This window comes from Rhodococcus sp. IEGM 1341 (assembly GCF_030056895.1).
Classification (GTDB): domain Bacteria; phylum Actinomycetota; class Actinomycetes; order Mycobacteriales; family Mycobacteriaceae; genus Rhodococcoides.
In genome coordinates this window covers 229,867-271,455 of record NZ_JASHKV010000006.1, presented here as the reverse complement: position 1 = coordinate 271,455, position 41,589 = coordinate 229,867, and the positions used below count along the sequence as shown (strand labels likewise).

At 64.2% G+C, this 41,589-nt stretch carries 32 protein-coding genes and 1 pseudogene (1 of these 33 only partly in view); 20 read left to right on the top strand and 13 right to left on the bottom strand.

Translation table 11 applies throughout. From position 1 onward, the window contains the following. Window positions 1–298: 298 nt before the first annotated feature. Genes QM615_RS15930 through QM615_RS15920 form a run of 3 tightly spaced genes read right to left on the bottom strand, consistent with a single transcriptional unit; the run spans window position 299 to window position 2,513 of the window. Complete coding sequence (locus QM615_RS15930) at window positions 299–700, bottom strand: RidA family protein (protein ID WP_068050854.1); 402 nt, start codon at window positions 698–700, stop codon at window positions 299–301. Beyond that, the gene (locus QM615_RS15925) at window positions 697–1,494 is read right to left on the bottom strand and encodes an IclR family transcriptional regulator (protein ID WP_149407760.1); all 798 of its coding nucleotides are present in this window, start codon (window positions 1,492–1,494) and stop codon (window positions 697–699) included. The genes QM615_RS15930 and QM615_RS15925 overlap by 4 nt, the downstream gene beginning before the upstream one ends. Continuing rightward, window positions 1,491–2,513, bottom strand: coding sequence for a sugar kinase (locus QM615_RS15920; RefSeq protein ID WP_262498591.1), 1,023 nt, complete (start codon window positions 2,511–2,513; stop codon window positions 1,491–1,493). The genes QM615_RS15925 and QM615_RS15920 overlap by 4 nt, the downstream gene beginning before the upstream one ends. Window positions 2,514–2,641: 128 nt before the next feature. Between QM615_RS15920 and QM615_RS15915 the strand changes: the two genes are divergently transcribed. From QM615_RS15915 to QM615_RS15900, 4 genes are read left to right on the top strand one after another with little or no spacing between them, the layout of a single operon-like run. Further along, the gene (locus tag QM615_RS15915) at window positions 2,642–3,925 is read left to right on the top strand and encodes a type III PLP-dependent enzyme domain-containing protein (protein WP_149407762.1); all 1,284 of its coding nucleotides are present in this window, start codon (window positions 2,642–2,644) and stop codon (window positions 3,923–3,925) included. Window positions 3,926–3,939: 14 nt separating this feature from the next. After that, window positions 3,940–5,553 (top strand): N-acyl-D-amino-acid deacylase family protein, encoded by a 1,614-nt coding sequence (locus tag QM615_RS15910; RefSeq protein ID WP_149407763.1) that lies wholly within the window; start codon window positions 3,940–3,942, stop codon window positions 5,551–5,553. After that, complete coding sequence (locus QM615_RS15905; protein WP_149407764.1) at window positions 5,550–6,188, top strand: bifunctional 4-hydroxy-2-oxoglutarate aldolase/2-dehydro-3-deoxy-phosphogluconate aldolase; 639 nt, start codon at window positions 5,550–5,552, stop codon at window positions 6,186–6,188. Before QM615_RS15910 ends, QM615_RS15905 begins: the two co-directional genes overlap by 4 nt. Next, complete coding sequence (locus tag QM615_RS15900) at window positions 6,185–7,627, top strand: GntP family permease (RefSeq protein WP_149407765.1); 1,443 nt, start codon at window positions 6,185–6,187, stop codon at window positions 7,625–7,627. The genes QM615_RS15905 and QM615_RS15900 overlap by 4 nt, the downstream gene beginning before the upstream one ends. Before the next feature lie 34 nt (window positions 7,628–7,661). On the opposite strand, the gene QM615_RS15895 is transcribed toward QM615_RS15900, so the two are convergent. Together QM615_RS15895 and QM615_RS15890 are read right to left on the bottom strand one after the other, a co-directional pair. Continuing rightward, window positions 7,662–8,771: a hypothetical protein gene (locus tag QM615_RS15895; RefSeq protein WP_149407766.1), complete on the bottom strand. Its 1,110-nt coding sequence runs from the start codon at window positions 8,769–8,771 to the stop codon at window positions 7,662–7,664. Window positions 8,772–8,832: 61 nt separating this feature from the next. Next, window positions 8,833–10,014: an NAD(P)/FAD-dependent oxidoreductase gene (locus QM615_RS15890; RefSeq protein ID WP_149407767.1), complete on the bottom strand. Its 1,182-nt coding sequence runs from the start codon at window positions 10,012–10,014 to the stop codon at window positions 8,833–8,835. 268 nt (window positions 10,015–10,282) lie between these two features. On the opposite strand from QM615_RS15890, the gene QM615_RS15885 reads away from it, so the two are divergent. Both QM615_RS15885 and QM615_RS15880 read left to right on the top strand, forming a co-directional pair. Next, on the top strand, window positions 10,283–10,552 hold the full coding sequence (locus QM615_RS15885) for a hypothetical protein (protein WP_094640019.1): 270 nt from the start codon (window positions 10,283–10,285) through the stop codon (window positions 10,550–10,552). 177 nt (window positions 10,553–10,729) lie between these two features. Beyond that, window positions 10,730–11,137, top strand: a complete 408-nt coding sequence (locus QM615_RS15880) for a VOC family protein (protein ID WP_068050865.1) — start codon at window positions 10,730–10,732, stop codon at window positions 11,135–11,137. A 14-nt stretch (window positions 11,138–11,151) separates the two neighbouring features. On the opposite strand, the gene QM615_RS15875 is transcribed toward QM615_RS15880, so the two are convergent. Further along, on the bottom strand, window positions 11,152–12,126 hold the full coding sequence (locus QM615_RS15875; protein WP_149407768.1) for a sigma-70 family RNA polymerase sigma factor: 975 nt from the start codon (window positions 12,124–12,126) through the stop codon (window positions 11,152–11,154). A gap of 91 nt (window positions 12,127–12,217) precedes the next feature. Here QM615_RS15875 and QM615_RS15870 point away from each other — a divergent pair, with 91 nt between their 5' ends. The 4 genes and pseudogenes from QM615_RS15870 to QM615_RS15855 all read left to right on the top strand — a co-directional run bounded on the left by QM615_RS15870 (window position 12,218) and on the right by QM615_RS15855 (window position 16,876). Next, window positions 12,218–13,198: a GTP pyrophosphokinase gene (locus QM615_RS15870; RefSeq protein ID WP_149407769.1), complete on the top strand. Its 981-nt coding sequence runs from the start codon at window positions 12,218–12,220 to the stop codon at window positions 13,196–13,198. Between the two features lie 50 nt (window positions 13,199–13,248). Then, on the top strand, window positions 13,249–14,733 hold the full coding sequence (locus QM615_RS15865) for a DUF2079 domain-containing protein (RefSeq protein ID WP_149407770.1): 1,485 nt from the start codon (window positions 13,249–13,251) through the stop codon (window positions 14,731–14,733). A 107-nt stretch (window positions 14,734–14,840) separates the two neighbouring features. Next, a pseudogene (locus tag QM615_RS15860) lies at window positions 14,841–15,983 on the top strand (sulfite reductase subunit alpha); the annotation flags it as partial. Between the two features lie 77 nt (window positions 15,984–16,060). Continuing rightward, window positions 16,061–16,876 (top strand): TY-Chap domain-containing protein, encoded by an 816-nt coding sequence (locus tag QM615_RS15855; RefSeq protein WP_149407772.1) that lies wholly within the window; start codon window positions 16,061–16,063, stop codon window positions 16,874–16,876. A 7-nt stretch (window positions 16,877–16,883) separates the two neighbouring features. Here the strand turns inward: QM615_RS15855 and recD are convergent, their stop codons facing one another. Genes recD through recC form a run of 3 tightly spaced genes read right to left on the bottom strand, consistent with a single transcriptional unit; the run spans window position 16,884 to window position 25,356 of the window. After that, complete coding sequence (gene recD, locus QM615_RS15850; RefSeq protein ID WP_149407773.1) at window positions 16,884–18,746, bottom strand: exodeoxyribonuclease V subunit alpha; 1,863 nt, start codon at window positions 18,744–18,746, stop codon at window positions 16,884–16,886. Further along, the gene (locus tag QM615_RS15845; protein ID WP_149407774.1) at window positions 18,743–22,084 is read right to left on the bottom strand and encodes a UvrD-helicase domain-containing protein; all 3,342 of its coding nucleotides are present in this window, start codon (window positions 22,082–22,084) and stop codon (window positions 18,743–18,745) included. The genes recD and QM615_RS15845 overlap by 4 nt, the downstream gene beginning before the upstream one ends. Beyond that, window positions 22,081–25,356 (bottom strand): exodeoxyribonuclease V subunit gamma, encoded by a 3,276-nt coding sequence (gene recC / locus QM615_RS15840; RefSeq protein ID WP_149407775.1) that lies wholly within the window; start codon window positions 25,354–25,356, stop codon window positions 22,081–22,083. The genes QM615_RS15845 and recC overlap by 4 nt, the downstream gene beginning before the upstream one ends. Window positions 25,357–25,820: 464 nt before the next feature. Here recC and QM615_RS15835 point away from each other — a divergent pair, with 464 nt between their 5' ends. Beyond that, complete coding sequence (locus QM615_RS15835; RefSeq protein WP_262498592.1) at window positions 25,821–26,402, top strand: excalibur calcium-binding domain-containing protein; 582 nt, start codon at window positions 25,821–25,823, stop codon at window positions 26,400–26,402. Here the strand turns inward: QM615_RS15835 and QM615_RS15830 are convergent. Next, window positions 26,399–26,908, bottom strand: a complete 510-nt coding sequence (locus QM615_RS15830; protein ID WP_149407776.1) for an O-acetyl-ADP-ribose deacetylase — start codon at window positions 26,906–26,908, stop codon at window positions 26,399–26,401. The two genes, QM615_RS15835 and QM615_RS15830, sit on opposite strands and share 4 nt — an antisense overlap. Then, window positions 26,905–27,831: an ADP-ribosylglycohydrolase family protein gene (locus QM615_RS15825; RefSeq protein WP_149407777.1), complete on the bottom strand. Its 927-nt coding sequence runs from the start codon at window positions 27,829–27,831 to the stop codon at window positions 26,905–26,907. Before QM615_RS15825 ends, QM615_RS15830 begins: the two co-directional genes overlap by 4 nt. Window positions 27,832–27,892: 61 nt before the next feature. Here QM615_RS15825 and QM615_RS15820 point away from each other — a divergent pair, with 61 nt between their 5' ends. The 8 genes from QM615_RS15820 (at window position 27,893) to QM615_RS15785 (ending at window position 37,910) form a co-directional block, all read left to right on the top strand. Then, window positions 27,893–28,567, top strand: a complete 675-nt coding sequence (locus QM615_RS15820; RefSeq protein ID WP_149407778.1) for an NrtR DNA-binding winged helix domain-containing protein — start codon at window positions 27,893–27,895, stop codon at window positions 28,565–28,567. A 48-nt stretch (window positions 28,568–28,615) separates the two neighbouring features. Continuing rightward, entirely contained in the window at window positions 28,616–29,782 is a 1,167-nt protein-coding gene (locus tag QM615_RS15815; protein ID WP_149407779.1) for a hypothetical protein, read from the top strand. A 91-nt stretch (window positions 29,783–29,873) separates the two neighbouring features. After that, window positions 29,874–31,175, top strand: coding sequence for a T3SS (YopN, CesT) and YbjN peptide-binding chaperone 1 (locus QM615_RS15810; protein WP_149407780.1), 1,302 nt, complete (start codon window positions 29,874–29,876; stop codon window positions 31,173–31,175). Window positions 31,176–31,266: 91 nt separating this feature from the next. Then, entirely contained in the window at window positions 31,267–32,286 is a 1,020-nt protein-coding gene (locus QM615_RS15805; RefSeq protein ID WP_149407781.1) for an AurF N-oxygenase family protein, read from the top strand. Between the two features lie 27 nt (window positions 32,287–32,313). Further along, entirely contained in the window at window positions 32,314–33,912 is a 1,599-nt protein-coding gene (locus QM615_RS15800) for an FAD-dependent oxidoreductase (RefSeq protein ID WP_149407782.1), read from the top strand. A 162-nt stretch (window positions 33,913–34,074) separates the two neighbouring features. After that, a complete protein-coding gene (locus QM615_RS15795; protein WP_149407783.1) occupies window positions 34,075–34,884 on the top strand; it encodes a hypothetical protein in 810 nt (269 codons plus the stop codon). A 90-nt stretch (window positions 34,885–34,974) separates the two neighbouring features. Further along, the gene (locus tag QM615_RS15790; protein ID WP_149407784.1) at window positions 34,975–36,273 is read left to right on the top strand and encodes a DUF2786 domain-containing protein; all 1,299 of its coding nucleotides are present in this window, start codon (window positions 34,975–34,977) and stop codon (window positions 36,271–36,273) included. 20 nt (window positions 36,274–36,293) lie between these two features. Then, the gene (locus QM615_RS15785; RefSeq protein WP_149407785.1) at window positions 36,294–37,910 is read left to right on the top strand and encodes an AMP-binding protein; all 1,617 of its coding nucleotides are present in this window, start codon (window positions 36,294–36,296) and stop codon (window positions 37,908–37,910) included. A 9-nt stretch (window positions 37,911–37,919) separates the two neighbouring features. Here QM615_RS15785 and QM615_RS15780 read toward each other — a convergent pair whose 3' ends face one another. Beyond that, window positions 37,920–39,515, bottom strand: a complete 1,596-nt coding sequence (locus tag QM615_RS15780; RefSeq protein ID WP_188078833.1) for an ABC-F family ATP-binding cassette domain-containing protein — start codon at window positions 39,513–39,515, stop codon at window positions 37,920–37,922. Window positions 39,516–39,703: 188 nt separating this feature from the next. Continuing rightward, window positions 39,704–40,381 carry a SanA/YdcF family protein gene (locus tag QM615_RS15775; protein WP_149407786.1) on the bottom strand — a complete coding sequence of 226 codons (678 nt, stop codon included), beginning with the start codon at window positions 40,379–40,381 and terminating at the stop codon, window positions 39,704–39,706. Window positions 40,382–40,699: 318 nt separating this feature from the next. Here QM615_RS15775 and QM615_RS15770 point away from each other — a divergent pair, with 318 nt between their 5' ends. Beyond that, window positions 40,700–41,589: the 5' portion of a dicarboxylate/amino acid:cation symporter gene (locus QM615_RS15770; protein ID WP_149407787.1), read on the top strand. Its footprint extends 484 nt past the window's final position; 890 of the gene's 1,374 nt are visible here — the first part of the coding sequence; the start codon lies at window positions 40,700–40,702; the stop codon falls past the right edge of the window.

Below are 41,589 nucleotides of genomic sequence, written 5' to 3'. Positions count from 1 at the left end.
TCGGCACTGACATTCATCGACACACTGTTGAGTTCTCAAAGAACACGCACACACCGTCACTACCGTTTGCACGGTAACTTCGGGGCTTACACGCTCGAACCCCAGACATGACTCATTACTTTCGAGCCTTGCCTGGGTTGTTCAGTGCACACTCCGTACAACCTCGTTGCCCCAGTCCGTGAAGACCGGGTCGGTGTCCGTGTCGCTCTGACTCGACAAAAGTTACGCGAAGACCAACGCTTACGCAAATCGCCTGGTCAGATGTAATTTTCGTGTGAACATCTGCCGCATGCCTTGATCAGACGATCGCTACGGCATCGATTTCGACCAACATCTCTTCCCTGGGCAGTCCTGTGAACACTGTGGTGCGACTCGGTAGAACGTCCCCCGACGTATGTGCCGACACGAACTGGCCGTAAGCGTCGTTCATGGTCGAGAAGTCCTCACGCTTGGTCAGATACACCCTCAGCATGACGACGTCGTCGAATGTCGCACCGCTGGCCTCGACGATCGCTTTGACGTTCTCGAGTGTGCGGGTCGTCTGCGCGGCTACATCGCCTGGATACAGGTATTCACTGGTGGCCGGGTCGACCGGCCCCTGCCCCGAGACCTGAACGAACGGCCCCTTCCGGACTCCCTGGGAAAATGTGTGGGCAGGTGCGGGCGCACCTGTGGTGCGGATTTCGATCTTCTCACTCATTGTGTTCCTTCCTTCGAGCTCTGGTTCTGTGTTCTGTGGTCCTGGGCTTCTTGCGGGTGCCATCCCAATCCTGCGGAGATCGCCGCCGCGGCGTGCTGCACTTCGGGGAGCGTGGCAAGCACTTGCTGATGATCGAGCACCATGTCGGGCACGGACATCGACACCGCTGCCACCACATCACCGGTTCCGTTGCGTACTGCGCATCCGATGCAGTTGACGAAGGACTCGTGCTCCTCGCGGTCTTCGGCGAACCCCTGCTCGCGCACGAGGTCGAGCTCGCGAAGGTAACGCTCGGCCGTCGTGATGGTTCTTTCGGTGAACGGCGTGTAGGTGATGTTGCGTGCAATCTGCACACGCTCCGCCTCCGGCCGCGCCGAGATGAGGACCTTCCCCACAGCTGTGCAGTGGAGTGGCGCAGGCTTTCCGATTCGCGAATACATCCGCACGCTCTGCTGGGCGTCGAACTTGTCGATGTAGATGACGACGCCGGCCTCGTAGGTGGCGAGGTGGACGGTTTGGCCGGTGATCGCGTTCAGTTCGGACAAGTGCGGCCGGGCGATGCTCCGAACATCCCGCTGTTCGAGCGCATGGGTGGCGAGCTCGAACAGCCTGGATCCGAGCTGATATCGGTGATCCGCGTCGTGCTGGACGAATCTGTCGGCTTCCATCGTGCGAAGCAGCCGCAGCACGGTCGTCTTGTGGACCTCGAGGACCGACGCCAGCTCGTCGAGCGACTGAGGTCCGTCGCCGAGCAAGCCGAGAAGTGTCATTGCCCGCGCCAGACTCTGACTCATTTCGACACCTCCGAGTGACGCGCGGCTGTGGCCGCGTAGTCCAGCCTTGCCCAATCGGCATCGGCCAGTTCGGCCAGTTTCGACAGCACCGCCAGGGGAAGCACCGAGGCGATGTCGTCGTGCCCGGTCAAGGCACCCGCCGCGCACAGGTGACCGAACCGAACGCGCTCGACGGAACTCCTACCCAACAGCAATCCGGTCAGATATCCGCCCGCGAACGCGTCTCCGGCACCGATCTTCTCGACTACGTCGAGCTTCAGCGCCGGTACGTCGACCCGAGAGGTTCCCTCGAATGCCGTCACGGTGTGCGCGTCGTTCTTGATCACCAGGTGGTGTGGTTGCGGAAACATCTCGCGCAGCTCGGCGGGATCGGATGTGCCGAACACCAGCGCAGCTTCGTCGGCACCCATGGACACCACATCGCTTCCTCGAACATGTTCACCGAGGACATCTGTGGCTGCGTCCGGCCGAGATTTCCACAGCGCCGGCCGATAGTTCAGATCGAAGCTGCGGATGGTGGGCAGATCCATCAAGTATCTCGTCAGGTCGGCGGCGGTATCGGAGATGGCCACGGTGATTCCGGTGAAGTGGATCAGGTCGGCACGCGCGACAAGGTCCGCTGCATTCCCGTCGATGTCTTTGGGGGACAGAGCACTCGCAGCCGAGCCGGCACGGAAGTATGTCATCGCACTGTCTCGGCATGCGAGGTCGTGCCGGTCGCCGGAACCGGATCCGCGTTGCTTCACGTACATGCCAGTGGGTCGCTCGTGGTCGAGCGTCACACCGGAGGTGTCGACACCTGCCGCGATCAATTGACCGACCAGATACCGGCCGAATCCGTCATCTCCCACTCGAGAGATCCACGACGCATCGACGCCCAATTGACCGAACACCCTGGCCACGTTGGCTTCTGCGCCCCCGGCTGTGCGGTGGAACGTGTTCGAGTTCTCCAATGGGCCCGGCTCGGCAACCAGAACGACGAGGCCTTCGCCCACACACACCGCTCGTGGTGCTTTCACGTCGATCTCCTCGAACTCTTGCGGGAACGCTGACTTTCGTTGCAGACTACAAAGCATAAACACATTGCGCAACCAGCGTTGCAAAATGCGCAACGCCTTGCGGGTTTTCCGAGACCGAGGAGACGATCGTGATCGACACCGATGCCGTCGAGGCACTCAGCCGACGAGTGCTCGGACCCGAGTACAAGGCATTGCCACCCAGGTCATGGGGGCACACCATCGAGAGCTTTCTCGCCACGTCGCCGCTGCTCTCCGAGTTCACGACGCCCGTCCTCACTCTCGACCGGGCACGCATCGCGTCGAACATCTCGGTCATGGCCGAGTGGACTGCGCGCGCGGGAGTGCTGCTCGCACCCCACGGGAAGACGTCGATGGCCCCGCAACTGTGGAAGCAGCAGCTCGACGCAGGAAGCTGGGCCATCACCCTCGCAACCGGATGGCAAGTTCAGGCAGCACGCGCATTCGGGGTCGAACGCATCGTTCTTGCCAATGCCGAGATCGACCCTGTTGCGTTGACGTGGATTGCGGCCGAGCTGGATTCGCACCCGACATTCGAGTTCTACTGCTGGGCCGACAGCGTCGCAACGGTGCACGAGATGGACCGCATCCTCTCGACGCAAGGAGAACGGCCGGTCGCGGTCGTCGTCGAACTCGGTGGCCCGCACGGCCGAACCGGCGCGCGGACCACAGAAGAAGCGATCTCGGTGGCACGTGCGATCGCGTCGTCGCCGCGGCTGACACTGGCCGGGGTCGGCGGCTACGAGGGCGCACTGAGCCACGACCGGACCGACAGCGGCCTCGCGGCGGTTCGGTCCTATCTCGACAACGTGGCCGCCCTCCATCGCACGATCGATGCCGAGGGGTTGTACGGCGGGCACGCGATCGTGACCGCCGGCGGCAGCGCCTACCAGGACCTCGTGGTCGAGCGGTTGCACTCCCTCACCAACGAGGAGGGAGTACCTACCGACGTAGTGCTGCGCTCGGGCGCCTATGTGGTGCACGACGACGGCTTCTACTCGCAGATCTCACCACTCACTCCCGCCCGCACCGACGCGCCGCTGATGTCGGCGATGCACGGATGGGCTCGGACGGTTTCCAGGCCGGAGCCCGGTCTCGCACTGCTCGATGCAGGAAAGCGGGACTTCCCGTTCGACGAAGGACTGCCTGTCCCCCAATCGGTTCGGGGAACCGAGACTCTCGACTCCGGTGCCGACATCACAGCGCTGAACGATCAGCATGCGTTCCTTCGCCTACCGGCCGAGGACAGCGGGGCACTGCCGGTGGGATCGGTGGTGCGCTTGGGCCTGTCTCACCCGTGCACCGCTTTCGACAAGTGGCGTCTCATTCCCGTCGTCGACGATGCCGACAGCGACGATCCTCGCGTCGTCGATCTCGTGCACACATTCTTCTAGAGAGTCGAAACTTCATGTCCGATATCCTCTTTCGAGGTGCCGACGTCATCGACGGCACCGGGTCTCCGCGACTGCGCCGTGACGTTCTCGTACGCGACGGAATCATCGCCTCGATCGCCGAACCCGGCACCGTTCTCGGTGCCGACAGAATCGTCGATGCGACACCTGGGCAGGTCCTGTCCCCCGGGTTCATCGACATGCACGCCCATTCCGATCTGCGTCTACTGACCGATCCCGACCACTTCCCGAAGATCAGTCAGGGCGTCACCACCGAGGTCATCGGCCAGGACGGCATCGCCTACGCTCCGATCGACGACGCGACGCTCGATGTGGTGCGGCGTCAGATCGCAGGATGGAACGGCAATCCCGTCGACCTCGACTTCTCGTGGCGCTCGGTTTCCGAGTACCTCGCTCGCCTCGACGACGGGATCACCCCGAACGCTGCCTATCTCGTTCCCCAGGGAACACTGCGGTACCTCGCGGTGGGCCCTGATCAGCGACCGGCGACGCCGTCCGAGATCGCCCACATGCAGGAGTTGTTGGCGCAGGGCTTGCACGAGGGTGCCGTCGGAATGTCGAGCGGTTTGACGTACACGCCCGGAATGTACGCGGACACAAGCGAATTACGCGCGCTGTGCGAGGTCGTCGCCGACTTCGGTGGGTTCTACGCGCCGCACACTCGGTCGTACGGCGCGGGCGCACTCGACGCGTACCAGGAGATGCTCGATCTCTCCAGGAAGACGGGATGTGCGCTGCATCTGACTCACGCGACGATGAACTTCGGCGTCAATCGGGGCCGGGCACGAGAGTTCTTGGACCGCGTCGATTCTGCGATCGCGGACGGATGCGACGTCACCCTCGACACGTATCCGTATCTGCCCGGAGCCACCACTTTGTCTGCGCTGCTACCGAGTTGGGCGATGTCGGGTGGCCCGGATCGCGCGCTCGAACGCCTCGACGATCCGGACATGCGTCGACGCATCGCACAGGATGTCGACGTCGACGGGTCCGACGGCTGCCATGGCGTGACCGTCGAGTGGGAGACCATCCAGCTCAGCGGTGTGGCGAATCCGGAGCTCGATCGCTATGTCGGTCGCACGATGTCCGAGATCGCGGCCGAGGCGGGTCGGTCACCGGTGGACGTGTTCTTCGACTTCCTTCGCCGAGACGCGCTGGCCACCACCATCCTCCAGCATGTCGGACACGAGGAGAACGTGCGCGAGATCATGGCGCATCCACGTCATGTGGGCGGCAGCGACGCGATCCTTGTCGGCGAGAAGCCCCACCCACGCGCCTGGGGAACGTTCCCCCGCTACCTGGGTCACTACGTTCGGGACGAGCAGTTGCTCTCGCTCGAGGACTGCATCAATCACCTGACCGGTCGTCCGGCTGCGCGTCTCCGCCTGCGCGCCCGCGGCACGATCGCCGAAGGACACGCAGCCGATCTCGTCCTGTTCGACCCGGCAACCGTGCGCGATACCGCCACGTTCGAGAATCCGAAGCAACAGGCCGACGGCATCAGCCACGTGATGGTCAACGGTGCCTTCGCTATCGACGATCGCCGTCCCACGCACTCTCTGGCAGGCCGTGCCCTGCGGATGAATCCCACCGGAAAGCAGACATCGTGAATGCACTGACCACCATTCTGGAGGACCGCGCACTGTCGGTGGTCCGTGCGCCGCACATCTCCGATCCTGCTGCGTTGGCGAATGCGCTCTCGCGCGGCGGGATTCGGGCCCTCGAATTGACCTTCACCACGCCCGGCGTGCTGGCACTGCTCCGCGCGGCATCGAACGCGGGTGCGGTCGTCGGTGCCGGCACTGTCCTGACCGCCGATCAGGCACGGTCGGCGATCGACGCGGGAGCATGCTTCGTGGTGACCCCCGGGCTGCGGCCCGACGTTGCCGCGATCGTGACCGATGCCGGGATCCCGCTGATGATGGGCGCGCTAAGCCCGTCGGAGGTGATGACTGCCCTCGATCTCGGAGCGGATGCCGTGAAGATATTTCCGGCTCGCACCGTCGGGCCCGCGTATTTCAAGGATCTGCTCGGCCCCTTCCCCGACGCGAAACTCGTTCCGTCCGGCGGGGTCAACGCAGGAAACGCCGCTCAGTTCCTGACATCCGGTGCCGTCGCAGTGACCGCAGGCACCGATGTGGTGCCACCGGCGTCGGTTGCGGCCGGCCAGTGGGACGACATCACCGTGCGAGCGCAGGCGTTCGTGGCGGCTACTAAAACAGACATCAAGGAAGGCTCGTCATGAATTCTGTCGTCGACTGGCTGCGAACCTCAACGCCAGGCCTACTCGTATTGTGCGGCATCGCAATTGCGGTACTGCTCATCGTCATCATCAAGGTCAAGCTCGAACCGTTCATCGCACTTCTCATCGTCGGCCTCGGCTTGGCTCTGGCTGCCGGCTTGCCCGTCAACGAGATAGTCGGCACCGCCATCAAGAGCAACGAGTCGCTTCTCGAAACCGGGTTCGGGGGCATCCTCGGGCACATCGCAGTGATCATCGGACTGGGCACGGTCCTCGGCGCGATTCTCGAAAAGTCCGGTGGCGCGCAGGCACTGACCGCCAAGCTACTGGGCGTCTTCGGGGAACGCGGAGCACCCATCGCAATGGGACTGCTGGGCTTGATCTTCGGCATTCCGGTGTTCTTCGACATCGGCATCTTCGTATTGGCACCGCTGGTGTACGTGGCGGCGCGCCAAGGCGGAAAGTCGTTGGTGCTCTATGCGCTGCCGATGCTGGCAGGGTTGTCCATGACGCACGCCTTCTTGCCACCGCACCCGGGACCGGTCGCCCTCGGTGGTCTGCTCGAGGTGAACCTGGGGTGGCTCATCCTGTTCGGATTCATCTGCGGAATACCAGGATTCATCGCCGCCGGCCTGGTGTGGGGCAACTGGATCGGCAAACGCATCATCGTGGACGTCCCCGAGGACTTCATCAACGACGGAAACGATGCGAGCACCACCGAGGGTGGAGGAGCAGGCACGGTCGCGACCAAGCGCCCGGTCGTCACGACGCCGCCGTCGGTGGGCACCATCGGACCGATCATCGCCGTTCCACTGGTTCTGATCCTCGGTGCCACGTTCGGCAGCATTCTGCTCGATCCCGGCAACCTACTCGAAGTGCTGACCTTCTTCGGCACCCCGGCCGTCGCGCTGCTCATCGCAGTACTGATCGCGTTCTACGTTCTGGGCATTCGACGCGGATCCACGGTCCAGGAACTCAGCAAGCTGACCGGAGAGTCGCTTCGTCCGGTGGGCATGCTGTTGCTGGTGGTCGGCGCAGGCGCGTTCTTCGGAAAGGTCATCTCCGCCACGGGAATCGGCACAGCCCTGGCCGACACCATGGCGGCCGCAGGTCTTCCCATCATCGTGTTGGCATACATCATCAGCTGTGCGCTCAGGGTCGCCCAGGGCTCGGCAACCGTGGCCATCGTGACGACTGGCGGCATAGTCGGGCCCCTGGTGGCAGCCCAGGACTACTCGGCTCCGGCCGTCGCGCTGATCGCCATGTCCATCGCGGCGGGCTCGATCATCGCCAGCCACGTCAACGACGGCGGCTTCTGGATCATCGCGAAATTCTTCAACCTGACCGTCAAGCAGACGCTGCAAACGTGGACGGTCCTCGAGACGATTCTGTCCGTGGTCAGCTTCGCCGTCGCGGGGATCCTGTTCGCAATCATCGCCTAGAGCCAGTGGCGCGGCTGTGTGCCCTCGGCGGCACTCAGTCGCGCCACTGCGTCCGCACTTGATCACCGACGAAATGTGTGTTCTCGGCGGACATTTCCCGGCTCCCCGACCGCCCGACGAGGTCATCGATCCGATCGTCCAAGCTGTGCGCTCGGGCCATCGCGTCGGACGTGCGCGCCTCGGTCTCCGAGGACTCGACCACATTCGCGAGTCGAACCAGCGCGGCCACCCGTCCGGTCAGCTGTTTCCACACCACTTCCAGTGCGCCACGGCGGGATTCGACCTGCGCTGCGGTCTCCTCGTCGACCATAGTCTCACCGATCCGATTCAGCTCGGTCGCTACCGTGCGCAGCGACGCGGCATCGACCGCGATTTCGGTGAGTTCGACGAACAGGTCCAACTGGTTGCGTTGGATCTCGAAATACGTCGACTGCCATGCCGGCGACCGACGCACCCGATCGAACGAAGTGCCGGCGAGGAACAACAGAGTGTCGTAGCGATCGACGAAGCGGTCGTCTTTTCGATCGACGAACTGATCCACCAGTCCTGTTGCCCACTCGACCCTGTCGGCCACCGGGGTTTTGCGCGCCAGCGTGCTGACCCGATCCGTGGCCGCGTCCACCAGAGACAGGCCTCGCTCGGCGATGGGGCCGAACTTCTCCGGCGCAGGCGTCCTCGTCAACGCATCGAAGATCGCATCCCGTTGGTCCAGATCGAGGTGCACACCTTCTCGGCGCTCTTTTCGCGCCGCGCGTACTCCGGTGGCGTAGTGCCGATTGGACATCACCACGGTGGTGCGGTGGTGATTGACGCGTTTGCTCAACTCGGCAGCTCGAAGTTTGTACACCAGAGCCGATCCGGGCTTGCTCGTCGTGTCTTTGGCGAGCCACCGATCGCGTTCGTCCACCAAATTACGGAGCGCGCCGAATCCCCCGATCGACGGCAGCGAGCGTCCGGCATGCCATCGATGGATGAGCACAGCTCGGATGGCCTCGTCCACGCGCCCGGCCGCGATGGCGACCGCCGCCGCGTCGGACAGCGGTTCGGAATGTCCGGGCAACCGGCAGCGGGCGCAGCGGCTGTGAACCTCGTCGTCGAATCGGGCACGCTGCTCGGCCGACCCACTGCCATCGAACTCGGACATCATCTCTCCTAGGTCACGTCCAACCGACGCTGGTCCGCTCGCCATCGAGTGTTCCAGAAGTTCAGATCAGTCCGCTCAACGATTGCTCGGTCTGCGGCTTCTTCTCGGCCAGCAACGTGCGCGCCACGTCGAGCCCCTCCCAGACGTTCCACATCAGGACGCCCTGGACGACGGCATCGTCGTCGAGGTAGTAGACGACGCCTTCCTTGCCGACCGTCTTCCAGTCCTCGACGACATTCAGCGTCGTGGACATCGTGCCGATCGCCTGATATCCGTCGTCGTACACGTCGGAGTAGAAGTACGGGGTGTACGTGTAGGGATCTGCGGCACCGGCCATATTGCGTCCTGCGGCCTTGCCCATTTCGGTCGCGTTGTCGACATGCTCGATGCGTCGGCGACCGAGAACGGCGTCGGGGTAGTTCGCCACATCACCTGCGGCGTAGACGTGTTCGTCCTCGGTCCGGAGGAACTCGTCGACGATCACTCCGTCGTCGACTGCCAGCCCCGCAGATTCGGCCAGCTCTGTTTCGGGTCGCACACCGAGTCCGAACACGACTCCGTCCGCCTCCACGGTCGAACCGTCGTCGAGTTGAAGTTGCACGCGCGCCGACGCCTCGGCCCCTGACACGACCTTCGTTCCCCGGCGCACAGTGACGCCGTGGCCGGAGAAACCCTTGTCGAAGCCGGCAGCCAGGGTCGGCGGAAACATGTGTCCTCCGAGTACGGCATCCGAGGTGACCAGTGTGACCTTCACATCCTGAAGGGACAACGCAGCTGCAATTTCGGTGCCGATGTATCCGCCCCCGACCACAGCGATGTGATCGGCGGTCTTCGTGAGCTCGCGCAGCGCTCGGTAGTCGGCGAAAGTGCGGAAGTACACCACGCGGGGGCTGGGAGACAGTTCGATCCGGGTCGGCGTTGCACCCGTTGCCAGGAGGAGTTTGCCGTACTCGTGGCGTTCTCCGGATTCGGTGGTGACCGACGAGTTCGAGCGGTCCACCGAGGCGACTCGAGTTCCGGTGTGCACCTCCGCACCGGTGTCGGAGGCCGTGTCCAGCGAGACCTGATCGCGGCCGAAATCCGGATCGGTCCACAGCTTCTTCGACAGCGCCGGGCGGGTGTACGGCGCGTCGGGGTCTGCGCCGAGTATGCCGATGGAGCCTGACGCGTCCTGCTCGCGGATCCCGCGAGCGGCGCTGTCCGCAACCATTCCCCCGCCGATGATCAGGTAGTCGTAACGCATCGTTCACTCCTCGAAAGTTGCCGTCGTTCGCTTCCGTAGGTACCCGAACAACGCGAGAAGAATCCTTCGAGCCTTTCCCCCGAGAACCCGCAGGTGGGGGGAACCGACCGGACTGTATGCAGCATCACACCCCGAAGAGGTTGGCCCAGGCCCGTCCAGTGGGCATCTTGGTCTGGGCGACGAAACATCGTTTTTACACGGGTCGAGCTGTAACGGTTCCGGCCGACCGAACGACTCACACCTCAGGACGCGAACAAAAGGAGACGATGTGACTGTTCAGATCGATTCGCTCGCAATTGGCACCGACAGTGCCGACATCGCGACAGCTGACGTCGACCAGCTCTTCGACGAAGTTTCAATGCTCGACGGCACCATCCTCGACGCCATCGAGCGTCGTACCCGCCTGGCGCGCACGCTTGCTGCGGCAACGTCCGGCGCCACCGAGTCGGACCAGGCAGCCGACCCCTACGCAGACCTCGGCAACGACGGCCACGTCTTCACGCGCATGCTGTCACGCCTCGCGCAGATCACGCGATAACTACACGCCCCCTTCAGCTTCGCAGTCCGCGACCCCGTCGAGCACCCGCTCGGCGGGGTCGCGTCGTGTCGGCACATCCACAACCCGATGACTTTTCGGATCGATCGCTGTCAGTACGAGCAAGACCGTTGTTCGACGGTCCGAAGCAGCAAGTTCTTCCGGAAAAGGTGTGTATCCATGTCCCGTTTGTTGTTCGCCAACATGCCCGTCCGCGACGTCGTCGCCACCCGCGCATTCTTCGAGGGTCTCGGATTCGAGTTCAACGATGTGTTCAGCGACGAGAACTGTGCCTCGATGGTCGTCAGCGATCAGGCAACCGTGATGTTCCTGTCCACCTCTCGATTCGAGGACTTCATCTCGGACTCGATCTGCGACACGGGCTCGGCCCGGGAGGTGCTGATGTGCGTCTCTGCCGACAGTCGCGAGGAGGTCGATTCGCTCACCGACGCGGCGATCGCCGCGGGTGGATCGAAGTGGATGGAACCCCAGGATCACGGGTTCATGTACGGCCGGGCGTTCCGAGATCTCGACAATCACGTGTGGGAAGTGATGTGGATGGATCCGTCGGCCGTGCCGCAGGGCTGACCTACCTTGACGCCCTAGAGGCGGTCGGGCAAGCCGAATCGATCGAACAGAGTCAGATCGAAGAAGCAGGCCACGTGCCCGACCCCTCTGGCATCGACATCGAGAACATGCAGCTGGAAGGCCCGGTGCACACCGTCCTCTGCCAGCATGTACAGCCCGTACGCAGGTTGACCGTTGGCCGAGGTGGCCACCATCCGCATGTCGCCTGCTCCGTTTGCGGGGCAGTTGTTCCGGATGAGAGATCCGATCGTCTCGCCACCCTGGTACCACCCGACGAACGGCGGCATTTCCCATACTGCGTCCGAGGTGAACAGCGTGACCAGTCGATCGATGTCGTAGCTCTCGAAACACTCCACGTACTGGGTGAGAAGTTTCTGTAGTTCCGCGGATTCGATGGGCTCGACGTTGTCGAGCTCGGGCGCGATCTCGTCGAGACGCTCCCGTGCTCGCTGCAGGAGGCTGTTGACTGCGGTCGTCGTCGTGGCGAGAGCTTCGGCAACCTCCGACGCTTTCCACTGCAACACTTCGCGCATCAGCAGCACCGCGCGTTGCCGAGACGACAGATGTTGCAGCGAGGCGACGAAGGCGAGCCGTACGGATTCTTTCGCCACCACGATCGAGGCGGGATCGCTCGCATCCGCCAGTTCGCAATCGGCGATCGGCTCGAGCCACGGAATCTCGTTGTTCTGCACCAGCTCGTCGGTGGGACCTGAACTCGGTGCGCCCAAACCCGTCGGCAAAGGACGCTTCGCCCGGCCGTCCAGAGCGGTGAGGCAGGTATTGGTTGCGATTCGGTACAGCCATGTGCGCAGGGACGATCGGCCCTCGTACTTGGCGTACCCCCGCCACGCGCGAATGTACGTCTCCTGCAACAGGTCCTCGGCATCGTGGATCGACCCGGTCATGCGATAGCAGTGTGCGAGCAACTCACGGCGAAAGGGATCGAACTGCTCGACGAAGTCGTCCTTCTGTTCCGAGGCCACGGTCATGCGGTAGAGCGTAAACCGGACACCATCGCACCACAGCTCGAATGCGCGCCGCCGAAAGGATCGGCGACACTTCTGCGTTAACCTCGGCATCGTGACATCGGCAACGAATATCGACGATTTGGTCGAAGAGCTGTACCTGCAGCGTCGTCGAGCGTGGGAAGCCGCTCTCGTCACCGCGCAGAATTTCCTCGAGACCATCGCCGACGAGATTCTCGAGGACGTCGATCGCGACCGATTGAACGCGCAGATGGCACGCATCAAGGACCCGGGCAGATCGGCCGACAAATTGCGCCGCTACCTCTCCGAGGGCCGCATCACCGAACCGACCGACGCCGATGCCGTCGCCGAGGCGTTGCCCGATCTAGTCGGCGTCAAGGTGCTGTGCAAGACCCCGCGCGATCAGCTGACGTTCGTTGCCGCGCTCGAGCGTGCGTGCAACGACCCGGAATGCTCCGTACGGTTCGCGCAACCACCCACCGACTACGTCGCCTTTCCCAAGCCGAGCGGCTACCGCGCGTATCACGCCGTGCTGGTCGTTCGAGTTGCCACTCACCAGGGCGATCTCGACGTGAAGGTGGAAGTCCAGGTCAAGACGCGCCTGCAGGACGCCTGGGGCGAGCTGACTCACGAGGACATGTACAAGCCCGGTGAGGCACTGAAGCCGACCAAGAAGCACACCGACTACGCCGCGCACATGGCCCACCTGCTCGATCAGGTGGATGCGATGGCCGACGATCTGGCCGCGCAGCTCGATTCGTTGACGGCCGCGTCCAAGGACGGCGGCGTGCTCGCGGCCGACCCGATTCCGAAAGATCCGGACTTCATCAGCGCCAGGGTCACCCGCACCGGCCCACGCTATGCACTTGCCGTCGGACCGGACGGCCGCAGAGGCCTGGTTCCCGCTCGATCGGTGAAGGCAGTCATCGGCTCGACCGACCGGATTGCCGTCAACGACTACCTCGAGGTCGGCGACTTCATCGACGTGGTGGTGGAGGACTCCGAGGATGCGCTCTACTATCACCTCACCTCGCAGCCGCCCCGACGCAAGCCTGCGAAGAAACGCAAGCGCTGACCGGCGGTTCTCAGGAACATCTCACGTCGGTCCGGTAGACATGCCTTCTCGTGACCACTACCGAGAAATCCACGGTCGTCACCGATGCCGACAGAGTCGACACAGCGACCGACAGAACAGCCACCGACAGAACCGCGACCACGGACCGGCGCGCACGACTCCGCTCCGCCGAGACACTGGTGCCGGCCGTCTCGTTCGCCGTGCTGGCGACCCTGTACGCGGTGATGTCCGTCCTCGGCCATCGCCAGCTTCGCACCTCCGGATTCGACCTCGGCATATTCGTGCAGCAGATCGCGTCGTACTCGCAGTTTCGCGCGCCGACGTCCGATCTGCTCGGCACCGGCTACAACACGCTCGGCGATCACTTCTCGCCCATCACCGCATTGTTAGGGCCTGTCTATCGGGTGTTCCCGCACGCGGAGACGTTGCTGATCGCGCAAGCGGTCTTGTTCGCACTCGCCGTGATTCCGATCAGCCGACTGGCGGTACAGAAGTTCGGCACGATCGTCGGCATCGTGATCGCCGCGGCGTTCGGACTGTCCTGGGGAGTCCAGGCTGCGCTGAACTTCGATTTTCACGAGGTGGCCTTCGCAATGCCGCTGCTGGCCATGTCGATGGTCGCGCTGGTTCGGCAGCGCTGGCTGCCGGCCTTGGCCTGGGCACTGCCGCTGGTCTTCGTGAAAGAGGACATGGGTCTGACAGTGATCGTCATCGGGGCTTTGGTGGCGCTGTGGACGACCGGACGAACCCGCATCCTCGGTGCGCTGACGGCTGTCTGGGGACTGACCTGGATGGTGCTCGCGGTCAAGGTGATCGTCCCGGCCCTGAGCTCCGACAACTCGTACGACCAGGGCTCGAAACTGCCTCCTCTGGGCGAAGGCATCGCCGATACAGCGCACGGACTGGTTGCCGGCGATTCGCGGGCGGCCACGGCGTTTCTGCTGCTCGCGGTCACCGGCTTCTTCGCTCTGCGCTCTCCGCTACTGCTGATCGCGGTCCCGACGGTGGCATGGCGTTTTCTCAGTGACAACACGAACTTCTGGAAGCCGATCTATCACTACAACGCGATCCTCATGGTCATCGTGTTCGTCGCCCTGCTCGACGCGTTCGCGCGCAGCCACCGGCATGGTCAGCTCAGCGAACGCGGCCGGCACTACATCGTCGCGTTCGTAGCCGCGTTCGCGGTCGTCGCATTGCCGTTCCTACCCATGTCACGCGTGGTGCATGCCCAGGAATGGACGATCGATCCGCAAGCCGAGACCGTCCGAGAAATCTCCGAGTGGATTCCTGCCGATGATCGAGTTGCGGCGTCGAACAATCTGGTGGCCCAACTCGTCGCCGACCACGACGTGTCGGTCTTTCCGCAGCGCACGACCGATTCGACCGTCCCGGATTGGATCGTCGTGAACCGCGAACGGCCGCCGGGTTGGCCGACGGACGAGACCGGTGATAGTCAGGCGATCAGCCGGGCGCTGGCGAGCGGATACGACGTCGTCTTCTCCGTCGACGGAATAGAGGTCCTGCACCGCGAGTGACTGCGCACGATTAGTCTTCCAACAGTCGACCTTTCGCTCGACGCATCGTGACGACGAATACAAGGCAGGTACAGGACATCGACGCTCGAATAGGCGATCTCGGCGCCACCAAGACCGCATCGAAGCGCTCACCGTGGAATCGGAAGAATCCCTACCGCGCGCAGGTTCTGAGCAACAATCGCCTGTCCGGTCCGACATCCGCAAAAGAAGTTCGACACTTCGAGATAGCGCTGGGCGAGAGCGGCATCGCCTACGAGGCCGGCGACGGTTTCGGCGTCAAACCCGTCAACGACGCAGCACTGGTCTCTGCCGTCGTCGACCGCCTCGGAGTGCCGGCCGACACGGCCGTCCACACGAAATCCGGCGAGATCACCCTCGCACAGGCGCTGACGACGGAGTACGAAATCGGCATCCCGTCCATGGATCTGATCGAGGCCGTCGCCGAACGGGCCGGTGACGCCGAGCTCGATCACGTTCTGCAGAACGGTGACCGCGCATCGTTCGACGCCTGGACCTGGGGTCGCGATGTCGTGGACGTTCTCGATCTCGATCGGTCGGGGACGTTCGATCCGGCCGAATTTCTCGGTTTGCTGCGTCCTCTGCAACACCGGGTCTACTCGATTTCCTCGTCGCCGATCGCGCACGAGGGCACCGTTCATCTGACCGTCTCCACGGTTCGATACCGGTCGGCCGAGCGTGATCGAGGCGGCGTCTGCTCGACGTATCTGGCCGATCGGATCGGGGACGGACATCAGGCGGGAGTGTTCCTGTCCGCCAACAAGTCGTTCCGCCTCCCGTCCGACGACACTCCGATCATCATGATCGGGCCGGGAACCGGAGTGGCCCCGTTCCGCGCGTTCCTGCACGAACGTCGCGCCCGCGGCGCTGCAGGCGAGAACTGGCTGTTCTTCGGCGATCAGCATCGAGCGAGCGACTTCCTCTACGAGGAAGAACTCACCGATTTCGAGCGCAGCGGTCTGCTGACGCGACTCGATCTGGCCTTCTCTCGCGACCAGCACGAGAAGATCTACGTACAGCACCGCATGTGTGAGGCGGGAAAGCAGCTGTACGGGTGGCTCGAAGCCGGCGCGCACCTCTATGTGTGCGGCGATGCGACGCGCATGGCCAAGGGCGTCGACGAGGCATTGCACGAGATCGTCGCCGAACACGGTGGCCGCTCCCCCGACGCCGCCGAGGACTATGTCAACGAGCTCAAGCAATCGAAGCGCTACCTGCGCGACGTGTACTGACGCGGTTTCTTGTCGGACCCCCTCGCTACGGTCTCGGGTACAGGCATCAGTTCTCGTCCGAGAAGAGGGTTCGCACCGTGACCGCACTGCAGAACGGCCATTTCGACTCCACCACCGCGCTCGCGTGGGCCACGTTCACCGAAAACCTGCATGCGCGTCTTCGGACCTTGCCGCGGCGCGACTACATCACGGTGTCCGCCGCTCAGGCGAGCCCCGGCGAGCGTGGGTTGCGCCCGTACATCGACGTGGCGGCGACGGACAGCGGCGTGCTGGTGTCGGTGGCAGCGCTGCCGTCACTGCTGTACCCGGATGCCCCGGACGCAACGGCAATGGATGTGCAGCTCCTCGATTGCGGTTGGCTGGATCGAGGCAAGCCGGTCGCAGACGGGACGATCATCGATCTCACGCGAACCGACACACGAGCCGATGCGGCGCTCGTCGCGGAGATGATCACGCGCGCGTTCCGCGAGATCTGGAACGTCCCACATCCGTCGTTCCTGAGCGTATGGAGCGTGGCGGCCGACGGAGCATCGTCGGGGCCGGTCGACCTGCAACGCGGGTCCGTCGGTCGCACGACCGGCGCAGCGACCGAAAGGCTCTCGGAGACATCCGACGACGTTCCTGCCGAGCTGAGGTCACTTCAGACGCTGTGCCAGTTGATCGGTCGGCGCGTCGACGCGCACACCGTTCGATCGGTGTGCGCGAACGGCGATATCGACGCGTTGAAAGCGCGGGCACTGTCGCTGCATCGATCGGCCGCTGTTCGCGCTCGCCCCGACGACGCGAGTGGGACGAACTCGGTCGCGGTCTGGAAAAACCTCGCCCGCACCTGGCTCCTGGTCGCACACAGCATGGACGCGGTGACGAGGGCAGACCGACACGCGTGCCGGTGACGACGAACTACAGGATGTTTCGGCGCAGGCCGCTCGCTCGTAGCACCTGACGTTCGACGCCCGCTCGGATGGCCTCTTCGGTACCGATCACCCGTACGTGCGATCGAGCGCGGGTGATGGCGGTGTACAACAGCTCTCGGGTCAACAGTGTCGACGCCTCGGCGGGCAACAGAACCGAGACCGTGTCGTACTGACTGCCTTGGCTGCGGTGGATCGTCATTGCGTACACGGTGTGTACCGAGGAGAGCACATTCGGGTGGATCAACACGTGACCACGACCTCGGGCGAACGCTGCCATCGGAGTTCCGTTGTCTCCCAACACCACAACGCCGGTGTCCCCGTTGTAGATCCTTGCCTCGTGGTCGTTGGCCGTCACCAACAAGGGCTGACCGGGATACCAAAGCGAAGGATCGAGAAACGTACCGCTTCCTTCTCCTACCCACTCCATCGCCTGCCGGTCCCACCGCGAGACCCCCCATCGACCCTCGCGGTGCGCGCAAAGTAGGCGATGTTTCTCGAGCCCGAGCAGTGCTGCGGTGGCATCTCCGCGTACTGCAGCGGCGGTGACCTCGGCTGCGGTGTCGATCACGTCGGAGCGCAGCGCGTCGACGTCGTCGGGGCCATGAAACGAGATCTCCTCCGCGCCGGATTCGAGCAACGCCATGACATCGTCGCCCCGGCCGTCTCGCACGGCCACGGCCAAGCGAGCGATGGCTCCGCCGAACCGTCGGCCGCGACTGAGCCGAACGACGCCGCCGCGCAGTCGGTCTCGCTCGAACGGGCTCAGAGCGGCTTCCGCGGGGTCCTCGGCGGCGGCGAAGTCCGCGTCGACGAGCTGCGCCAGAACCGGGTTCTCGATTCCGGTCACCGGCCTGGCCACCAGATCTGCAAGCACCGCGCCCGCGTCGACCGACGTCAGCTGATCCGGGTCGCCGACGAGAATCAACCGGGACTCCGGACGCACGGCTTCGAGCAGCCGACACATCATCGTCAGCGACACCATCGAGGTTTCGTCGACGACGATGACGTCGTACGGCAGCCGGTTCTCGGCGTCGTGCCGAAACCTCGTCTTGCTGCCAGGCTTCCATCCCAGAAGTCGGTGCAGCGTCATTGCTTTGAGGTCTGCCGGAAGCCCGAGGAGACCGGCTTGTTCGGACACGGACTCCTGCAACCGGGCTGCGGCCTTGCCGGTGGGTGCGGCGAGCCCGATGCGCAGATCGCTTCCGTGTTCGCGGACGAGGAGCGCCAGAATTCTCGCTACGGTGTGGGTCTTTCCGGTTCCAGGTCCGCCGGCGATGACCGTCGTCCATTGGGTCGCCGCCAGAGCTGCCGCTATTCGCTGTCGATCGGGAGCGGCCGTCGGTGCGCCCGATTCGTCCACGAACAGCGTGGCGAGCGCGTCGCCGATCTCGACGGCATCGGCGGCAGGATGAGATTGTGAACGCACGTCGAGCAGATCTCGAACGGTGCTCTCCTGCAAATGGTATCGGTCCAAGTACAGCAGCTCACCCTGATCGGTGTCGACCAGTTTCAGCGGCCGCAACGGTCCATTCGGGCTGCCGACCACCAGTGGGCTCACCCTCAGTGCTCGGAGCACGTCGACGAGCTCCGCCCACGGAAGTGCGCTCGGATCGACGTCCGAATCCTCGTCGACGGTGACGTCCCGCAGTCGTCGCAGATCCAGGCACACCGAGCCCGATCGCACCGAACGCACGGTCAGAGCAGTGGCGAGCAGTACGTTCTCCGACGACTCACCGGCCAGGGCACCGAGGCGCAGCGCCACGTGCACATCGGATGCCGACAGCACACCCACCTCGTTGAAGGTGCGCAGGATTCCACTACCGCGCAGCGCAATCGAGACGCCGGTCATCGAGTCACCTTCCCAGCGAGCAGGTCCGACAGCTCGATCACCAGTGCGGCCGGCGGATCCCAGTCGAACACCCCACACCCGGCGGGGGTCTGCGGTCCGACCATGCCCCGCACGAACAGGTATCGGATTCCGCCGAGGTGCAGTTGCGGGTCGTAATTCGATTGACGCCAGCGCAGATATCGATGCAGCGCAACGGCATACAGAATTGCCTGCAGCGGATAGTGCGAGCGGATCATTTCCTCGGCCATCTTCTCGCGCGTGAAATTGCCGGTGGTCAGATCGCCTCTGGCGATTCGATTCGTCTTGTAGTCCACCACGACGTACCGCGGTCCTGCCACGCGCAGAACCGAGTCGATACTTCCGGTGAGAAAGCCGCGAAGTGGTGTCGACTCGAGACCGTCGAGCAGATCCGCGTAGGACGCGAGCACGTCCGCCGGATCGAGGTGATGACGCAACAGGCGCGCGACGGACTTCAACGTGACCGTGTTCGCCACCGGATCGTCTCCGCCGGCCAAGGGCAGCTCGAAGTCGAGTTCGGCCAGATGGTCGGACGGCGCTACGTCGGCCAGCGTCCCGAATCCCAACGGTGTCTGCATCACCGGTAGAAGGGCTTGGGCCAACGCCGCCGGATCGACCTCCGCCATTCGCGACGCCACCGCCGCAGCGCAGCGACGTTCGAGTTCCGCAAGCAGATCGGGTGCGGACGTGTCGACGTGTTCGAGTGCCTCGTGGACGAGCGTTCCGAACGCCGCGCCGGCAGGCATGCCGTTCATCGGTGACGCGATTCCGTCCAGCTGTTCGTCGAGATGCTCACTTACCGGGTATTCGCTGCCCACGGCCGTGTCGGCGGGCTCGTCCGTCTTCTCGGGATGCTCGGTCTCGCTGGTCACTCCCACCTCGGGCTGGGCGGGCGCAGCGTCGTGAGCGTGAGCTGTCAACGCGGAGTACGACGTTCGACGCCACAGCAGGTCGAGGGTTCGATCGAATCGTGCGGCAGCGACGTCGAGTTGCGGTTGCTCGGGACGAATCCAGTGTGCGGTGGACGGCTCGCCGGGCCCCACCGGTTCGACCGAGATGAGGTCGGCTGCCGACCCGACCCAGGATTGAAGCCGGTTCGCCGTCGTCGCGTCGTCGAGAACCTTGTACGACGGCTCCGGCAGAGCAATTCCGGGGATGCGTCCGAACAGCATGCGGTGCAGCGAGGACGTCGCGGTGTTTCGGCCCGGGGCCCACCACAGCACGATCCGACTCTCGGCGCGGGTGAGACCGACGTAGAGCAGTCGCAGTTCCTCGCCTGCTTCCTCCTGGTCGTTGAGGATCTTCCTGGCCGCGTAGCCCGTTCCGGACGGTCCGCCGACGTCTCGGATTCGCGTGCCGTTCTCGTGCAGCAACAGCGTCGACGGCTTGCTGAAGTACAACGTGTCCCACGCGTAGGGCAGGTAGACGACCGGAAATTCGAGCCCTTTGCTGCCGTGTGTCGTCATGATCTGCACTGCGGCGGAATCACTGTCGAGTCGACGACTGCGGTCGGTCGACCCGCCCGCTGCCGGTTCCTTGATGCGGTCGGTCAGCCAGCGAGTGAGGGCAGTGATTCCGTAGGACTCGGATACCGCGGCGCGATTGAGCAATTGGGCGATGTGCCGCAGGTCGGTCATCGTGCGTTCACCGGCTTCGACCGCGAGCAACCGGGCATCGAGTCCGGACTGGGCCGACACCCGCTCGAAGACTGCCGCGAACCCTGCCTCGTCGAATAGCACCGAATACTCACGCAGCCGGCTGCTGACCTGAGACAGCGCATCCTCGGCCCCGGAGTCGAGCTGCGCAGCGGTCCACCCGAGCAGAGGAGTCAGGGCGGCCAGACGTACGCGATCGGTGCGATGGGGTTGCTCGATCGCCTGCAGCAACCACAGCCAGTGTCGGGCACTCTCGGTACCGAACACACTGGTGCTGCTCGACACGACGGACGGCACCCCGACCGCGTCGAGTGCGTCCCGAATCAACGCCACCTGCTTGGTCGTTCGGGTCAACACCGCAATGTCACGCGGTTCGATCACCCGGCGGCCGTCGGATCGCTCGAGCTCGGCGTGTCCGGACAACAGCTCGACGATGTCCGCCGCAACGTCTGCCGCAACCCTGGATCGGAGCCGGTCGACTGCCGGAAAGCCTTGCCGCAGAGGACCAGCGCCGGTTCGCGGCAGGTAACGCAGCCGCAGGGGAGGATGTCCGACCATGCGCGAGAGAGGGTTTCGCGCTTCGACTGGGTGCACCACGATGTCGTCGTGGCCGAGGGCTGCGCCGCCGTACAGATGGTGCAGGGCGTCGAGCAGCCCCGAATCACTACGCCAGTTGGCGGTGAGCTCGTAGAGGTGGTCCGCGGTCTGCACGGCGTCGAGGTAACTCAGAACCTCGGCTCCGCGAAACGCGTAGATGGCCTGCTTCGGATCGCCGACGAGGATGAGCGTCGTGGAGCCGTGAAACGCCCGCCGCAGAATGTCCCACTGCATGGGGTCGGTGTCCTGGAACTCGTCGATCAACACGACGCGGAATCGATCTCGCACTCGCGCACAGGCAGCCTCACCGTGGACGGGGTCCGACAACACCGAATGCAGAAGTCCCAGAAGATCGTTGTAGTCGCGCACACCGAGCAGGCGTTTGCGACGTTCGATCTCCCGGCGCGCTTCCCGGGCGAACCGCACACGCAGTGCCGGCTCGCGATTGTCGTCGTCCGAGTCCTCGGTGTCGGGATACAGAATCGACTGCTGGTCACCCACGGCCGACAACGCCAACTGCTGGGCATCCCGCCTGCTGAATGCCGGCGCCTCGTCGTCACCGCTGAACATCTGCAGATACAGATCGTCCACGACCTGTTCGAGTAGGTCCGAGACGGATTCGACGAACGTCGATTCCGGTTCGCGCTCGCCTGCGATGCCGAGTCCGTCGAGCATGCGCTGACAGAAACTGTGAGTGGTGACGATGGTTCCGGCGTCGAAGTCCGACAAGGCCCTACGCAACCGTCGACGCCGCCGGTCGACTTCTGCGTCGTCGACTGCGGCCAGAAATGCCACGAGTGGATCCCGAGATGCGCGAGCGGTGTCCGGGTCGGCCAGGTCCCGGGCGATCGACGCAAACCTGCTTCGGGTGCGATCACGGAGTTCCTGGGTCGCGGCTCGACTGAACGTCACCAGAAGCAGGTCCGAGATCTCGGCTATCCCTTCGGCGATGTAGCGCGCGGCCAACCCCACGATCGCGTACGTCTTGCCGGTCCCGGCGCTGGCTTCGAGGACGGTCGTTCCGGTCGGCATCGGACCGAGCAGGTCGAATCCGCGGGCGGCGGTCATGCGTTCCCCATGTTCTCGGCGATCAGCAACGGATCCCACAGCTTTCGAGCGAGAATCCCGAAGCGGCTCTTCTCGTTCGAGGGCTCGGTCTCGTCGGCGAGCGGGGCCGCGGCGAGCAATGCCTGGAACGACAGGGCCGAACCATGGACGTACCGCAACGATCGATCGGTGCCGTCGCCGAAGTCACCCCGCCAAGCCCACGTGGCCGAGTCGTAGCCGTCCTCGATGGACCCGCCACCGAACCGCTTCTCTGCATATGCCGATGCGGTACCGGTCGATATCGGCAGCGGCGACGTCATTCCACGATCACGCAAGTCCACCAGATCTTTCAGTACGGCAACGGGATCCGGCGGGGCGCTCAGCCGAGAGCGACGAGGCGGGCGCATCCCGCTCGCGCGCCCGATGGTGACGGCGCTCCAGTCCCCTGCCTCCGATGCCGCTACCGCAAGCAACCGCACCCACGCGGCCAGCCGGTGCTTGGCGGCCAGTCGCGAGTACGACGAACGTGCCAGCGTGCGGCCGTGGATTCCAGTGACGGTGCCGGTCAGGCGGCGGCCGTCGCCGAGATCGACCGCGACGTCGATCGTCTCGGCCGGACCCTCGTGGAAGGGAGCGGCCGCGTCAGCGATGATTCCGACGATCTGCCGGATGTCGGACATCTCGCGGCGACCCTGATGAAACGGCGGGAGGGTGCCGCGCCGCCACTCGGCGTCGGCGAATTCTCCGATGTCCCCACCTGCGAGCACTGCAGCGAGCATCCGATCACCGATATTCCACCGGGACAACGGATCCAGCTCGATGTCCAGGCTGTCCGCCAGGTCGTCCTCTAGCTCGGGAACGCGGAAGCCGAGTCGTTGCCGCAGGAAGGCCTGCACCGGGTTCTCGACGAAGGCGATGAGTTCGGCGAGTTCGACGTCCCCGCGATCGGCCGCAGGGAGCGCATCGGGCAGAAACGGTGCCACTGGATCGGGCGTCCGCTGCTGGGAGAAGGCTCCGGCCAGGGCCACCGTGTCGAAGCTGAACGGGTGTTCGGCTTCGAAATTGTGTGGGTCGAAGGGCTGCAGCGGATGCCGATGTTCGACGCTTCCGCCCGCGGTCACCTCGAGCACGTCCATCAACTCGCGCAGCGGGATCGCGGGCGGCTTGGCCGACCCGTCGACGGGGTCTGCTCCGGTGTAGAACAACAGCAGTTTCTCCTCGGCCGACATCACCGCGTCGAGGAGCAGTTGCCGATCCTCGCTGCGAGTGTCTCGTTCGCCGACGGCCGGATCGCGGGCGAGGATGTCGTCTCCGTCGATACTGCCCACTCGGGGGAACACCTCGTCGTCGAGCCCGAGCAGCACCACCACTCGGTGCGGCACCGAGCGCATCGGCACCATGGTGCACACGGTCAGCTCGCCGGTTCGAAAGTTCGCTCGGGTGGGTCGGCCGGCCAGTCTTCCGGCCAGCATGGCACGCACGTCCGCGAGCCGTAGCTCGGCGGTGCCGCCGTGTTCGGTCGCGTCGGAGATCTCGCGATGTGCTTGTGCCAGTTGCCATTCGTCGGCTGTGGGCACGTCGGCGAGGAGATCGAGGGCGCGCCCCAGCTGCCGCGTCCACTCGGTCACCGATGCCGGACCGGCAAGTGCTCGGAGCACCGAGGCGAGCCGGTCCACCAGCTCGGCGAAGCGGCCGGCGAGGGTGATGTCGTTGCTGTCGACATCGTCGAGAGGCAGCGCCAGGTCGAGGTACTCGTTCCGAGTCTCGTCCGCGGCCACTCCCAGCAAGATGCGGTCGAGCGCCGACTTGAAGGTGTTCTGCCGAAAACCGTTCAGGCCGTACGCTTCTCGTTGTCGAACTGTCAATCCCCAGCGGGCACCGGAGCTCGTCACCCACTCGCGCAGTCGCTCGAGATCGTCGTCGGTGAACGAGAACTTCTCACGCACCGGACCACTGGCGGCGAAGTCCAACAGCTCGCTCGCCGTCACCCGGCCCTCCGAGAAATCCAGCACCGTGGCGATGACGTCGAGGACGGGGTTGGTACGACGCAGGCCCCGATCGGCCAGCCGCACCCGTAGCCGGTGCCCCGGATGCACCAGTGCCGTCTGCCCGAAGTTCGCGCGGATCAGCGGCGCGTAGGTCTCGACATCCGGGCACATCACCAGCACGTCCCGTGGTTCGAGCGTCGGGTCGGAAGTGAACAGATGCAGCAACGATTCGCGCAGAACTTCCACCTGACGAGCGGGTCCATGACACGCGTGAATCTGCACCGATCCGTCGGCGAACGTCGTTCCGTCCTCGAATTCGGGAGTAGGAGACGAATCCGCGGTGATGTCCGACTGAATTCGGCCGAGGAGAGTGTTCGCTGCTTCCGGACCCTCGTGATGCACGGTGTGCGTCGCCACCGACGCGATGGTGGCCTGGAGTTCTCGCACGTCTCGCGACAGGCCGGCCAGCAGCGGGTGCTCGACGGCCAGAGCTGTCGTGTCGTCTCGTCGGCGCGTCACCGCCGGGATCTCGGCGAGGGTGTGCCACATCGACGGGCTCGGATGCGGAACCCAGATGTGTATGTCGCGAGCCTGCGACAGCGCACTCAATATCTCGAGCTGATCGGTTGTCAGCCGGGTCGGACCGAACACCGACAACCTGCTCGGTAGGTCCACCGACTCCGGTGCATCCCGGAGTCGTGCGCAGGTCTGCGGCAGGCGTTCGGCTGGGCTCGGGCTGCCGATTCGCTCGCGCAGCGCGGCCCACACCCGCGGTTGCCACAGCAGGTCCTCGTCGAGATCGCCACCGTGGCCGTCGGTGAAGCGCCCGTCGAACCAGTCGCGCAGCATCTGGGGACGTTGAGATCCGTAGGTGCGGAACAGTTCTGCCACATGCGATGCCGTCGACCAGCGGCGTCCCACCCGGTGATCCTCGGAACCTGCACCGAGGTGCTTGAACAGCACCGACGCCCAGGATTCGGTGCGACACTCGTCGATCACCTCCAGCGCGGTCCAGAGAACCCGGCCCGGAGCCCAGGGATCGTCGTCGGGGTCGATGTCGTCGACCGCAGCAATGGCGCGCGTGACCAACCGCGTCGGGCTCGGGAAGTCGATGTTGGCTGCGATGCCGTCGCCATCCGAACCGCCCAGTGTGCTCGACAGTCGCTGTGTGAGCCACCGCTCGACGCCCTTCGCCGGGACCGACACGATCTCGGGCACGAACGGATCGTCCAACGGCACGGACAAGATGTCGGCCAGTGCAGCCGCGAGCGTTCCAGCGCGTTCGGCGCGATGAAGCGTCAACACCGTCGCTGTCCCCTGCCTGCTCGTATCGGTACCCGATTTCGGGCACGTGACGACCCTACTCGAGCCACCGACAGATTCTGTGCGACGAGTCGAGCCGTCGATGCCGCTCGTATCGGTCTCCGATCCCGACGGCAATTCCATCACTGCGATCGGCGGTTTTCGTGAGCACTACCGATCGAGCGGTTGCCGTTCTCGCACGGGATGTAACGAGGTACCCCGTCGGTACGACATGGTGAACGGAAATGCGACCGACCGGTTCGAAAAGAACGAGACGGTTGCTTCCGGTCTCGCGGGTGACATCTCGGCCGCGACATCGACACCTCTCGCGATCCGAACGGACCCTCGACATGACCAGCGCCTACCCGCCGCCCTTTCAGCGACCGACACCCGAGGCTCGAGCGCCTCGCCGCCCCCTGTTCGGGAAGGTATTCGCTTGGGCCGCGATTGTTTTCGGTGCTTTCTTCTTGATCGGGGCAGTGGTCTCGTTCGAGTTCGGCGCGCTGCTCGTCGGCGCGTTGCTGGTCGGCAGCGGAGTCGTGTACCTGCGCTCGTCACCCGCGCGGGGCCGCAAGGTCTGGGCGGTACCTGCCATCGCCGTCCTCCCCGCCCTGTTCGTGATGGGGCTGACCACCACGACCGAACCCGAGACCACGACCGCCATCGCACCGGTCGCGGCCGTGCCCGCGTTGCCGACGGTCACGAAGACCACCGCGCCGCCGTCGACAACCACACCGGCCCCGACCACGCCCACCGCAGCCCCGACGACCGAAGCGGTCGCCGCCGTCGTCGAGATACCGACGACAACGGAATACACCCCGGTACCCGAGACCGCGTACATTCCGGAGCCCGTCTACACGCCGGAGCCGGTGTACACACCCGAGCCCGTCTACACCGCTCCCGCGCCGTTCGTCGACGCACCCGAGAGCGTGTACTACGAAAACTGCACGGCTGCCAGGAAAGCGGGAGCCACCGATATCCGCGTCGGTGAGCCCGGCTACCGACCGAAGCTCGACGGCAACAGCGACGGGGTAGCCTGCGAAAGCTAGCCCACCAGCCGCCGCGTCAGGTTGGCGGCTTCGCGGGAGTGGGCGATCAGCATGACGAGGTCGACCGACGGCCGGGCAGCTTTCACTGCCACGACCTGTTGGGTGACTGCGTCGTGCATCGGCCATCCGTAGGACCCGCCGGAGATCAGGGGAAAAGCGATGGACTTCAGGTTCATCGACGCTGCCAGAGCAAGACTTCGGGCATAGCAGAGTCGCAGCAGCTCAGATCTGTCCTCGTGTGGGGAGAAGCGCGGGCCGACGGTGTGAATGACGCAGCCGGCGCGAAGTCTGCCCGCGGTGGTGGCGACGGCTGCGCCGACGTCGAGGCCGTGCGGCAGGGTGGTGGCCCGCAGCGCCTTGCACTCCGCGAGGATCGTCGGCCCACCGGCTCGATGGATGGCACCGTCCACTCCCCCGCCGCCGAGCAATCGTGCATTGGCGGCATTGACGATCGCATCGGCGGCAACGTCGGTGATGTCGCCCTGGACCACGTCGATGATTGTCATGAAACCTCCCTCGCTGCAATGATGTTCGTGGTGATTCGATCGAGATCGTCGGCGCGCAACCCTGGGTATCCGTGGACGATGTCGCGCCATTCGCGCGGCACCGCCGATGCGCCCCAACGCGCTCCGAGGAGTCCTCCCGCGATGGCTGCCGTGGTGTCGGTGTCGCCGCCGGCGCGGACGCACAGTTCGAGAGCGGCAGGCAGGGGCCGCTCCGCGTCGGCGGACCGATGGATCGCCCACCACGCCGTCTGCAGAGCGTGGACCACCCAGCCGTTGTTCGGGAAATCGGACGGCTGCCCCTCCTGCGCCTGATCGAGCAGGGGCTGCCAGAACTCGCGGACGTCGGTGTCGACCTCGGCCAGAAATTCACGCACCCCACCGTATGTACCGCGAAGAACCGCGTATCGAATTGCGTGAGTCCACAATTGGCATGCCTCACCGGCATGCGGGTCGGAATGGGTGAGGGCACTGATCCGTGCAGCAGCAGCTCGACATCCGGCCGCATCGTCGAGGTAGGCCAAGGCGACGGGTGCGGTACGCATGAGCGATCCGTTGCCGCCGGTTCTACCCGACAGTGACGCTGCCGCCGCGGTCATCTCGGCACCGCTGAGTGTGGTCTGCGCGAGCACGGAGCGCGTTTGATTTCCTACATCCGGAGGGTTCTGGGCAAACCACGCGCGAAAATTCTCGGCGATGTCGTCGATGTCTCCACCCTGCTCGAGGGCACGCGCGATGCAGAGCGCCATCGAGGTGTCGTCGGTCCATTCCCCCGGGGCCCAATCGAATGCGCCGCCGCCGACCATGGCGATCGTCGTCTCGGGTGAGGGGTATCCGAACTCGTAGCCCGCGCCCAAGGCGTCACCCACTGCCGTTCCGAGCAGAACGCCCCGCGCTCGGTCGTGCTGAATGTTCGTCAACTGCATACCTACCCCTTAGATCGATGTTGCGCTAACTATAGATCATTACTGCGCTAAGCTGCAACGCATGACCTGGCGAGACCGAGACGGCAACGCGCTGACCGACTACCCGCGCCCCTCAGTGGCAGTCGATGTGGCGGTACTGACCGTCCGCGAACGGCAATTGCACGTCGTCGTGGTGCCGTCGGAGCGCGGTCCCGCCCTACCGGGCACCTTTCTGCGACCGTCGGAGACTCTCGCCGACGCGGCAGACCGCGCGTTGAGGACGAAGGCAGAGTTGATCGATCTCACTTTTCACCAGCTGAGGATGTTCGACGATCCCGACCGCGACGACCGCGGCTGGGTCCTGTCGATGGCGCACGGCGCAGCAATCTCGGCTCGATCATTTTCTCCCACAACCGAATCGATGCCGATAGACGACTCCGCACCGGTGTCGACACTGGCCTTCGACCACGGCACCATGGTGACCGAGGCAGTTCTCGACCTCCGTGATCGCTACGCGCGTGAGGTCGATCCCGCACTGCTGACGGACGCGGAATTCACCCTTCTCGAACTTCGCGAGCTGTACGAGATCGTGTTCGATCGCGCTCTGCCGAAAGACACGTTCCGACGTCACGTCATCGGGTCATTGGAAGGGACAGGCACAACCTCGACCGCGGGCGGCGGGCGCCCCGCAGAGCTGTATCGTCGCGCTTCGAATCCAGCTCTTCCTGCATCTGCGGGCTCGTTCCTACTTCGCTGAGGGCACGGATCGACGAAACCGGACATGCCTACCGATAAGCTGGCAGTCATGGGATCGAAGCGGCCTGCCAACCGCGGACAGAAACGTGCAGAAAAGACCAAGGCCCGGCAACGGCGTCACCAGCAATCCCGACCTGCCCCCACCGGTGCCGTCACCGAACGCACCGCCGATCTGATCGACGGTTTCGTCGAATGGCTCGACGAGAGCGAGATGTCGGAACAATCGGAGGCGATCTCTCGACTCGTGTCGTCGACACTGACCCAACTGGCCGGAGCCCGTAACGGCTTCTCTCCCAGCGCCTGGCTGCCCGCCGATGCACACCTGCTGGTGGACGCCGCGGAACGCATCCTGCAGGACGAGTCCGACACGGCCGAGGACACCGCGGTCAATCTGGTACTCACGTCACTGCAGTACCTGACCTTCCTCGACGAGACCGATCTCTGGGACGGCACTCCCGAGGACTACTCGCACTGCATGGAAGATCTCTCGGACTTCCTCCAAGGCGACGAGCCCGACATGCTCGACGCCGACGACATCGATCTGCCCGACGTCTCGCTGGCCCAGGAACTCGCCGCGATCTCCGCGTTGCCGCTGCTACCCGCCCTCGACGACATCGTCGCGCGCGTGGCCGACGGGTTGGCGGTGGGTGAGGACGCCGACCTGCAGCGCGCAGTCGGCTCCACCCCGCTCGATCCCGCCCGGCTCGAGGTGGGTGCCGCGGTCGACTACTGGTCGACGGCCATCGCGACCGAATTGATTCGCATCGACGGTGACACCGCCAGGCCGGGCGACAATGCGCATTCGCTGGCAGGCCGAGGCGCGGAGACGGTGCACGAGCTGGTCGCCGAACACGTTCGCGTCCAGCTGTCGGGAGATGCCGACGACCCCGATGTGTCACGTTCGCTGGCGAACACGTTCGCGGTACAGACGCTGCTCGCCGCCATGACGGACGAGCTCCCCATCAACAACGAGGGCGAGGACTACGCCGAACTCGAAGGTGAGGATCTGCGTACGGCGCAGTTGATCGACCACCGCGTCCGATCTCTCATCGAGCAGGGCATCCTTGTCAAGATCGAAGAAGTACTCGCCGTTCCGCACGCGTTGCGTCCGGCAGTGCTCGACGGTGTCGCCGAGGCCCTGCCGTTCGGTGTGATCGACGAGGAGTCTCAGCACGACCCGCTCCACAGCTCGGTCGAGGATTCAGCGTCGTCGTGACGGCCCCCGCGAACACCGAGACCGTGTCGGTGGTCGCCGCTAGCGTCACCGACTGTGCGTTACGCCAACGCGATCTGGGTAAGGAGCCGACATGAGCGATTCACTCGAGTTCGACTTCGACGTCGACGCTGCCTGGATGCAGTTCCAGCGTAGACTCGGCGACTACGTCAGCGCGATGCGCGACGGCGATGCGCTGGTGATCGAGTCGCGATACGACAGCACCGACGGCGTGCCCGACACCGCAGCCTGCGTGCAGTTCTACGCCTGGGATCTCGATATGGTTCGCTGCGAGATCCCGGCGAACGAGCACCTGCATCACAGCCGTGCCATCACCGAAGAGCAACGGGAAGCTCTCGGCGCGTTGGGGTTTCGCATGTCGGTCGATTCCGAACCGACCGCTCCGCACGTGGACCGGAATCGATCCTGGTCCGACGATCTGGCCAAGACGACCGTTGCGGTGTTCCGTGACATCTGGGGTCTCCCGCATCCGTCGTTCCTGAGCTCGCGCGCCACCGGCCGATACGACGTACCGAGTTTCGACGTCGCCACCCCCGAGCCCGGCATCACTGTCGTTCCGATGTGCGTACAGCCCAAGGGCAAGGAACACCTGCAGCAACTGGTCGATCGAGCGCTCGAGCCGTGGTTCGGTTTCCCGCCGGATCACGACCCCGACGGCGACATCCCCCTGCGGTTCGTCAACGGCACCGCATACGTGTCGGTCAAGCCCACCGAACCCGTGGTCGAGATCAATTCGACGCTTGTGCACGCCGTGTCGGGACGAACCCGCGCAGCCGAGTTGTTGGTCGATCTCAATTTGCAGCTGCCCGATGTGATGCTGCACCTGGTCCAGGACTGCATCGTCGCCCAGGTGCGGGTGAGCGGCTCCCCCTTCGTTGCCGATCACTTGCTGTGGGCAGTGCGGATGCTCAGTCACGTATGGGAGCAGGTCGACGAGAAATTCGCCGAGGATTTCGGTGGAGCGCTCGGCGAACCGACGCCGCCCCCGATCGAAGCAGAGGACTTTCCGGACGGTCTGCTCGAATTGGTCGATCTGATAGCCGAATCCGCGGAGCCACTCGACCTCGACACCGTCCTCGAACGTTGTGACTCCGATCGCGATGTCGTCGCCTCCTACCTGCGCATCAGCGCCGAGCAGGAGGCGTCGTGGCGTGGCATGGCGGTCGCTGCCGATCTCGGGGACGAGCACTGCGACGTCGACGAGGCAGACCGCGAAGCCGGCAAATGGGGCCGCGCCGTGGCTGCGCTGCGCGAGGTACTGCGCAGCACACCCGAGCAGGTCACGCCGGTGGTCGATCCGTCGGCGATCCAGTTGCAACTGTTCGAGACCGACGAGGTGGCCGAGGTATCCGACGAACGTTCGGACGAACAGTAGACGGAAACCGAACACGGTTTTTCAGCGCGCTTCCCTTTCGTGTTAACTGGGGTTACATTAACTCCATGTTCGCACATCGTTTGGAGAAGCCATGACACTGACGACAGGCACCACGTCCGTTTCGGTCGATACCGACACCGCGGACGAGCAGCAGTACATCGAGACACTCACCCTGTTGTCCGAGGGTTCTGTTCACAAGCACTTCGACCCGTACGTGGATATCGACTGGGAGTCCGAGAAGTTCGCGGTGCCCGCGAACGATCCTCGCTGGGTACTGCCCACGAAGACGGACCCGATCGGCGGCCACGCCTGGTACCGAGCACTGCCGCTCGAGAAGCAGATCGAGATCGGCATGTGGCGTCAGGCCAATGTCGCCAAGGTCGGTCTTCAGTTCGAGAACATTCTGATCCGCGGCATGATGCAGTACGTGTTCTCGCTGCCCAACGGCTCGGCCGAGGCACGCTACTGCACCCACGAATCAATCGAAGAGTGCAACCACACCCTGATGTTCCAGGAGATGGTCAACCGCGTCGATTCCGATGCTCCCGGCATGAGTCGCCCGATGAAGATGCTCTCGCCGTTCATCCCCCTGTTCGCCACTTTGTTGCCCGAGTTGTTCTTCGTCGGCGTTCTCGCGGGCGAGGAGCCCATCGACCACATTCAGAAGTCGGTCCTGCGGTCCGGTGAAGAAATCCACCCGATCATGCAGAGCGTCATGGCGATTCACGTCGCCGAGGAAGCGCGGCACATCTCGTTCGCACACCAGTTGCTGCGTCGCCGCGTCCCCAAGATGTCCAAGGCCGGACGGTTCTTGCTCTCGCTGGCCTTCCCGATCACGATGCGCATTCTGTGCGACGTCATCGTCATTCCGCCGAAGAAGTTCTGGACGAAATTCGACATCCCGAAGCAGGTGAAGAAGGACCTGTTCTGGGGTACTCCGGAGTCGCAGCACGCACTGCAGGACTACTTCGGAGACGTCCGCATGCTGGCCAACGACACCGGAATGATGAATCGCGCCGCTCGCCTGATGTGGAAGCTGTGCGGAATCGACGGCAAAGCGTCCCGTTTCCGCAGCGAACCCGACCGCAGTTCCAGCCAGTTCGCCGCATAGCGCCAGCCCCAGCCGTCAGGAAACCTCATGCCCCACGTCGTCACCCAGTCATGTTGCAGCGACGCATCGTGCGTCTACGCGTGTCCTGTCAACTGCATCCATCCCACTCCCGACGAGCCGGACTTCCTGACGGCGGAGATGTTGCACATCGACCCGCAGTCGTGTGTCGACTGCGGCGCATGCGTCTCGGCCTGCCCGGTCGATGCCATTGTGCCGCAGGCGAAACTGACAGAGGCACAACTGCCGTTCCTGACGATCAATGCGGATTTCTACAAACAGGAGCGCCCGCCTCGGCCGATCCTGGCACCGGTCACGCCTGCTGCGTCGGTCTCGCGGGATCGTCAGCCGCTGCGAGTCGCGATCGTCGGATCGGGCCCATCGGCGATGTACGCCGCGGACGAGCTGCTCACGCAGCCGGGCGTGAGCGTCGACGTCTACGACCGACTCCCACAACCACACGGCCTCGCTCGACTCGGCGTCGCACCCGATCATCAGAAGACGCGTCAGGTATCTCGCCTGTTCGAAACCATCTCTGCACAAGAGGGATTCACGTACCACCTCGGCGTGGAGATCGGCAAGGACGTCACGCACGACGAGTTGATGGACACCCACCACGCCGTCATCTACGCGGTCGGGGCGTCATCGGATCGTGAGCTCCGCATTCCCGGTGCCGAATTGCCCGGGCGCAGTTCGGCAACCGACTTCGTCGCCTGGTACAACGGCCACCCCGACCACGCACATCGCACATTCGACCTCTCGCACGAGCGCGCGGTGGTCGTCGGCAACGGCAACGTCGCCCTCGACGTCGCCCGCATTCTGACGATGAATCCGGATGCGCTCGCTCGGACCGACATCGCTCCGCACGCCTTGGACGCATTGCGCCACAGCTCCATTCGCGAGGTGGTCGTCGTCGGTCGCCGCGGCGTGGCGCAGTCCGCCTTCACCGTTCCCGAGTTCGCCGGGCTGCTGACCGTCCCCGATATCGACCTGGCCATCGACCGCAGCGAACTCGCGCTCGATCCGGTCACCGTCCGACTCGCGAGCACCGACGACCTACCCCACGCCGTGGCGCAGAAGCTTCAGTTGCTTCGCCACGTCGACGAATCCCCCGAACACAGCGACGGCCGCAGGCGAATCACCCTGCGCTATCTTCTCTCCCCCACCCGCATCCTCGGCACCGATCGAGTGACGGGCGTCGAGTTCGAGCGGATGGGCCTGTCCGCCGACAGCGAGGACGTGGTTCGCAGCGTCCCGACCGGCGACGTGGACATCGTCGAGGCCGGTCTCGTCCTCACCTCGATCGGCTACCGCGGCGTTGCGCTCCCCGGAGTCCCGTTCGACGATCGTGTCGGCATCATTCCCAACAACGGCGGGCGCGTCCTGGAGGAAGTAGGTGGGTCGACCGCGACCGGCACCTACGTCACCGGCTGGATCAAGCGTGGCCCCTCGGGATTCATCGGCACCAACAAATCCTGCGCGCAGGAAACCGTCGGACACCTGGTCGACGACTTCAACGCCGGTCGCCTGACGGACCCGATCGAGTTGCCCAGCACGTGGCCGGCCGACTCGAGTCGAAGCCCACTGCGACGCTCCAAAGCACTGCTCTCGACGCTGCGCCGCTCCTGACCGATCGCGCACCCCGGTTGGGATCAATGTGCCTTTCGGTCACTCCGAGTGCAACAACGTCGCATTCATCCGGACGGCCTCGAGGTTGAAGCGTCTACTATCGGGGTAACTACAGTCATCGGTCACCGATTCACGGCGGGCCAACACCTCGAGGAGCACGAGATGCCGGCCCTACGACGCATCTTCACCAGAACTGCTGTCCCAATTGTCGGTATTGCCATGGCGTTGGTGTGTGCGGCACCGGCCCAGGCTTTGCCGACACCCGGCGACCTCGCCGATGTCCCGGCACGGACGTCGTTGTCGTACGAACATCTCCCGACAGGGACCTATGTGGGCAGCGCTGAGGACAACTCGGCGCGCCCGGGACTGTCGACGGTCAAGCTCTACATGGCAGATTACGTCGTCCGCTTCGGCGATGGTTCGCCGAGAGACCTCGATCTCGCCGCGCGGATGATCCAGGTCAGCGACGACGGTGCCGCTTCGACGCTCGACAACAAGTACCCCCAGGCAATTTCGGCGACCGCCGCGGAGTACGGACTCACCTCTACCTCGCGGGGAGGTTTCTGGGGCAACTCGTCCACGAGCACAGCCGACACCGTGCGATTCTTGGCGGCGAAGAAGCGCACCGACCCCGCCAGCCCGGTCCTCGCCTGGGTGAACACCGCGGCTCCTGTGGCACGCGACGGAATGGTTCAGGACTGGGGCACCCAGCGATTGTCAGGCGTGACGGGGAGCAAGTGGGGATGGGCCGACGACCGGTCGAGTGTTGTCGCGTCAGCGTCGATCGGCGATGATTTCGTCGTCGCCTCCAACACGTACGGACCGAGCAGCACCAACACCGACGACGTCTTGGGCGCGCTCGGCGGAATCGAATTGACGGCACCGCCCGCCGCCGTCTCTGTTCCGAACCTTCCCGTGATCCCCGGTCTGCCGTCGGTCGAGGAACTGCTGCAGATGCTTGCCCCTCGCTGACACGTTCGAAAAGTTTGTCGGACCCCTCCCCTACTCTGCGTCTCACCGAACAGTTCGGTGACCACACCGGGGGACGTGGAGGGGACGACGATGAGTCGTATCGATTTGGACAGTTTTTTCAAGTACACGCGGGCGACCAGCGCGTGGCAGGATGCCGATCCGAGCGAATTGCTCGACAGCGGAATCGGATTCGCCCAACTCGGATCAGTGGGGAAAGACAGGGTCCGGCTGATTGCGGAACGTTTGGCCGCTGTGGCCGAGCAACAGGCTGGTTCGATACTCGATCGGGCGGCTCGAACACTCGACGATGCTCTCGACACGGCGTTCGAAAACGGTTGGCAGCCCGCCGAACTCGTCCATGTCACGCTTCAGTGCGCCGGAGGCGACGGCACAGTGGTCATGGTCGAGGCCATCGGAGCACACACGGCGCGAAGCTCGGCCGAGCGCCTCGCTCCGGATTCATGGCGTGATCAGCTATCCGAGCTGCACGTCGACTCCGCCGGGGGCACGACAGCCGAGAGACTTCAGCGGTGGCGTTCGTACAACCGACGATCGTCGGCGCAGTCCTGGTACACCCTTTTGCTCGTACTCGGTTGTTCGACATGGCTGTTGCCTCTCGAGAAGCTCCTGCCCCCTCCGGCCCGGTGGACCTCACAGTCGGCAGCGACCGGCCCCCGGCGAGCCACGGACTCGAAGATGCTCGGCAGAATCCGAGGGCTGCTGGCCAAGGCCGAGTCGACGCAATTCCCCGCTGAGGCCGAGGCGTTATCGGCCAAAGCCCAAGATTTGATGACGCGCTACGCGATCGACAGCGCGCTTCTCGATGTGGGGAACCCTCGCAGCCTGATCGACGATGTCATCACTCGACGCATCATGGTGAGCAATCCGTACTCCAAAGCCAAACTGCTTCTGCTGCACTGCGTATGCCATGCAAATGGTGCCAGGACACTGTGGAAGAAGAAGTACTTGCTGGCCAGCATCATCGGCATGCCCGTCGATCTCGATTTGTGCGAGCTCCTCTACACCTCGCTACTCGTGCAATCGACGCGCGCACTCGACGAGGTGGCCGATTCGCCGGCAGCGCGGACCCGAAGTTTCCGCAACGCTTTCTTGATCGCCTACGCCCACCGTATCGGGGAACGACTGACCGAAGCACGCGACCGCGCCACCGCGGCCGCCACTCGAGAACACGGCTCTGCGCTGGTGCCCATCATGGCGGAACGAACCGACGCAGTCGACCGAGCGTTCGCGGCCCGGCATCCGACGACGAGAACGGTCAGGTTCAGCAGCGACAATGCAGCGGGATCGCATGCCGGCCGTGCCGCCGCCGAACGCGCGGACCTTACCGGTGGGCGCGAACGTATCGACAAATCCGATCTGGCCTCGTAGTGCGCGCTACATTGACTGCCATGACCGGTCTCGATACTCCCCTGACGCCCCTTCGCTTTCTCGAACGCGCAGCGGAGGTCCACCCCCACAAGACCGCCGTGGTGGACGGGCCCAGGACATTCACCTACGAGCAGTTCGCTGCCGACGTCACCCGGCTCGCGCACGCACTGCGCGCGTCGGGTGTCGGCCACGGAGATCGGGTGGCCTACATCGCGTCCAACTCTGCGGAGCTGTTGTTCGCGCACTACGCGGTTCCACTGGCCGGTGCCGTTCTGGTCGCAATCAACACCAGACTGTCGCCCGCCGAGGTTCGCTACATCTGCGATCACTCCGGTTCGGTTCTGCTGGTGGGTGATTCGGAGCTGCTGGCCGGGCTCGGAACAGATCCGATCGCCGATTCGGTCCGTGAGATCGTCGAGACACCCGCCCCCGACGGCACGTACGCAACGCTGCCGCACGCCACTCGATACGATGCCTTCCTCGAGCGAGGCTCCGACGATCCACTGGAGTGGGAGGTCGACGACGAGACGTCGACCATCACGATCAACTACACCTCGGGCACCACCGGTCGACCCAAGGGCGTGATGTACACCCACCGCGGTGCCTATCTCAATTCGCTCGGAGAACTGCACCACCAGGGATTCGGCGTCGACACCCGATACCTGTGGACACTGCCGATGTTCCACTGCAACGGATGGTGCACCACCTGGGCGGTCACGGCCGCGTCGGGCACGCACGTGTGCCTCCGCGGAGTGCGCGGAGACGCTATCTGGTCGGCCATCGACAACGGTGTCGATCACCTTGCCGGCGCGCCGACGGTGCTGACCACTCTTGCCACTGCCGCAGAGGCGCATTCGCTCGACAGACCCCTGACCATCGTCACGGCGGGCGCTCCACCGAGTCCGACGATCATCAGCAAGATCCGAGCGCTGGGAGCGACGCTCGTACACGTGTACGGCCTCACCGAGACCTACGGTCCGTACTCGGTGTGCGAGGCGAAGCAGGAATGGCTCGAATTGGACGCCGACGACCAGGCTCAGCGCTTGGCGCGACAGGGAGTCGGCATGCTCACTGCCGACCGTTTGCGCGTGGTACGAGACAAGCCGGATGCAGGCGGAACGTTGATCGACGTCGAACCCGACGGCGTCGAAATGGGTGAGATCGTCATGCGCGGCAACAACGTCATGAAGGGGTACTACGACGACGCAGCCGGTACGACGCAGGCCTTCGCGGGCGGCTGGTTCCATTCCGGAGACCTCGGGGTGATGCATCCCGACGGGTACGTTCAGCTGCTCGATCGGGCCAAGGACGTCGTCATTTCCGGCGGCGAGAACATCTCGACGATCGAGGTCGAACAGGCACTTGCCAGCCACCCAGCCGTCGCCGATGTGGCGGTCATCGGAGTGCCGGACGACAAATGGGGAGAGCGACCGAAGGCATTCGTGGTGCTGGTGCCGGGTGCGGACGCCTCCGAGGCAGAGCTCGTGTCGCACGTGAAATCGGCTATCGCGTCGTACAAAGCCCCGCGCGCAGTCGAATTCATCGTCGAGTTGCCGAAGACATCGACCGGCAAGATCCGAAAGAAGGAGCTGCGCGACGCCGAGTGGGGCACGTCCACATCGAAGATCAACGGGTAGCCCGGAACGTCACGCCATCTGCACACCGGCGATTTCGGTGACGCCGCCCTTGCCATCGAACGACAACTGCCGAAAGGCCACCTTCTCGACGAAGAACCTGTCGTGACTCACCAGAATCACCGCGCCGGGAAACGCCATCAAGGCGCGTTCGAGTACCTGAGTGCTCTGCAGGTCGAGGTGGTTGGTGGGCTCGTCGAGCACAATGACGCCTGCGCCGAACAGTAGGCACTGAGCCAGGGCAACGCGCGCTTTCTGGCCGCCGGACAGAACTCCGATCTTCGACTTGAGATCCAGCTCGGAGAACTGCAGCAGCGTAAGGAAGCGGTGCACTTCCTTCTTCGTTGCCGTGAGCGCGAGACTGCCCGGCATTGCGTTGACCGAGTGCGACACGGTGTCGTCGAGATCGAGATCGGCCAGCACCTGGTTGTAGTAGATGAACGACGGAGCCTTGGTCTTCCATTTGATCTTGCCGTCGTCCGGTTGCTCGGCACCGACGAGGATGTCCACCAGAGTGGTCTTTCCACATCCGTTGGGTCCGGTGATGGCAATGCGGTCGCCGCGGTGCACGGTGAACGAGATGTTCTCGAAAAGTCGTTGCTCGCCATAGCTTTTGGAGATCCCCGTGATCTCGGCCAGGTTGTCGTGCACGTGCAGTCCGCCGTAGATCGCAGTGACCACCGTATCGACGGGGCGCGGACTCTTGCTCTTCTTGATGTTCGCCAGCCGCCGCTTGAGCACCCCGCTGGGGTTCTTCACCGCTTCCTTGCGATCGCTGATCGCTTCCTGCTCGTAGGCCAGCAATTGTTGTTCGTTGCTGAACTCACGTTCGAGGTTCTTGAGCCTGAACTGCTTCTGCTGAACGTATTCCGAATAGCTTCCGTCGTACGTCTGCAGGTGACGGTTCTCGATTTCGACGATGCTGGTGACGACCTGCTCGAGAAACGCGCGGTCGTGCGAGACCACGAGGAGCGCACCGCGGAAGTCGCGTAGCCACCGTTCGAGCCAGGCGATTCCGGCAACGTCGAGGAAGTTGGTCGGCTCGTCGAGCAGCAGAACGTCCGGTGCCTCGATCAGAATCTTGGCCAGCGCTGCGCGGTTGCGCCAACCACCCGACAGGCGATCGACGGGGAGCGCACGTCGTTCGGCGTTGAATCCGAGCATCGACAGCACAGTGTCGATCTGCTGGTGGTAGGTCCAACCGCCGCTGTTCTCCATGGCGTCGAGCAGTTCGGCTTGCCGATCGACGAGCTTGTACATCTGCTTCTCGTCGAGGTCACCGCCGAGTGCGGCCTCGACTTCGGCCAACTCGACCTCGATCGCGTGGACAGCGACGAACAGCGATTCGAGCTCCGCTTGGATGCTGCGATCGCCGTCGAGTTCCGAGAACTGTGAGAAATACCCGATTCGTGCACCCTCGGTGACATCGACGGTTCCGGAATCGGGCGTCTCACGCCCGAGAAGAAGCTGCAGCAGGGTGGTCTTGCCCGTGCCGTTGCGGCCGATCAGACCGATGCGATCGCCGTCAGCGAGACGAAAGAACACCTCGCGCAACATCACCTTCTGGTCGTATCCCTTGGCGACGTCGTTCAAGCGGATCCAGCTCAAGCGTTCACTTCTCCTGAAAAAACGGGTCCGCTGAGTCGTCGAACCGGGCCAGCTCACTGTAGCCGGGCTGGAGCCGTCGCCATCCCCGTCGTCCGCCTGATCGGCTCCCCTGCTTCGAATGACCGACGCCGATCGGAGGCACATATCCAGAATCGAGGGGCTGATTCACACCTCGCCGTCGGGCACACTCATCGGGCGGTGATGGTCGCGAGCGAATCGACAGGCGGGGAGACCACCACGGGATCGCGGCCGGACCACAAATCCAGCACCGCCTTGGGACGCGCCAACAACTCTCGCGCGTAATTACGCACCACCGCAAGGGTATTGCAGTCGATGCACTCCGCCGTGACCCCATCGACGTCGAGGTCCATGTCCTCGCACAACGCTACTGCTCGCGATACATGGAGAGGTTGACTGATGATGAGTCCGCGTTCGACCCCGAAGGTCTCTTTCGCCCGTGCGCAGGTGTCGTAGGTGTCGATGCCGTGATCGTCTCCGATGATCACCGCAGGATCGATTCCGTGCTCGATCAGATAGTCGGTCATCGCTTGAATCTCGTTGCCGGAGTTACCGTCTGCATCACCGGAAACCAGAATTGCCTTGATCTTCCCCGCCGCCATCAACGCAATCGCAGTGTCGAGACGTCCGGAGAGAAATCGCATCGGCTTGCCGTCGCGCACCTGCGCACCGAGGACGATGGCCACCGGTGCGTCCGGCGCATCCTCGACGTCGTAGACCTTCCCCGCCGTCGCGTATGCCACCCAACCGGCCGATGCCAGAACGACGGCAACCAGGGCTGCGACCACCGCGCAGAAGGCACGAACGAGTCGCCCGGCCAATCCTCGGGGCTTCGATCTGGTACTCATGATCTCGTTTCGTCGGTGGGAAGAAACCTCAAGCTAACCCACCAATACGAAGTCCGAGCGTCGCCGAGGCGCACCCATACCGATTCCACAGTGATCCCTCAGAGCCCGCCCCTGCTTGATTGCACTGTTCGGACACGGAGTACCGTTCGATCAGTGAATCCGCTGCTGACCTCTCGACGCTACGTCGACTTGCGTCTGCAAGCCAGCGCTACCTGTTGACGGTTCTCTAGACCGCATCCCCTCCGCTCGGCCGATCGGCCGGCGAGTATTTTTGTCGTCCATCCTCGGCGACACCTCTCCTTTTCGAAAGGCATATCCATGTCTGCGCCCAGCGCTACCCGAACGCGCCGTGTCCCTACCTGGGCAACCGCGTTCGGTCCACAGATCGTTGCCGGTCTCGTCCTCGGTGTCGTATTGGGACTCATTGCCCGGTCGATGCCCGATGCTGCAGACGGCAACGAGAACTGGTTGGTCGGCACGCTGTCGACCATCGGTTCGAGCTACGTCAAGCTGCTCACCGTCGCGGTGATCCCGCTGGTGTTCACCGCCATCGTCAGTTCGATCGCCAACCTGCGCGAGGTCACCAATGCTGCCCGTCTGGCGATTCAGACGCTGTGGTGGTTCGCCATCACGGCATTCATCGCCGTCATCATCGGCATCGTGATCGGGTTGGTCGCGCAGCCCGGTTCGCGTACCAGCGCAGGTGCCGATTCGGCGGGCGATCCGTCGAGTGTCGGGTCGTGGTGGTCGTTCCTCACCGGACTGGTACCGAACAACTTTCTCGCACTCGGCGCGAAGACCACTGTCGCCGAGAGCGGCACCGCAACCACATCATTGAGCTTCAACATCTTGCAGTTGCTGGTGATTGCCGCTGCCATCGGTATCGCAGCGCTCAAGGTCGGCAAGAAGGCCGAGCCGTTCCTCGCGTTCAACGCGTCGCTGTTGGCCATCGTGCAGAAGGTTCTGTGGTGGATCATTCGCCTCGCGCCGATCGGCACCGCCGCACTCATCGGCAACGCGGTGGCGACCTACGGCTGGGATGCCATCGGCTCGCTCGGCGTATTCACCGTGTCGATCTACGTCGGTCTGGCTGTGGTGTTCTTCGTGGTGTACCCGGTGATCGTTCGCGCACATGGACTTTCGGTACGGAACTTCTACTCGGGAGTGTGGCCCGCCACCCAGCTGGGCTTCGTCTCGCGTTCGTCGAT

Coding starts and splice junctions, on each gene's coding strand:
- QM615_RS15925 (WP_149407760.1), bottom strand. CDS start 1,494: ATGAGTCAGAGTCTGGCGCGGGCAATGACACTTCTCGGCTTGCTCGGC.
- QM615_RS15895 (WP_149407766.1), bottom strand. CDS start 8,771: ATGTCCGAGTTCGATGGCAGTGGGTCGGCCGAGCAGCGTGCCCGATTC.
- QM615_RS15810 (WP_149407780.1), top strand. CDS start 29,874: ATGAGCGATTCACTCGAGTTCGACTTCGACGTCGACGCTGCCTGGATG.
- QM615_RS15800 (WP_149407782.1), top strand. CDS start 32,314: ATGCCCCACGTCGTCACCCAGTCATGTTGCAGCGACGCATCGTGCGTC.
- QM615_RS15790 (WP_149407784.1), top strand. CDS start 34,975: ATGAGTCGTATCGATTTGGACAGTTTTTTCAAGTACACGCGGGCGACC.
- QM615_RS15930 (WP_068050854.1), bottom strand. CDS start 700: ATGAGTGAGAAGATCGAAATCCGCACCACAGGTGCGCCCGCACCTGCC.
- QM615_RS15795 (WP_149407783.1), top strand. CDS start 34,075: ATGCCGGCCCTACGACGCATCTTCACCAGAACTGCTGTCCCAATTGTC.
- QM615_RS15820 (WP_149407778.1), top strand. CDS start 27,893: ATGACCTGGCGAGACCGAGACGGCAACGCGCTGACCGACTACCCGCGC.
- QM615_RS15900 (WP_149407765.1), top strand. CDS start 6,185: ATGAATTCTGTCGTCGACTGGCTGCGAACCTCAACGCCAGGCCTACTC.
- QM615_RS15875 (WP_149407768.1), bottom strand. CDS start 12,126: ATGACCGTGGCCTCGGAACAGAAGGACGACTTCGTCGAGCAGTTCGAT.
- QM615_RS15910 (WP_149407763.1), top strand. CDS start 3,940: ATGTCCGATATCCTCTTTCGAGGTGCCGACGTCATCGACGGCACCGGG.
- QM615_RS15775 (WP_149407786.1), bottom strand. CDS start 40,381: ATGAGTACCAGATCGAAGCCCCGAGGATTGGCCGGGCGACTCGTTCGT.
- QM615_RS15880 (WP_068050865.1), top strand. CDS start 10,730: ATGTCCCGTTTGTTGTTCGCCAACATGCCCGTCCGCGACGTCGTCGCC.
- QM615_RS15805 (WP_149407781.1), top strand. CDS start 31,267: ATGACACTGACGACAGGCACCACGTCCGTTTCGGTCGATACCGACACC.
- QM615_RS15890 (WP_149407767.1), bottom strand. CDS start 10,014: ATGCGTTACGACTACCTGATCATCGGCGGGGGAATGGTTGCGGACAGC.
- QM615_RS15815 (WP_149407779.1), top strand. CDS start 28,616: ATGGGATCGAAGCGGCCTGCCAACCGCGGACAGAAACGTGCAGAAAAG.
- QM615_RS15825 (WP_149407777.1), bottom strand. CDS start 27,831: ATGCAGTTGACGAACATTCAGCACGACCGAGCGCGGGGCGTTCTGCTC.
- QM615_RS15845 (WP_149407774.1), bottom strand. CDS start 22,084: ATGACCGCCGCCCGCGGATTCGACCTGCTCGGTCCGATGCCGACCGGA.
- QM615_RS15785 (WP_149407785.1), top strand. CDS start 36,294: ATGACCGGTCTCGATACTCCCCTGACGCCCCTTCGCTTTCTCGAACGC.
- QM615_RS15830 (WP_149407776.1), bottom strand. CDS start 26,908: ATGACAATCATCGACGTGGTCCAGGGCGACATCACCGACGTTGCCGCC.
- recD (WP_149407773.1), bottom strand. CDS start 18,746: ATGACCGGCGTCTCGATTGCGCTGCGCGGTAGTGGAATCCTGCGCACC.